Source organism: Paenibacillus paludis (assembly GCF_042610515.1).
In the GTDB taxonomy this organism is placed as follows: domain Bacteria; phylum Bacillota; class Bacilli; order Paenibacillales; family Paenibacillaceae; genus Paenibacillus_AQ.
This window is the reverse complement of the sequence record NZ_JBGJZP010000030.1, coordinates 1-57,671: the sequence shown is the minus strand read 5'-3', so window position 1 is coordinate 57,671 and position 57,671 is coordinate 1. Positions and strand designations below refer to the sequence as shown.

The 57,671-nt window shown below is 50.4% G+C and carries 48 protein-coding genes, 1 pseudogene and 1 riboswitch (1 of these 50 running past the window's edge); of the genes and pseudogenes, 37 read left to right on the top strand and 12 right to left on the bottom strand.

The window, feature by feature from the left end:
* The 7 genes from ACAN56_RS33040 to ACAN56_RS33010 all read left to right on the top strand — a co-directional run.
* Nucleotides 1–17: the final stretch of a GNAT family N-acetyltransferase gene (locus ACAN56_RS33040; protein WP_379148071.1), read on the top strand. 490 nt of this gene lie to the left of the window's left edge; 17 of the gene's 507 nt are visible here — the last part of the coding sequence; the start codon falls outside the window, past its left edge; its stop codon occupies nt 15–17.
* A 240-nt stretch (nt 18–257) separates the two neighbouring features.
* Nucleotides 258–1,550, top strand: coding sequence for a homocysteine synthase (locus tag ACAN56_RS33035; RefSeq protein ID WP_341096463.1), 1,293 nt, complete (start codon nt 258–260; stop codon nt 1,548–1,550).
* 423 nt (nt 1,551–1,973) lie between these two features.
* Nucleotides 1,974–3,032, top strand: coding sequence for a hypothetical protein (locus tag ACAN56_RS33030; protein WP_379148062.1), 1,059 nt, complete (start codon nt 1,974–1,976; stop codon nt 3,030–3,032).
* Nucleotides 3,033–4,365: 1,333 nt separating this feature from the next.
* Entirely contained in the window at nt 4,366–6,333 is a 1,968-nt protein-coding gene (locus ACAN56_RS33025) for a heavy metal translocating P-type ATPase (RefSeq protein ID WP_379148060.1), read from the top strand.
* A 198-nt stretch (nt 6,334–6,531) separates the two neighbouring features.
* Nucleotides 6,532–7,473, top strand: coding sequence for a thioredoxin-disulfide reductase (gene trxB / locus ACAN56_RS33020; protein WP_038596640.1), 942 nt, complete (start codon nt 6,532–6,534; stop codon nt 7,471–7,473).
* Nucleotides 7,474–7,563: 90 nt separating this feature from the next.
* Nucleotides 7,564–7,797 carry a glutaredoxin family protein gene (locus ACAN56_RS33015; RefSeq protein WP_038596638.1) on the top strand — a complete coding sequence of 78 codons (234 nt, stop codon included), beginning with the start codon at nt 7,564–7,566 and terminating at the stop codon, nt 7,795–7,797.
* Between the two features lie 142 nt (nt 7,798–7,939).
* On the top strand, nt 7,940–8,380 hold the full coding sequence (locus ACAN56_RS33010; RefSeq protein WP_379148068.1) for a GNAT family N-acetyltransferase: 441 nt from the start codon (nt 7,940–7,942) through the stop codon (nt 8,378–8,380).
* A gap of 98 nt (nt 8,381–8,478) precedes the next feature.
* Here ACAN56_RS33010 and ACAN56_RS33005 read toward each other — a convergent pair whose 3' ends face one another.
* Both ACAN56_RS33005 and ACAN56_RS33000 read right to left on the bottom strand, forming a co-directional pair.
* Nucleotides 8,479–8,679 (bottom strand): hypothetical protein, encoded by a 201-nt coding sequence (locus tag ACAN56_RS33005; RefSeq protein ID WP_038596633.1) that lies wholly within the window; start codon nt 8,677–8,679, stop codon nt 8,479–8,481.
* Nucleotides 8,680–8,813: 134 nt separating this feature from the next.
* A complete protein-coding gene (locus tag ACAN56_RS33000) occupies nt 8,814–9,974 on the bottom strand; it encodes an ROK family transcriptional regulator (RefSeq protein ID WP_038596631.1) in 1,161 nt (386 codons plus the stop codon).
* A gap of 415 nt (nt 9,975–10,389) precedes the next feature.
* Between ACAN56_RS33000 and xylA the strand changes: the two genes are divergently transcribed.
* The 9 genes from xylA (at nt 10,390) to ACAN56_RS32955 (ending at nt 24,828) form a co-directional block, all read left to right on the top strand.
* The gene (xylA, locus tag ACAN56_RS32995; RefSeq protein WP_038596629.1) at nt 10,390–11,706 is read left to right on the top strand and encodes a xylose isomerase; all 1,317 of its coding nucleotides are present in this window, start codon (nt 10,390–10,392) and stop codon (nt 11,704–11,706) included.
* 135 nt (nt 11,707–11,841) lie between these two features.
* The gene (gene xylB, locus ACAN56_RS32990) at nt 11,842–13,338 is read left to right on the top strand and encodes a xylulokinase (RefSeq protein WP_379148056.1); all 1,497 of its coding nucleotides are present in this window, start codon (nt 11,842–11,844) and stop codon (nt 13,336–13,338) included.
* 101 nt (nt 13,339–13,439) lie between these two features.
* A complete protein-coding gene (locus tag ACAN56_RS32985) occupies nt 13,440–14,981 on the top strand; it encodes a response regulator transcription factor (protein ID WP_038596624.1) in 1,542 nt (513 codons plus the stop codon).
* Nucleotides 14,982–15,131: 150 nt separating this feature from the next.
* Entirely contained in the window at nt 15,132–16,916 is a 1,785-nt protein-coding gene (locus ACAN56_RS32980; protein WP_038600814.1) for a sensor histidine kinase, read from the top strand.
* 106 nt (nt 16,917–17,022) lie between these two features.
* Complete coding sequence (locus ACAN56_RS32975) at nt 17,023–18,009, top strand: ABC transporter permease (protein WP_156130960.1); 987 nt, start codon at nt 17,023–17,025, stop codon at nt 18,007–18,009.
* A gap of 14 nt (nt 18,010–18,023) precedes the next feature.
* The gene (locus tag ACAN56_RS32970) at nt 18,024–18,923 is read left to right on the top strand and encodes a carbohydrate ABC transporter permease (RefSeq protein ID WP_197073626.1); all 900 of its coding nucleotides are present in this window, start codon (nt 18,024–18,026) and stop codon (nt 18,921–18,923) included.
* 206 nt (nt 18,924–19,129) lie between these two features.
* A complete protein-coding gene (locus ACAN56_RS32965; protein WP_038596620.1) occupies nt 19,130–20,872 on the top strand; it encodes an ABC transporter substrate-binding protein in 1,743 nt (580 codons plus the stop codon).
* A 100-nt stretch (nt 20,873–20,972) separates the two neighbouring features.
* Nucleotides 20,973–23,357, top strand: a complete 2,385-nt coding sequence (locus ACAN56_RS32960; protein WP_379148052.1) for a glycoside hydrolase family 95 protein — start codon at nt 20,973–20,975, stop codon at nt 23,355–23,357.
* 328 nt (nt 23,358–23,685) lie between these two features.
* Nucleotides 23,686–24,828: a transglutaminase domain-containing protein gene (locus tag ACAN56_RS32955; RefSeq protein ID WP_379148050.1), complete on the top strand. Its 1,143-nt coding sequence runs from the start codon at nt 23,686–23,688 to the stop codon at nt 24,826–24,828.
* A gap of 105 nt (nt 24,829–24,933) precedes the next feature.
* Here ACAN56_RS32955 and ACAN56_RS32950 read toward each other — a convergent pair whose 3' ends face one another.
* The gene (locus tag ACAN56_RS32950) at nt 24,934–26,424 is read right to left on the bottom strand and encodes an amino acid permease (RefSeq protein ID WP_379148048.1); all 1,491 of its coding nucleotides are present in this window, start codon (nt 26,422–26,424) and stop codon (nt 24,934–24,936) included.
* A gap of 155 nt (nt 26,425–26,579) precedes the next feature.
* A riboswitch (Lysine riboswitch) is annotated at nt 26,580–26,790 on the bottom strand.
* A 97-nt stretch (nt 26,791–26,887) separates the two neighbouring features.
* On the bottom strand, nt 26,888–28,021 hold the full coding sequence (locus tag ACAN56_RS32945; protein ID WP_379148046.1) for a virulence factor: 1,134 nt from the start codon (nt 28,019–28,021) through the stop codon (nt 26,888–26,890).
* Nucleotides 28,022–28,326: 305 nt separating this feature from the next.
* Here ACAN56_RS32945 and ACAN56_RS32940 point away from each other — a divergent pair, with 305 nt between their 5' ends.
* The gene (locus ACAN56_RS32940; RefSeq protein WP_379148044.1) at nt 28,327–29,316 is read left to right on the top strand and encodes an MBL fold metallo-hydrolase; all 990 of its coding nucleotides are present in this window, start codon (nt 28,327–28,329) and stop codon (nt 29,314–29,316) included.
* 200 nt (nt 29,317–29,516) lie between these two features.
* Entirely contained in the window at nt 29,517–31,142 is a 1,626-nt protein-coding gene (locus ACAN56_RS32935; protein ID WP_038596609.1) for an ABC-F family ATP-binding cassette domain-containing protein, read from the top strand.
* A 126-nt stretch (nt 31,143–31,268) separates the two neighbouring features.
* On the opposite strand, the gene ACAN56_RS32930 is transcribed toward ACAN56_RS32935, so the two are convergent.
* Nucleotides 31,269–31,454, bottom strand: a complete 186-nt coding sequence (locus ACAN56_RS32930) for a hypothetical protein (RefSeq protein WP_038596607.1) — start codon at nt 31,452–31,454, stop codon at nt 31,269–31,271.
* 135 nt (nt 31,455–31,589) lie between these two features.
* Between ACAN56_RS32930 and ACAN56_RS32925 the strand changes: the two genes are divergently transcribed.
* On the top strand, nt 31,590–32,459 hold the full coding sequence (locus ACAN56_RS32925) for a cation diffusion facilitator family transporter (RefSeq protein WP_038596605.1): 870 nt from the start codon (nt 31,590–31,592) through the stop codon (nt 32,457–32,459).
* Between the two features lie 212 nt (nt 32,460–32,671).
* Complete coding sequence (locus tag ACAN56_RS32920; RefSeq protein ID WP_379148041.1) at nt 32,672–33,748, top strand: C40 family peptidase; 1,077 nt, start codon at nt 32,672–32,674, stop codon at nt 33,746–33,748.
* 273 nt (nt 33,749–34,021) lie between these two features.
* On the opposite strand, the gene ACAN56_RS32915 is transcribed toward ACAN56_RS32920, so the two are convergent.
* Both ACAN56_RS32915 and ACAN56_RS32910 read right to left on the bottom strand, forming a co-directional pair.
* Nucleotides 34,022–34,387, bottom strand: coding sequence for a hypothetical protein (locus tag ACAN56_RS32915; protein WP_038596602.1), 366 nt, complete (start codon nt 34,385–34,387; stop codon nt 34,022–34,024).
* Between the two features lie 344 nt (nt 34,388–34,731).
* Nucleotides 34,732–34,899 carry a DUF1328 domain-containing protein gene (locus ACAN56_RS32910; RefSeq protein WP_038596600.1) on the bottom strand — a complete coding sequence of 56 codons (168 nt, stop codon included), beginning with the start codon at nt 34,897–34,899 and terminating at the stop codon, nt 34,732–34,734.
* A 185-nt stretch (nt 34,900–35,084) separates the two neighbouring features.
* On the opposite strand from ACAN56_RS32910, the gene ACAN56_RS32905 reads away from it, so the two are divergent.
* The 10 genes from ACAN56_RS32905 to ACAN56_RS32860 all read left to right on the top strand — a co-directional run bounded on the left by ACAN56_RS32905 (nt 35,085) and on the right by ACAN56_RS32860 (nt 45,966).
* On the top strand, nt 35,085–35,591 hold the full coding sequence (locus tag ACAN56_RS32905; RefSeq protein WP_038596597.1) for a DUF948 domain-containing protein: 507 nt from the start codon (nt 35,085–35,087) through the stop codon (nt 35,589–35,591).
* 36 nt (nt 35,592–35,627) lie between these two features.
* Nucleotides 35,628–36,161: an SET domain-containing protein gene (locus ACAN56_RS32900; protein WP_052092321.1), complete on the top strand. Its 534-nt coding sequence runs from the start codon at nt 35,628–35,630 to the stop codon at nt 36,159–36,161.
* Between the two features lie 91 nt (nt 36,162–36,252).
* A complete protein-coding gene (locus ACAN56_RS32895; RefSeq protein WP_038596595.1) occupies nt 36,253–36,600 on the top strand; it encodes a YflT domain-containing protein in 348 nt (115 codons plus the stop codon).
* Between the two features lie 221 nt (nt 36,601–36,821).
* Entirely contained in the window at nt 36,822–37,988 is a 1,167-nt protein-coding gene (locus tag ACAN56_RS32890; protein ID WP_038596593.1) for a SpoIIE family protein phosphatase, read from the top strand.
* Nucleotides 37,985–41,653 carry a response regulator gene (locus ACAN56_RS32885; protein WP_379148037.1) on the top strand — a complete coding sequence of 1,223 codons (3,669 nt, stop codon included), beginning with the start codon at nt 37,985–37,987 and terminating at the stop codon, nt 41,651–41,653. Before ACAN56_RS32890 ends, ACAN56_RS32885 begins: the two co-directional genes overlap by 4 nt.
* Before the next feature lie 81 nt (nt 41,654–41,734).
* Nucleotides 41,735–42,604 (top strand): CheR family methyltransferase, encoded by an 870-nt coding sequence (locus tag ACAN56_RS32880; RefSeq protein ID WP_038596589.1) that lies wholly within the window; start codon nt 41,735–41,737, stop codon nt 42,602–42,604.
* Between the two features lie 17 nt (nt 42,605–42,621).
* On the top strand, nt 42,622–44,292 hold the full coding sequence (locus ACAN56_RS32875) for a response regulator (RefSeq protein ID WP_038596587.1): 1,671 nt from the start codon (nt 42,622–42,624) through the stop codon (nt 44,290–44,292).
* Nucleotides 44,293–44,389: 97 nt separating this feature from the next.
* Nucleotides 44,390–44,728 carry an STAS domain-containing protein gene (locus ACAN56_RS32870; protein WP_038596585.1) on the top strand — a complete coding sequence of 113 codons (339 nt, stop codon included), beginning with the start codon at nt 44,390–44,392 and terminating at the stop codon, nt 44,726–44,728.
* A gap of 18 nt (nt 44,729–44,746) precedes the next feature.
* Nucleotides 44,747–45,199 (top strand): anti-sigma B factor RsbW, encoded by a 453-nt coding sequence (rsbW, locus tag ACAN56_RS32865; RefSeq protein ID WP_038596583.1) that lies wholly within the window; start codon nt 44,747–44,749, stop codon nt 45,197–45,199.
* On the top strand, nt 45,196–45,966 hold the full coding sequence (locus ACAN56_RS32860) for a sigma-70 family RNA polymerase sigma factor (RefSeq protein WP_038596581.1): 771 nt from the start codon (nt 45,196–45,198) through the stop codon (nt 45,964–45,966). Before rsbW ends, ACAN56_RS32860 begins: the two co-directional genes overlap by 4 nt.
* 265 nt (nt 45,967–46,231) lie before the next feature.
* Here the strand turns inward: ACAN56_RS32860 and ACAN56_RS32855 are convergent, their stop codons facing one another.
* A complete protein-coding gene (locus ACAN56_RS32855) occupies nt 46,232–46,564 on the bottom strand; it encodes a DUF5665 domain-containing protein (protein WP_038596579.1) in 333 nt (110 codons plus the stop codon).
* Nucleotides 46,565–46,710: 146 nt separating this feature from the next.
* Complete coding sequence (locus tag ACAN56_RS32850; protein ID WP_379148033.1) at nt 46,711–47,235, bottom strand: YtxH domain-containing protein; 525 nt, start codon at nt 47,233–47,235, stop codon at nt 46,711–46,713.
* A gap of 394 nt (nt 47,236–47,629) precedes the next feature.
* Between ACAN56_RS32850 and ACAN56_RS32845 the strand changes: the two genes are divergently transcribed.
* A complete protein-coding gene (locus tag ACAN56_RS32845) occupies nt 47,630–48,349 on the top strand; it encodes a pirin family protein (protein ID WP_379148031.1) in 720 nt (239 codons plus the stop codon).
* A gap of 338 nt (nt 48,350–48,687) precedes the next feature.
* Here the strand turns inward: ACAN56_RS32845 and ACAN56_RS32840 are convergent, their stop codons facing one another.
* Nucleotides 48,688–48,912, bottom strand: a complete 225-nt coding sequence (locus ACAN56_RS32840; protein ID WP_038596573.1) for a DUF1128 domain-containing protein — start codon at nt 48,910–48,912, stop codon at nt 48,688–48,690.
* A gap of 395 nt (nt 48,913–49,307) precedes the next feature.
* Between ACAN56_RS32840 and yyaC the strand changes: the two genes are divergently transcribed.
* Together yyaC and ACAN56_RS32830 are read left to right on the top strand one after the other, a co-directional pair.
* On the top strand, nt 49,308–49,832 hold the full coding sequence (gene yyaC / locus ACAN56_RS32835; RefSeq protein ID WP_379148028.1) for a spore protease YyaC: 525 nt from the start codon (nt 49,308–49,310) through the stop codon (nt 49,830–49,832).
* A gap of 125 nt (nt 49,833–49,957) precedes the next feature.
* The gene (locus ACAN56_RS32830; RefSeq protein WP_038596569.1) at nt 49,958–50,743 is read left to right on the top strand and encodes an alpha/beta fold hydrolase; all 786 of its coding nucleotides are present in this window, start codon (nt 49,958–49,960) and stop codon (nt 50,741–50,743) included.
* Nucleotides 50,744–50,860: 117 nt separating this feature from the next.
* On the opposite strand, the gene ACAN56_RS32825 is transcribed toward ACAN56_RS32830, so the two are convergent.
* Complete coding sequence (locus tag ACAN56_RS32825) at nt 50,861–52,177, bottom strand: MFS transporter (protein WP_379148026.1); 1,317 nt, start codon at nt 52,175–52,177, stop codon at nt 50,861–50,863.
* Nucleotides 52,178–52,771 carry a helix-turn-helix domain-containing protein gene (locus ACAN56_RS32820; protein WP_379148024.1) on the bottom strand — a complete coding sequence of 198 codons (594 nt, stop codon included), beginning with the start codon at nt 52,769–52,771 and terminating at the stop codon, nt 52,178–52,180.
* A 275-nt stretch (nt 52,772–53,046) separates the two neighbouring features.
* On the opposite strand from ACAN56_RS32820, the gene ACAN56_RS32815 reads away from it, so the two are divergent.
* The 4 genes and pseudogenes from ACAN56_RS32815 to ACAN56_RS32800 all read left to right on the top strand — a co-directional run.
* Nucleotides 53,047–53,724: a DUF6483 family protein gene (locus ACAN56_RS32815; RefSeq protein WP_379148022.1), complete on the top strand. Its 678-nt coding sequence runs from the start codon at nt 53,047–53,049 to the stop codon at nt 53,722–53,724.
* Complete coding sequence (locus ACAN56_RS32810; RefSeq protein WP_379148020.1) at nt 53,721–54,548, top strand: PhzF family phenazine biosynthesis protein; 828 nt, start codon at nt 53,721–53,723, stop codon at nt 54,546–54,548. Before ACAN56_RS32815 ends, ACAN56_RS32810 begins: the two co-directional genes overlap by 4 nt.
* A gap of 75 nt (nt 54,549–54,623) precedes the next feature.
* Nucleotides 54,624–55,817, top strand: coding sequence for a class I SAM-dependent methyltransferase (locus ACAN56_RS32805; protein WP_379148018.1), 1,194 nt, complete (start codon nt 54,624–54,626; stop codon nt 55,815–55,817).
* 530 nt (nt 55,818–56,347) lie between these two features.
* Nucleotides 56,348–57,671, top strand: a pseudogene (locus ACAN56_RS32800) (hypothetical protein); the annotation flags it as partial.

Sequence of the window (57,671 nt, the reverse complement as noted above, 5' to 3'; positions counted from 1 at the left end):
ATCAATTTGCCGGCTAGACACTCTTGCCGATTACGATTAAAGTCCGATACATAGCGATGAAGCCTGATATATAGTGAAAATTGAAAGCGTTATCCACGGGAGGGAGTGCGATCAAATCAATAGTTCCTCTAAACAAAATAAAACACAGTGGAATAATGAGATATTTTTCTTTTCAAATGACATGGTTTGTGAGAGAATAGTTTCAATTCTTAATTAAATTGTTAACGGTTGCCAATTATGAATGGGAGGAAATACCAATGTCAGAAGACCGCAAGCTGTCGTTTGAAACTTTAGCCGTTCATGCAGGACAAGAGATCGATCCAACTACTTTATCGCGTGCCGTACCGTTGTATCAGACCACTTCCTACGGGTTCCGTGATGCGGAACATGCAGCCAATTTGTTCGCGCTCAAGGAATTCGGCAATATCTATACCCGTTTGATGAATCCGACCACCGATGTGTTCGAGCAGCGGATTGCCGCGCTTGAAGGCGGGGCAGGAGCCCTTGCCACAGCTTCAGGGGCAGCGGCAATTTCCTTCTCTATTCTGAACATCGCCGGTGCAGGGGATGAAATTGTGTCCTCCGCAAGTCTCTATGGCGGAACATACAACCTGTTCTCTACCACACTGCCCAAGCTGGGCATCAAGGTTCATTTTGTGGATTCGGATAATCCTGAGAACTTCCGCAGTGCGATTACAGATAAGACGAAGGCACTCTACGCCGAAACGATCGGCAATCCGCAGGGAAATGTACTGGATATTGAAGCCGTGGCGGCCATTGCCCATGAGCATGGCATTCCGCTGATTGTGGATAATACCTTCCCGAGCCCGTATTTGCTTCGTCCGATTGAGTATGGAGCCGACATCGTAGTGCACTCAGCTACCAAATTCATCGGCGGGCATGGTACCTCCATCGGCGGAATCATTGTGGACGGCGGCAAATTCGACTGGAAAGCCAGCGGCAAATTCCCGGGGCTGACCGAGCCGGACCCAAGCTATCATGGCGTGGTTTACACGGAAGCTGTAGGACCGATTGCCTATATTATTAAAGCCCGCGTGCAGTTGCTGCGTGATTTGGGCGCTGCGATTTCGCCGTTTAACTCTTGGCTGCTGCTGCAAGGGCTGGAGACTTTACATTTGCGTCTTGAGCGTCACAGCCAGAATGCGCTGAAGGTTGCACAGTATCTGGAAGCCCATGAGAATGTGGAATGGGTCAGCTATGCCGGATTGCCGAGCCATCCTTCCTATACACTTGCCCAGAAGTATTTGCCAAAGGGGCAAGGCGCAATCCTTACCTTCGGAATTAAGGGCGGAGCCGCAGCGGGCGTCAAGCTGATAGAGAATGTGAAGCTGTTCTCCCATTTGGCCAATGTCGGTGATTCCAAGTCACTGATTATTCATCCGGCGAGCACTACACATCAGCAGCTTTCTGCCGAAGAGCAGACAACAGCAGGTGTGACCCCTGAATTGCTGCGTTTGTCGATTGGTACGGAATCCATTGACGATATTCTGTATGATCTGGAGCAGGCGATTGCTGCCAGCCAGCAATAAAGACAGCACAGCAACTGCACTTAAATAGTTACGGCCTGCAGCGCTTCGCTGCAGGCTATCAAGGCCTTTGCCATTATGCGGAGCCGTTTCCTTCATAATTATGAATCAGATTAATTCTAGGTGATTGTTCGCCTGCATGATCCTGTTCATACTTTGACAGGGCGGTGCATGGGGCAGATGGCCTTTTTGCATAGCTGAAGGAATGCAGAATATCGTTTCCCCTCAAAGCATATGCCTTACACAAGGGAGCGCCGGGTGATTTCACGCTTCTGCAACCGTTAAGAACTTACTCATTTGACAACGCTTGCATATTTCATGGCCCATTCCCGTATTTATAAAAAGAAGCAGCGTAACATGCCGGTGTCAACACGTCCCTAAAACGGCGGCCGGCAGCAATCCAATGCCAAAAAGGTGGGTGCGGTGATGAAGGGTGAACAACAGCAGGATCATGTTCGGAGTAATGAGGAGCGCCCGTTCAAGTATAACGCCGGTGATCGGGCTATAGGAGTGGAGATGAGCCAGGCTGCATCCGTGGCTTCCGCTGCTGCGGAATTTATAGACGAAGGGGAGCGGCAAAAGGGAATGGGTCCACTAAACCGTGCTTATTTCAAGCGTCCGGGGGAACGTCCGGCCTTTCTGGTGCTGCGTGACGGCTGTGAGGATCGCCCGCTTTTCCGGGAGGATGCCGGAACGGCTCCGGTGGGCCCTTGTCTGATCCGGAGCGAAGAGTGGCTCAATACTCCCGAGCTAGCCGAGCTGTATGACAGCTGGTTGACAGGGGAGGATGAAGTCCAGACGGAACGGACATTGCAGCGGATCTATTACCGGCTGCGGGCCGCATCCTTGGCGCTGCTGGAATCAGCAGACGGGGCCTGGACCGCGGTCACCCTGCTATATACCCCGGAGCTTGCCGCGTTGCCTGCAAGGCTGGCCGTGCTTCAGGATGCGCAGCTCGAAGCGCTGTTCTCCGCCGTGGCGGAGAGCCAGCGGCTGGGCAGCGACTGCCGCGTGGATCTGCTGGCGCCTTATCCGGCCAGCGCGCCCGAATTCGCGGTGATGCGCGAATTCATCGAGGACGTGGCCGAACAGACACTCGGCCACGCTTATGCGGCGGCTTGCCGCATCGGGGCGCTGATCGCGCCCGGTGCGCATTACGCCGCCGGGGAAATCGCGCGCATCGCCGATTTCCTTGTGCTGGACGGCGCGGCCTGCGGGCACGCGCCGGAAGCCAGCTCCGCCGAGGGCTTTGCCCGTGCGGCGGGAGAGATGCTGGCCGCCGTGCGGCGCGTGAAGCCGGCGGCGGTGGTGCTCGCCGCGGGGGCACCGGCGGCGGCCGCGCTTGCCGATCTGTATGCGATCGGCATGAGCGGGATCTTTTGCAGCGCTGGCCAGCGGACCGAAGCGCTGCTCAGGGCAGCCTGCCTGACCTGGATGGCCCGGCAGGACCATAACGAAGATCCAGCCGCCGGCGGTTGGCTGTAGGATTTCCGGGCGCCCTCCCGCTCTGGCAATAGCCGGCGGCCGGGCGCCTGTCCAGCGAATATCCGCCATTTTATGCGGCGGCTCGCATATCCGTTATCATTGGTGTGCCTGTTCAAATGATTTCTGGTATTCCGGGCATCTGTACAACGATTAGCCCGCATCCGGACATAAGACTAACCTCCCCGGCAGCTATTTAGCCTGATACTGGCTGGGGGTAGAAGCCGCTGCAATTTAACCGAATGATGATGAGGTCTCGTGGGATAATTGCACTTTGTACATCTATTTCATTACTTTTTTAGCTTTATTGAGCTATAGTTGCATTCAATACAGCTATAAAAAGCAAAATTGGCCCGCAGAGGAGCAATCGGCTATTTTTAGCTGCATGAACTACAACTATTTCACCAAAACGTTTGTTTCTGCCGTGAATAGTTGCAGTAAATACACTTATGTCTATCGGATAGCAGGCAACGTACTCGTATCCAATCGGTTCAGCCAATTATCCTTCCATGATTCTTAAGGTAATTGAAAATGTGGTAACCGATGCATCCCCTTGTTCCGCATTGCTGCGGTAAACATGGGGATGTTTGCGTTCGAAGGGAGGGGGAGCACTGGTAGGACAAGGATAGGCTTGAGAGACGAAGGGACTTTTAAAGATGCAATCAAGGATGGATACTCAAGTGCTCATTTTATTAAGTTTCTTTAGACCCCGCGTTTCTAATATTGCCCACGTATACTGTTGCTCACGACCCGCGATGTTGAGGTTACCGTCAAGCCCTTGATTTCCTGTTACCCCATTTGCCCACGTACATTGTTGCTCTCAATGCCGCGGTGCTAAGGTTACCCTCAAGCTCTTGATTTCCACAATCCCTCAGTTACCAATGTGCGCTGTGCTCATGATCCCCGCGTTGCTGATCCTACCCTTGTTCTCTTGATTCTTACGTTACCCAATGTCCAAGTTACGCCGTTGCTCACAATACCCAGTTACCCCAAGCACGCAACCCATACTCGTCATTCATTCATTCATTCATTCACCCACCCACCCACCCATATTGTAGTCGTCATCCCCGTAACCCCCCTCAAAAAAAAGGCTAGTCTCGGGTTTACATTCGAACGGAAAGTGGTATAGTATAACTATAAGTTGCATTGAGGAAATATATTTGCATTATTGCAACAATGATTATCATTCTCATTTACCATGCTGTCCCGGCTGAGCCGGGGCAGCATGTGTCATTTTAAGGGCTTTAATAATGGCTCTCATTCTCAGTTGGCTGCTCTTCATCTTGTCAAGGACAGAATGCCAATGCTCCTAAACCAATCAGGAAGGTGATTATTCATGCAAGCAACATCCAAACAAATGCCAAAACCAATAGCGCGCCAAGGCAACGCGCAGCAGCCCCGGACACCGGAGCCGCGACGTTTCGATCCGAAGGCTATGCTGGGCAATTCCGAAATGCAGGCTGCCCTGGGCAGCGGATTACTTATGCTGATTGCTTGGGCAACCAGCGGCTGGTCGGAAATCCTCTCAGTGCTGCTCTACGTGATCTCTTATACGGTAGGCGGCTGGATTAAAGCGAAGGAAGGTGTGGAGACACTGGTCAAGGAACGCGACCTCGATGTCAACCTGCTGATGATCGCTGCCGCTCTGGGCGCCGCTTCAATCGGCTACTGGAACGAAGGTGCGATGCTAATCTTCATCTTTGCACTGAGCGGTGCTCTGGAGAGTTATACCATGGAGCGCAGTAAAAAGGACATCTCCTCCCTGATGGCCCTGAAGCCGGCCACGGCAGTGCGCATTGAGCAGGGGGCAATGAACGAGGTTGCGATTGATCTTTTGGCCATCGGAGATTTGCTGCTGGTGCGGCCCGGTGAACTGATTCCCGCTGACGGTAAAGTGTGTCGGGGTGAATCGGCCGTCAATCAGGCTTCGATCACAGGCGAATCATTGCCGGTAGAGAAAACAGCCGGAAGTGAAGTATTCGCCGGGACCGTCAACGGGGAAGGCCCGCTTTATATCGAAGTTACCAAGGCTGCAGAGAACACCCTTTTTGCCAAGATTATTAAGATGGTGGAAGAGGCGGAGAACGAAGTGCCGGATTCACAGCGGTTTATTAAACGGCTGGAGTCGATTTATGCCCGGGTGGTTGTGGCTGCAACGGTTGCATTGATTGCATTGCCGCCATATCTGCTGGACTGGAGCTGGAGCGATACTTTTTATAAAGCGATGGTCTTTCTTGTGGTGGCTTCACCGTGCGCGCTGGTCTCATCCATCATGCCTGCCATGCTGTCGGCCATTTCCAAAAGTGCGCGCAAAGGCATCCTGTTCAAAGGTGGCGTGCACCTGGAGAATATGGCGCGGACGTCCGTGGTTGCTTTTGACAAGACCGGAACGCTGACTGAGGGGATTCCGCAGGTGACGGATTTTATCGCCGGAGAGGGATATGACCGGAGGGAGCTGCTGTCGGTCAGCGCATCCATTGAGAAATTGTCACGCCATCCGCTGGCGGAAGCGGTTGTCCGCATGGCTGAGGAGGAGCAGGTGGAGCTGTACAATATCCAGGAGAGCAAATCCGTAACCGGCTGGGGGATTGAAGGTACGGTTCAAGGCCAACAATGGAGAATCGGCAAATCCAATCTTTTGGATGAGCCGGCAGTTCAGAGGGATGACGAACCAGTACAGCACTGGAAAACCTTGCGGCAGCAGTTCGAGGCTGAAGGAAAGACCGTGTCGCTGATTCTGGCTGGTGACAAAATCGCCGGGATGATTGCGCTGCAGGATACGGTGCGTCCTCAGGCGGAAGTTGCTGTACGCAAGCTGCAGAAGCTGGGAATTAAGGTGGCTATGCTGACCGGGGACCGGGCAGAGGCGGCGCAGGCAATGGCAGCAAGAACGGGAGTGGACATGGTATTTGCCGATCTTTTGCCGGAAGATAAAGTAAGTCATATTAAAGCGCTCCGTGAGCAATATGGCCATGTGATTATGGTTGGTGATGGGGTCAATGATGCTCCGGCTCTGGCAACGGCCACCGTTGGCATGGGGATGGGTATGAAGGGCAGCGGCGCGGCACTTGAGATTGCCGATGTGGTGCTGATGAACGATAATATTGAAGAGATTTCTTCGACCATTGCGCTGGCCCGCCGGTCGCAGCGTATTGTGAAGCAGAATATGATTTTTGCTGTTACCGTGATCGCCAGCCTGATGCTGGGCAACTTTTTGCAGGGGATCGCGCTCCCCTTCGGTGTTGTTGGCCATGAAGGCAGCACAATTCTCGTGATCCTGAACGGATTAAGACTTTTACGCTAATAAAAGCTGAAATCGACAAACCTACAGGGTATTCCGGAAATTTAATTGCTTAAAATTGAATTGTTCACAAAATGGGTACGATTACAGCGTGTCTGGCATATTGACAACTCCTTCTTGGGTGATCATAATAAGTACTACATTATAATAATTTTAATTAAGGATTGACGCTTAACCGTCCATCTCAAGGAGGATATAGTCATGTACAAATCCATTATCGTTGGTACCGGACCGGCCGGACTGACTGCTGCTATCTATTTGGCCCGCGCCAACCTGAATCCGCTGGTGATTGAAGGTCCGCAACCGGGTGGTCAGCTTACCACTACAACGGAAATTGAGAATTTCCCCGGATTCCCTGAAGGTATTATGGGTCCTGAACTCATGGACAATATGCGTAAGCAGGCTGAGCGTTTCGGTGCAAAGTTTATTACAGGCTGGGTGAACAGCGTAGAGCTGGGGGATCGTCCGTTCAAGCTGAACGTTGAAGGTATGGGAACATTGACTACAGATACACTGATCCTATCGACAGGTGCTACGGCAAAATACCTCGGCATTCCCGGTGAGCAGGACAACATCGGACGCGGTGTCAGCACTTGTGCGACTTGTGACGGATTCTTCTTCCGCGGCAAAGAGATCGTCGTTGTCGGCGGCGGTGATTCCGCCCTTGAGGAAGCTGGCTTCCTGACCCGTTTTGCTTCGAAAGTTACCCTTGTGCACCGCCGTGAAGAGCTGCGAGCTTCCAAAATTATGCAGGATCGTGTCCGCGATAATGCCAAGGTGACCTGGGGGCTGAACCGTACTCCACTGGAAGTGACTTCCGGCGACAAAGGCGTGAACGGTCTGAAGGTTCTTAATAATGAAACCGGCGAAGAGGAATTCATTGAAGCCAGCGGTGTATTTGTAGCTGTCGGCCATCATCCGAATACTTCCTTCCTGGGTGGTCAAATTACAACGGATGCGAGTGGGTATATCGTGACCAATCCGGGTACCTCCGAAACCAATATTCCTGGCGTATTTGCTTGCGGCGACGTTCAGGATACCCGTTACAGACAAGCCATTACGGCAGCGGGCAGTGGTTGCATGGCAGCTATGGATGCTGAGAAATACATCGAAAGCCTGGAGCACAGTGCGGTTATTTTGTAACCCTCTATTTGGAATAAAAGGCACTCCGGTGCTACAATAGATACTACCCTGATCTATACTGTTCATATAAAATTAAGGAGGAGATCAACTATGGAAAATGTAATTGTATACACTTCAACCAATTGCCCGCATTGCCGTCAGGTGAAGAGCTTCCTGAGCGAGAAGGGTGTATCCTACGAGGAACGCAACATCGAGCAGAATGATGATTACGCGCAGCAGGTTTGGGATATGGGTATGAGAGCTGTACCTGTAACCGTCATCGGCGATTTCAAAATCGTAGGCATGAACAAAACGCAATTCGACAAGGCTTTGGCAACTGTATAATACAGCCTTTGCTCTTGAATAAGAGGATACCGGCCGCTTCCGAGATGGGGGCGGTCTTTGCGTTGCCGGGCTTGTATCCGTCCGAATCGTTCAATGTACATATGGATCTCCAACCGATGAAAGGATGCTGCAAACCTTGTTAATGAATTTAAAGGAGTACAAGGATTATGGGGAAGTAAAACGTTTGCTGGCCGAGTGCATGTGGGCTGCCGATGAGGAGCTTGATGAGAAAAGCGAGCAGGTGCTTGCGGGATATATTGCAAATGATTGTACAGAATTGCTGGGCTGCTTTGAGAATGGACGGTTGGCAGGGATCATCGGAATCATGCGGCATTCCAGGAAAGCGGCGGAGATCAGGCATCTTGCAGTTCAGGAGCAGTGGCGCGGGAAAGGGATCGGCAGAAGGATGGTAGAGGAACTCCGCAGAACTGCTGAATATGACACGATAACCGCGGAGACAGACCATGACGCCGTTGGGTTCTACAGGAATAGCGGATTTGCAGTTAAGAGTCTGGGGGAAAAATATCCCGGAGTCGAGCGTTTCATCTGCAGTCTTTCTCTAAATGACGCAGAACGGAGCTGAGGCAGTCCGGGGAGCAAGTTTCCGTACAAAAAATAGTCTGCTTTTGTGATGCCGGCTAGTTTTTGTACGGGCAGGAGCAAAGGATTCGAAGCTCTCGCTTAAGCTTGGGTAAAGGACATGATTACTTGAAAAATAGCGTATACAACAACACCGCTGATAATAAGCATGAATCCCGATTTCTTCCTCGATTGGAACAGACGCAGTACACCGAGACTGACTAAAGGAGCAATGATGAGCAGCAGCAGCAGCACAGTGATGAACATCTGCGCTGAAAGATCAGACGTATCAACATAGGTCATAGACTCACTCTCGCTTTCAGAAAAAGGGGTGATGGTGACATATGTCACACAGTTATGACCTAATTATAAAGGATTGCCCTGCTTATTGCTGCACTTTGGGCTGCTTTAAATGCGGCAAATTTACGTCAATTTGTCTACAGGGTTACCCTGATATTGCCGAGAAAATGCATCACGGCCGAAAAGCCCGCACCGATCATGGTCCCGCGGCTGCCCAGCTTGGAAAAAGTGATCTCCAGCTGCTGCTTATGGTAGGGCAGCGTACGCTTAGCCACTACGCTGCGCAGCGGTTCGCCCAGCCAAGGCTCGGCCTCGGACAGGGCTCCTCCGATAACAATCAGCTCCGGATTGAAGCTGTTGATCAGATTCGTGACGCCAATGCCCAGATATTCGCCCATGGTTGAGAAGTGGCGCAGCGTATCCTCCTGCCCGTCCAGCGCATGGCGGACCAGTTCTGTGGTAGTGCGGGCAGGCAATGACAAGTTTGAGTTGTCATAGGTCTTCTCGGAGGCATACAGCTCCCAGCAGCCCCGGCTTCCGCAGCTGCAGGGTTTGCCTTCCGCTTCAATGGTCATATGCCCGGTTTCTCCGGCATATCCGCGGGCGCCCTTGTACAGCTCTCCCCCGATGATAATTCCCGATCCGATCCCTGAACCGGCACTGATATACAGCAGGTGGCGCACGCCCCGGGCTGCTCCGAAATTAAGCTCTCCCTGTGCACCCGCATTGGCTTCATTGTCTATCGTGACGGGAACAGCGAAGGTACTCTCCAGAATGGAACGTAAATCCACCATCTCCCAGCCAAGGTTGGGGGCGAACAGCACCACGCCGTTCTCATCGACCATCCCCGGCACACCTACTCCGATTCCTACGATACCGTAAGGCGACGCGGGGGATTTGGTGATCAGCTCCGCAATGATAGCCTTCATCTGATTCACAACATAAGGGAAATCATGGGCATCCAACCGGCAATCCCGCTCGTGAAGCACGCCGCCGTCCAGATCGCAGAGCACCGCCGTGAGCTGCTTTACGCGCAGCTCAATGCCGATGACGCTTCCCGCCATTTTGTTAAAATGCAGCATGAGCGGTTTGCGTCCGCCGCTGGATTCCCCGGGGCCGGCTTCAGTCACAAGCTCCTGTCCGCAAAGCTCGGCGACAAGGTTGGACACGGTTGCTTTATTAAGGCCGGTCATCTCGGAGACTTTGGCCCGGGAGACCGGAGAATGCGTGCGGATCATATGTAAAATAATCGACTTATTGATTTTTTTGACCAGCGCCTGGTCACCGGTAACTTTCACGAAGTACACTTCCTTTTTTGACAACGTTCTCATTAGAGTAGTATGCCACTTAGTCTAGAGTGATGTGCGGAAAAATGCAACAAGAAGCGACGGAAGAAAGCGCGGGAAAGAGGACTGCTCTTTCAATATATCACAGAGAATTCAGGATTTTTTTCAGGCTATTCTGAGGCTTGCCAGCATTGTGTTCAAACGAATGGCAACGCATAGGCGCTGCTGTCAAAGGGTACTTTATGGTCATGTTAAACGATAGAGTGGCAGGGGACGGGGTTTTGGCCCTACTCGCGGAGGACAAGAAATAGACAAATAAAAAGTTGTTTAAAACTTTGTTTAACCAATATACAAAGTTCTGAAGATGTGTTAAGATGATGCTGTAAACGCTTGCGGGCGAAGCAAAATATCGAGGAGGATTTTACAAATGGCTTATTTTGAAACAGTGAGCAAGATCTCTTACGAGGGAAGCCGTTCCACCAACCCATTCGCATTCAAATTCTACAATCCTAAAGAAATCGTAGCCGGCAAAACCATGGAAGAGCACCTGAAGTTTGCAATGGCATATTGGCATACATTAACTGCTGGCGGTTCCGATCCGTTCGGCGCAGAAACTGCAATCCGCAGCTGGAATCACCTGAGTGGCCTGGACAAGGCTAAAGCCCGCGCTGAAGCGGCTTTTGAATTCATGGAGAAGATGGACCTGCCGTACTACTGCTTCCATGATGTGGACATCGCTCCTGAAGGCGCATCTTTGCGTGAGTTCTACAGCAACATTGATACCATCGTAGATATCCTTGAACAAGGCATGAAGACTTCCGGCAAGAAATTGCTGTGGAACACAGCCAACATGTTCACTAATCCGCGTTATATGCACGGTGCAGGCTCCACTCCTAATGCTGATGTCTTCGCACATGCAGCTGCACAAGTGAAGAAGGGTCTGGAAGTTGGTAAACGTCTGGGCGCACAAAACTATGTATTCTGGGGTGGCCGTGAAGGCTACGAGGAATTGCTTAACACAGATATGGGTCTTGAGCAGGATAACATTGCACGTCTGTTCAGCCTGGCTGTAGATTACGCTAAGGAAATCGGCTTCGACGGCCAATTCCTGATCGAGCCTAAACCAAAAGAGCCTACCAAACATCAATATGACTTCGATGCAGCAACAACAATTGCGTTCCTGCAGAAATATAACCTCGATAAGCACTTCAAGCTGAACCTTGAAGCTAACCATGCAACACTTGCCGGTCATACTTTTGAGCATGAACTGCGTGTAGCACGCACTAACGGCATGCTTGGATCGCTTGACGCAAACCAAGGCGATACATTGCTGGGCTGGGATACCGATGAATTCCCGGTTAACATTTACGATGCAACTCTTACGCTTTATGAAGTACTCAAGAATGACGGACTTGGCAAAGGCGGAATCAACTTTGACTCCAAAGTACGCCGTCCTTCCTTCGAAGCTGAGGATCTGTTCCTGGCGCACATCGCCGGTATGGACACTTATGCCAAAGGCCTTAAAGTTGCCGCTAAATTGCTTGAAGACCGCGTATTTGAAGACTTCATCGCGAAACGTTACAGCAGCTTTAATGAAGGCGTAGGGGCAGACATCGTTTCCGGCAAAGCAACATTGGCTTCGCTTGCCGAATACGCACTGAACAACGAAAATCCGCGCCGCAATGAGTCCGGACGTCAAGAACTGCTCAGAGCTACTTTGAACCAATACATTCTGGCTGAGTAGGATTAGGGCTTGAGCTTACGGCTCAGACTTTAGTTCAGCCGATATTAACGCAACGGGGGTTGCTGAAGAGAGCATTCTTCGGCAGCCCCTTTTCTTGTAAATGATGTTTCTTCATTAACTTTTAGGAGGATCAATATGAAATATGTAATCGGTGTAGACCTGGGGACCAGTGCGGTAAAGACTGTATTGGTTGATCCGCAGGGAAAGGTGGCCTTCGAGCATTCCGAAGCCTACCCGCTTAGCAGACCCCAGCCGAACTGGAGTGAACAGAATCCCGAGGACTGGGTGAAAGGAACGCTGGTTAGCCTCCGCCGTCTGATCGAGGTGTCTGGTGTAGATCCTTCGCAAGTGGACGGCATCAGCTTTTCGGGGCAAATGCATGGTCTGGTGCTGGTGGACAGCGAAGGTAATGTGCTGCGTCCGGCAATTCTCTGGAATGACACCCGCACTACAGCACAATGCCGTACAATAGAGAAGAAACTGGGAACAAAGCTGATCAACATTGCCAGAAACCGCGCCTTGGAAGGGTTCACACTGCCCAAAATCCTGTGGGTTCAGGAGAATGAGCCAGAGGTGCTGGCGCAAGCGCACCAGTTCCTTCTGCCGAAGGATTACGTGCGTTTCCGTCTAACCGGTGATTATGCGATGGATTATTCCGACGCGGCGGGTACATTGCTGCTGGACGTAGGTGCGAAGCAGTGGAGTACGGAAATTGCCGAAGCTTTCTCACTTCCGGTCTCGCTGTGCCCTAGACTGGTAGAGTCCTTCGAACTGACGGGAACGCTGCTGCCTGAGATTGCTGAAGCCTCCGGCCTTCTGACATCCACTAAGGTATTTGCCGGCGGTGCGGATAACGCCTGCGGCGCGCTCGGCGCCGGTATTCTGGGTGAAGGCAGGACGATGTGCAGCATCGGCACTTCCGGTGTGGTCCTCTCCTATGAGAGCAACAAGGATCTTAATCTGGAAGGTAAGGTCCATTTCTTTAATCACGGGGAGAAGGATGCCTATTATATTATGGGCGTTACTCTTGCTGCGGGACATAGTCTTACCTGGTTCAAAGAAACCTTTGCAGCGGAGAAGAGCTTTGACGAATTGCTGAAAGGTGTAAACGATGTGCCGGCTGGAAGCGGCGGGCTGTTGTTCACACCGTACATCGTTGGTGAACGCACGCCTCATCCAGATGCAAATATCCGCGGCAGCTTCATCGGCATGGACTCCGGCCATACCTTGTCCCACTTCACCCGTTCGGTCTTGGAAGGAATTACGTTCTCCCTGCGCGAGTCGATTGAAATTGTGCGTGAATCGGGTAAGGAAATTACAGAGATTGTGGCGATCGGCGGCGGTGCGAAGAATGAGGCCTGGCTGCAAATGCAGGCTGATATTTTCAATGCGTCGATTATCAAGCTGGAGAGTGAACAGGGCCCGGCTATGGGTGCGGCAATGCTGGCTGCCTACGGCAGCGGCTGGTTCCCTTCCCTTGGTGCATGTGCAGAAGCATTCATCCGTCCTGCAGAAGTGTTTAAGCCGAATGCCGGGCAAGTTGCGGTCTATGATGGATTATTCAGTATTTACCAGGACGTATACGGCCAGACCCGCGAATTGAATGATAAACTGGCTGCATACCGGAAATAACTGGGCTTGCAAGAATGGGGCTGACGATCTGCCCGCGATACCCGATAGGGCAGCGCTTGAGCTGTCCTTACGGAACTACGCTTCTTAGGGGCTGAAGACTAATGATAAAAGTGCTGATTGTAGATGACGAGCCCAAGCTGAGGGAGGGGATGCGTACACTAATCTCTTGGGAGGAGCTGGGTTACACCGTAGTGGCGACGGCGGCAAACGGATTCGAGGCGCTTGATAAGTTCCATAGCTTTGCTCCCAAGCTGATTGTCGCAGATATTCGCATGCCTGGAATGGACGGCCTGGAGCTGATTAATGAGCTGCGCAAAGAAAACGCTAACTGCCATGTGATTATTCTTAGCGGTCATGCTGACTTCGAATATGCCAAACGGGCGATCTCCTATCATATTGACGGATATTTGCTGAAGCCGGTCGACGAAGAGGAATTGATCTCCTATCTTCATGATCTGCGTGTCACGATAAGCCAGGAGGAGCAATTGAGCCAGCTTCAGATGGATTTCCCGGTACGCGGCAATGAAGCGCTGCTGCGCGAGCTGCTTCAGCCGCGCGAGAATGGTTTTGACACGGCAGAATCAGCAGCCGGACTAGGGCTTACGGGGTGGAGCTGTGAAATTGTACTGCTTGAGCTGAAACAGGCGCAGAAAGGCGAAGACGGAAGTGAAGATCGTGTACGCAGCTTGCTGGAGCAGCATTGGCCGGCAGAGGAAGCATTGTTCTTCACCTTGCCTCCATATATGGGAATCCTGTTGAAGGAACCGCTCAAGGACGGGGATGCCCGCACAGCATTGTGGAATGACCTCAATAGAGTTATTTCCAAAGAGGGATTGGATTTTTATGCCGCTTCCGGAGGCGGAGTTGCCGATCCTCAGCTGGCAAGCCAGTCTTTTTCCGCAGCCCGCGAGCTGCTGGAGGCAGCTTTTTTCGGACGCAGGGAAATTCTTCTGAGCGGACAGCCAGATGAATGGCTGGTTCGGATCGAAGAGACTGAAGACATTGAGGAATTGGAACGCGATGAAGAGATGGAACTGCTGCTTGCGATTGAAACCGGGAGTAATGAAGCCATTCAGGCGCTGGTCGGGCAGATCATCCGCAAACTTGTTGCTATAAAACGCAATGAGACGTATATCAAAGATAATCTGATCCGGATCATGAGCAGTACGGTTGCCCGCCTGGAGGCAGCTACCCCAGACATCCGTTCCTTTATTGCGGGCAATCCTTCTCCCACGGGGGAAGTGTACAGCAGTTATTATCTGAGCGATATCGAGAATATGGCCGGGAACTACCTTGAGCAAATTTCGAAGCAGATGAACAGTGGCGGAAAGGGCGATGAGATTAAACGGATCACCGATTTGATCCAGCGCCGCTACAATGAGAACTTGAAGCTGGGGATGCTTGCGCAAATATTTAATTATAATAGCGCCTATCTGGGCAAAATGTTCAAGAACCAGATGGGCGAACATTTTAATACCTATCTGGATAAGGTGAGAATTGAGAAAGCGAAGCAATTTCTGACACAGGGCATGAAGGTGTATGAAGTTGCTGAAAGAGTCGGGTATATGAATTCCGATTATTTTAACGCCAAGTTCCGCAAATACGTCGGGGTATCCCCAACCGCCTACCGCAAGGATAATTAATCTTGGCCAGCGCACTTGCCGAACGATCAACGTGAGCATTATGATAGACAGGCTGTTCCCTATCTGCGGCAGATGAGGGAGCGGCCTGTTTGCCATGATTCGGGTGAACAGATTAGGAGAGGAGGGAACGTTGTGAAAAATCTAGTGCGGATGATCAATAACATGAAGCTGAAATATAAGTTCATCCTGTTCTACATTGTAGTCGTTATGATTCCTGTACTGATTATAGGCATTGCCCTAACCGGGTATTTTCGCGGGGCTGCCTTGGACAGAGCCATTGACCAGGCAACCAATAATTTGGAGAAAATCAAAAGTCAAATGGCAAGCAAACTGCGGGTTCCCACGGATATTTCGAATCTGCTCTATTTCGACGGCGATTTCAAGACCCTTGTCACTACGCAGTATCCCAGCATCCTGGAGCTGACGAAGGCTTATATAAACTTTACAGATTTCAAGGATTATATATTGCAGTATCGCGAACTCTCCAACATCCGTTTCTTCATTGATAACCAGACGCTAGTTGATAATATGTCTATCGCTCCCCTGACTCCGGAGATTGAATCCAGATCATGGTATCAGAAGGTTGTGGGGACCAAAGGAATACACTGGCTGTATATCCCCGACAAGGAAAAATATGAAACCAGTGAAAAAGGAACGATTAATAAGTTAAGCCTCATCCGGCAGGTGCCTTATTCGGAGTACAAAAAACCCGGTGTATTAATGGTGCAGGTAAATCCCGATGAGCTGAATGGAATGCTGTACCAGGAGCCCTTTGAAACGCTTATTACAGATGAGCAGGGATATATTACTGCCGCCAAGAACCCGGAGCTGGTGGGGACTACGCTGGATGCCTTTGATATCGATATAGACTTGAGTACGAAAACTAAAGGCGTGTTTAGAACCATGGTAAAGGGCGAAGATTCCTATGTTATTGTCGATGAGATGACTCCTTCGTTTAGCATCAGCCAACTGAAGGTGATTACCGTATTTGAGCGAAGCAGCATTCTTAGCAGTGCGAATAAAGTGAGCGTTCTTGGGCTGGTGATCATCGTCGGAGTGCTGCTTGTTGCGCTGGTGCTTGTCTATACCATTTCTTTATTGACGACCAACCGCCTGCTCCGGCTCAGCCGCCAACTGAATCAGGTGGCCTTAGGCAACCTGAACGTAGTCTCTCATATCGATGGGACCGACGAAATAGGACAGCTGTCACGGCAGTTTAACTATATGGTGGGAAGCATAAACCGGCTGATCGCTCAAGTGATAGAGAGCAATGAGAAGAATAATAAACTGGAAATCGCCCAGAGAGAAATTAAATTGAAAATGATGGCCAGCCAGATTCACCCGCATTTCCTGTTTAATGCCCTGGAGTCCATCCGGATGAATGCCCATCTTAAGGGAGAGAAGGAGATCGCCAATATCGTCAGACTTCTCGGAAAGCTTATGCGCAAAAATCTGGAGGTAGGCAGAGAACGTGCGCCGATGAAGGAAGAGATTGAAATGATCCGCTCCTATCTGGAGATTCAGAAATTCCGGTATGAGGACAGGCTGATGTTTGAAATTGATTTCGACGCCCAAACCTCCGATATCCTGATTCCGCCGCTGATCATCCAGCCGCTGGTGGAGAATTCTGTTGTCCACGGACTGGAGAATAAAGAAGGAACGGTTAACGTGCGGGTAAGTGTCGTTTTGTCTGATGGTGAAATACAAGTGCTTGTGGCAGATGACGGTGCAGGGATGACAGAGAAGCGGCTATCCGAAATTTTGACGGTAATTGCCCAAGCTGAGGAAGAGCAGCGAAGCCGGATCGGTCTGCGCAATGTGCACCAGAGACTGGTCTTGTATTACGGGGAGAAGCATGGACTGAATATCGAAAGCGAGGAAGGGAAGGGCACAAAAATTTACTTTTCCATTCCGGGTGATAGCGATTTCAAATAGCAGGTTGTTGAATGTCTAATTTACACAGGATTTTACGTGAAATCTGTCGGGTATTCGCTTACATTTGGGTGCGGTATGATATGAATATAAAAACGAAGGGGGAATATTGAACGTGAAAGCGCTCACTGAAAACGGTGTTACAGCAAATGAAAGCGTAACCCCCAACCCACCTACGAAACGGAATAGCGGATTTTGGAAAAGCGTACTGCAGCAAAAGTACTTGTATCTGATGTCTCTTCCATTCGTGATCTGGGTATTCATTTTCAGCTATGTGCCCTTATGGGGATGGTTGATGGCATTTCAGAAATATAAACCGGCCAAGTCGTTTGGGGATCAGAAGTGGGTTGGATTGGATAACTTCAAGGAGCTTTTCCATGATGAACGCTTCTACCTTGTGCTAAGAAACACGCTTGCAATGAGCGGTTTGGGATTGGTATTTGGTTTCATTGTTCCGATCTTGTTCGCAGTTTTGCTTAATGAGCTGCGGGGAAACGTCTTCAAAAGAACAGTTCAGACTGTATCTTACCTGCCTCACTTTGTATCCTGGGTCGTGGTAGGCGGGATTGTCTACAAGACACTCGCGATCGACGGAGGGATCGTGAACGATTTGCTGATCTGGCTTAATGTCATTGATGAGCCGATCCAGTTCATGGCTAAAGGTAAATATTTCTGGGGGATTTTAACTGCAGCCGATATATGGAAAGAAACTGGCTGGAATGCGATCATCTATCTGGCAGCGATTACAGGGATCGATAAAGAGCTGTATGAAGCGGCAAAAGTGGACGGGGCCGGAAGAATCAAGCAAATGTTCAACATTACATTGCCTGGTATCCGGACAACTATTACAGTCCTGCTGATTATGTCCATTGGACACCTTGTCGGTATCGGTTTTGAGAAACAGTTCCAGCTGCAGAACAACCTTGTTACCGATTATTCGGAAGTACTGGATTTGTATGCGCTTAAATATGGTATTCAAATAGGACGCTTCTCCTATGGTACCGCAATCAGTATGTTCACCTCAGTAGTCAGTGTGATCTTGCTGCTTGTCGCTAACGGTGTAATGAAGAAAATTACTAAAGAAAGCATCATGTAAGGAGGGGATCTTAAGTGAGCAGCAAAGCTTTTCAAATGTCAAAGTCTGAACGTGTATTCGACATCTTCTTGTACATCTTACTAGGGTTGGTCATGATTGTGACTCTATATCCCTTCCTGAACGTGCTGGCGATTTCCTTCAATGAATCTACAGACACCGTTAGAGGCGGCATATATATCTTCCCGAGAGCCTGGACGCTTGAGAACTACGAACGGATCTTCAGTTATACAGGTCTGATTCAGGGTTTCAAAATCTCGATATTGCGGACCGTTTCCGGTACAATTCTCGGTCTTGCAAGCTCTGCCATGCTGGCGTTTACGCTCAGCCGTCCGGATTTCCGGGCAAGAAAATTTGTTTCGGTATTCCTGGCACTGACCATGTACTTCTCCGGCGGTATGGTGCCTATGTACATTCTGATGAAAGATTTAAATCTGATCGGAACATTCTGGATCTACATTTTGCCGGGTGCGGTTTCTGCGTTCAACGTATTCGTCATCCGTTCCTTTATGGATGGTCTGCCATACGCCCTGCAAGAGTCCGCTAAGCTGGACGGAGCCAATGACTTCCTGATTTTCTACAAAATCATCTTGCCGCTCTGTAAGCCGGTGCTTGCAACAATCGCACTCTTCCTGTCGGTAGGACAATGGAATGAATGGTTCACAACCTATCTGTATAATGGTAACAAGCCGCATCTAACGACACTCCAGTATGAGCTGATGAAGGTTCTGTCGAGTACGAACCAGGGCAGCGGCATGGCTAATGCCAACGATTTGGCCCAGCAAATGGCGCAAATATCACCAGAGTCCATCAAGATGGCTATCACCATTGTAGTAACGGTACCTATTCTTGTAGTGTATCCTTTCCTGCAGAAGTATTTCGTAAATGGTATGACACTGGGAGCTGTAAAAGCCTAATCCCTGCTAGACAGGGCTAGGATAAGAGGGACGTATTTCTGGTAGGAAAATTGCCAAGCAGAATTACGTCCTGGCTTATCCGTCAAATGAAAGCGCTGGATTGGATTTATTATTATATCGTATTTGCAAGCGCTAACAATGGTATATACAGGTTTAACCTGATATGCATAGATGAACTAATACAAATTATCAAGGGGGATACACAAATGAAAAGCAAGAGCATTAAGACTGCTTTTACGCTCATGCTCATGAGTTCTATGCTGATCGCAGGCTGTGGCGGCGGCAACAACAACAAAAATGTTATCAACACTCCTGCCGACAATGGGGCGAAAAACACCGGCAACAATGCTGCAGACGATACTGCTATGGATACAAGCCCTTTTACTATCTCATTCTTTGGTGGGGATGCCAGTCCAAACTGGAACAAAATGCAGGATGAAGTGGGTAAAGTAATTACTGAGAAAACTGGTGTAACGATTAATGCAGAGTTTGATGTAGGCAGCGGCGGCGGCGATCAAAAAATCCCTATGATGGCTGCCAGCGAAGATGTTCCTGATTTGATCTTCGCCAAAGGAAATCTTAGTATCCTGGTAGATGCCGGTCTGGTTATTGATCTGACCGACCTAATTGATAAATATGCTCCGAACCTGAAAAAAGTATATGGCGATAACATGAATCGTCTGAAATACAGCCTGGATGACCAGAGTATCTATCAAATTCCTACGAACATGGGGGTCGGCCAGCAATCCTTCGACGCAACAGGCGGATTTGAAATTCAACACCGCGTACTGAAGGAACTAGGCTATCCTAAAGTGAGAACCTTAGCCGACTATGAAAAAGTGCTGAAGGATTATGTGGCGCTGCATCCAGAAACCGATGGACAGCCTACGATTCCGCTTACGCTGAATGCCGATGACTGGAAGATCATGATCACGGTTACGAACCCTGCCTTCACTACAACAGGGGCACCGGATGATGGTGAATATTATGTCGATCCGGAAACTTACGAAGCAAAACTTCACTACAAACGCCCTGAAGAAAAAGAATATTTCCGTTGGTTGAACGGCATGTACAATCAAGGTCTGCTTGATAAAGATACCTTCGTACAAAAAGACGACCAATATAAGGCCAAAGTGGCCAGCGGCCGTGTGCTTGGTCTGATCTCCCAGGAATGGGAATACCAGGATGGCGAAAATGCTCTGAAAGCAGCCGGTAAAGATGAGTACACTTATGCGCACTTCCCTGTAACCCTGTCCGAAGAGTATAAAGATCATTCTTTCATGTCAACAGGTATCGACGGCTATGGTCTTGCGATTACAACTGCAGCTAAAGATCCTGTCCGGATCATCAAATGGCTGGACTGGATGTCTTCCGATGAAGGCCAGGTTTTGAGAAGCTGGGGGGTTGAAGGCAAGCATTACACTGTAAATGCAGATGGCAAGCGTGAAGTTCCAGCTGAAATTTCAGACAGAAAAGCCAATGATGCCGCTAATTTTGCTAAAGAAACTGGTGTCGGGCAATATCTGATCTTCGGTGCACGTTATGGCGATGGTGTGAAGGATCCTACTGGCAACTATTACACTGCAACCTTCCCGGAAGAAATCGTAGCTGCTTACTCCGAAGCTGAGAAGGAATCGCTCAAAGGCTACAATGCTACAACATGGAAAGATCTGTTCCCTAAAGAAGATGAATTTCCAGTCAAAGAAACTGGCGCTTTGTACAACATGCCTGTTCCAACTGACGGTCAATACCAGGTAATCTTTAATAAGACTCGAGATATCGTTCGCAAACGTATTCCAGAAGCGATCCTGTCTAAACCGGCTGACTTCGATAAAGTATACGATGCATTCCTTGCTGAGCTGGACAAAGCAGGTGCTCAGGATATGGAAAAAGAGTTTACAGAACTCGTGAAAAAGAGAGTATCCCTGTGGACTGGAAAAGATTTGTAGGCAGCAATTCTCCTTGTTAAACAAAACTAATGCAACAGCAAGGACCCGACATTCGTCAGGGTCTTTTGCTGTATTTTGAACTCATGGGGAGGGCAAGTAAATGAAGGAAGAGCTCAAGGAGCATCCTTGGAAATTAATATACAACCAGCCTGCGGCAATCTGGGAAGAAGCGCTGCCGCTTGGCAACGGACACATGGGTGTTATGGTATTCGGCGGCACAGCCAGGGAACGAATTCAGTTAAATGAAGATACGTTATGGTCCGGCTTTCCCCGGGATACCAACAATTATGAAGCGCTCCGGTATTTGAAAAAAGCGCGGGGTCTGGTAACGGAAGGCTGTTATGCGGAAGCTGAAGCAACTATTAACGCCCGCATGCTAGGCGTAAATACGCAGGCCTATCTGCCGCTGGGAGATCTTTACCTGGAGCATGACGGTGCGGAGAATTTCAGCCATTATCAGCGTGAGCTGGATCTGGACAGCGGGATTGCCAGAGTGTCCTATCACACGGAGACGGGGGGATTCACCCGCGAAGCCTGGATCAGTGCACCTGATGGTGTTTGTGTCATTCAGGCCAAGAGCAGTGTTAAGGGGGGCCTTCGGCTTGCACTCTCTTTGGACAGCCTGCTGAAGCACTCCGTGGAACCAAAAGGAGAAAACGGGCTTGTCCTTAAGGGCAGCTGTCCTACACATATTGCGGATAATTATCATAAGGATCATCCGGGTGCCATTCTGTATGAGGATGGGCTGGGTCTAACGTTTGAGCTTCACCTGCAGGTAATTCTCACAGGAGGAAGCGTAGAGTATGCAGATGGCAAACTTGTTATATCAGGGGCGGATAGTGTGCAGCTGCTTCTTGCTGCCGGCACCGATTATGAAGAACTGAGAAGCAAAGCGTCACATCTCAAGAAGCGCAGCACCGCAAGGAATGGAAACATTCTGAGCCCGGCAGAGAGCTGCGAAGCAAGACTGGCGGCAGCAGCTGCCAAGTCCTATGAAGAGCTGCGGGGGCGTCATACAGAGGATCACAAACGAATCTTCCACCGGGTCGACATGGATCTCGGCGGGCGGGAGAGAGACGGATTACCTACTGATGAGAGGCTCATGAAGTATAAGGCGGGACAGGAAGATCCTGCACTTGAAGCGCTGCTGTTTCAATATGGCCGCTATCTGCTGATGGGAAGCTCCCGTACCGGCACGCAGGCTGCCAATTTACAGGGGATTTGGAACCACCATCTGACACCGCCATGGAATAGCAATTATACAACCAATATCAATACCCAAATGAATTATTGGCTGGCCGAGGTTGGCAATCTAAGCGAACTCCATGAACCTCTGATCGATATGATCCGGGAGGTCAGTGAAACGGGAGCCCGGACGGCGGCAGTTCATTACGGAGCCCGCGGCTGGGTAGCCCACCATAATGTTGATCTGTGGCGCAGTTCTTCTCCTTCAGGCGGAGATGCCAGCTGGGCATTCTGGCCGATGGGCGGCGTGTGGCTGTGCCGCCATTTGTGGGAGCATTACAGCTTTAATCCTGATGCTGCTTATCTGGCGGAGACTGCTTACCCGCTCATGAAAGGGGCAGCATTGTTCTGCCTTGACTGGCTGGTGGAAGGTCCGGACGGTCTTCTGGTTACGAACCCGTCCACTTCGCCGGAAAACCGGTTTATGACGAAAGATGGCCAGCCGTGCAGTGTCTCGATGGGCTCCGCGATGGATATGAGCTTAATCCGCGAACTGTTTGAGCATTGCCTCCATGCTATGCGGATTCTGGGCGTGGATTCCGAGTTTCAGCAGCAGCTGGAAGAGGCGCTCTCCCGGCTGTCTCCGCTCAAGATCAGCAATGACGGACGTCTGCAGGAGTGGAACGAGGATTTCGCCGAATCGGAACCGGGACACCGTCATGTATCGCATTTGTATGGACTATATCCGGGAGAGTTCATCAATGTGCGGGATACTCCAGAGCTGTTGGAGGCAAGCCGCTTATCACTGCAGAAACGGATCGCCTCGGGAGGCGGACATACCGGCTGGAGCTGCGCTTGGCTGATTAACCTTTATGCACGGTTGAAGGATGGAGAGGCCGCTTACGGCTTTGTCCGCACGCTTCTGTCCCGCTCGGCTTATCCTAACCTGTTTGATGCCCATCCGCCTTTTCAGATTGACGGGAATTTCGGTGCGGCTGCCGGCATCGCAGAAATGCTGCTGCAGAGTCATCTGGGTGAAATCAGCTTGCTTCCCGCACTGCCGGACGCTTGGAGGAACGGAAGCGTCAAAGGACTTAGGGCCCGGGGCGGCTATGAGTTGGATATCGAATGGAGGAACCATAAGCTGGTTTCTGCGGTCATTGCTGCCAGCCGGGATGGGATTTGCCGCTTGAACTATCAGCAGCAGGAACTTAAGGTACAGCATCCTGACGGTACCTTATTGCCGGCAGGGAATGCCCTGGAAATGAAAGCGGGAGAAGTGTACCTGGTAACGGTTTGACGATCCATGACCCAATGATGCATAATAATAGATTGAATCGAAGAGACACTGCCCCCTGGCAGGGATTATCTGCGGGGGCAGTTTTTTTGCGTGCATCTATATAAGATGAACTTGAAAATCTAATGTTCAACTTATATAGGAGCTTTCACTCAAAAAAGGCCTTATCCTCCGGGTGTGTCGGGCCGATAATAGTGAATATGAAGCTTTTTGGCGGAATAAATTAAGCTAACGTGGGGTTTAAGGTTGTGCGAGCAAATGTTCAGCATCTACTATAAAAGTACAAACCAATAAGTGGGCTATTACTTACAGCAGGGGGCACAGAAGCGATATGGGAAAGAAGAAACAACTGCCGTTGATGAAGGCTATTCTTGGAGGAATGCTGGTTTTTGCTGCGTTGCCGCCTGGTCTCTATTGGAGCTGGGGGCAGGCTTATGCTGCCGCTGATTCAGCATCGCTGCGCTCGGTAACCGAAATGACACAGAAGCTGACCGCTGCGATGAATAACCGCAGAGAGACCATAACCTTTGCTTATCAGGGTAAGACGTCCAAGCTGAAGGCCCAGGTACAAAGTGCGATAGATCAGGCGATGGGCAGCGACCCTTATCTATACTACACCATTGACAGTTACGCATTTTCCTACCGGGGGAGCAGCAGCTCGGCTAATGTGACGGTACAGGTGGAATACCGTGAGACGCTGCAGCAGACAGCTTTTGTAAATAAACAGGTAAAAGAGATCTTGAAGCAGATCATACTGCCGGGAATGAATAATCACCAGAAGATAAAGGCTATTCATGATTGGGTCGTGCTGCATCTGAAGTATGATAACTCCTACAGCAAATACACCGCATATGAAGGACTTCAGAGCGGCAGTGCGGTATGCCAGGGTTATTCTCTCCTGACATATAAACTATTGCTGGGCGCGGGGATACCCAATAAAATCGTTGAAGGAACGGCGAAGGCGAAAGGGAAAGCTGCCCAGTCGCATGCCTGGAATCTGGTGCAGCTGGAAGGGCGCTGGTACCACCTGGATACCACCTGGGATGATCCGACGCCAAATAAGGAAGGCGCTCTTAGCACGGCTTACTATATGAGAACCGATGCCCAGATGCGCCTTGACCACAAGTGGACCAAGTCATACCCTGCTTCATCTGTCGGCTATGCTCAAACGTTGTCTGAACTGATCAGCCGCGGGGGCCCAAACGTGGCTGTATATCAGGAGCTTGAGCGGAAGCTTGACTACAGTCTGTATCAGGAGGATTTGATTGTGGGCTCCGGCTCAGAGCTAATGCTGCTTGCCAAACAGGCCATTGCCTCCGGCCAGGCGTCCTTGTTGTTCCGCTATGACGGCAGCGAGAAATCGCTGAAGACTGATCTTCAGGAGCTGTACGCGCTTGGAATGGACCATCTTTCGTACAACAGCTCGCCCTTCGATAACACGGGCGATCTGAAGGTATATGTGACTTGGGAATAATAATTACAGAAAAGGGATGCCTCTTCGCCATTTGGCGAAAGAGGCATCCCTTTGTTGCGTGAATAGGCGGTAACAGGAAGAATCCGCATAAATCGAGGAAGGATTCTACTCTGCGTGTGTGCTGAGATCGCATTTGTCGAGAGGGATGAGGCTGCTCTTTCTGAACCAGCCATAGCCCAGCCAAATCAAGAGGAATAGTGGCAGGCTGATGTAAGAGACCAGAATGCCGTACCAGTCGATTGAATCACCTGTGAAGGCGCCCATATTCTGTCCGAATACGGCAATCAGACATAACGCGAAGGCAAACAGCGGGCCGAACGGGAACCATCTGGCCTTGTAAGGCAGCTCATCGAGTGAATGTCCCTGCTTCACAAAGGCGCGGCGGAAGCGGTAGTGGCAGACGGCAATCCCCAGCCAGTTGATAAATCCGCACATCCCCGAGGCGTTAAGCAGCCAGTTGTACACAGCGCCGTCGCCGAAGAATGAGGCGAGGAAAGCCAGCATACCGACAGCGGTGGTTACGAGAAGGGCACCTACAGGCACGCCGCGGCGGTTCAGCTTGCCGAGGGCGCGCGGAGCCATGCCGTCCTTGGCCATCGCGTACAGGACGCGGGTGGAAGCGTACATTCCGGAGTTTCCGGCAGACAACACGGAGCTGAGAATAACAGCGTTCATGACGGAAGCGGCAATGGCCAGCCCTGCTTTATTGAAGACGATGGTAAAGGGGCTGACGCCGATATCATCAATGCCGCCCCGCAGCAGATCGGGATTCGTGTAAGGAATCAGCAGGCCGATCACGAGAATGGCGAAGATGTAGAAAATCAGAATGCGCCAGAATACCTGACGGATGGCGAGCGGAACATTGCGGCGCGGATTCTCGCTCTCACCCGCGGCAACACCGACCAGCTCCGTGCCCTGAAAGGAGAAACCAGCGGCCATAAACACACCGACAAAGGCGAAGAAGCCGCCGTGGAACGAGCTGCCCCCGAGCTGGAAGTTGCTGAAGCCTACGGCTTCACCACCCATGATGCCGAAGATCATGAGTACACCGACCCCAAGGAAGACAATGACCGTGATGATCTTGATAATCGCGAACCAATATTCCGATTCGCCGTAGCCGCGCGAAGACAGGATATTCAGGCCGAACATCAGCAGCAGGAACAGGAGACTCCAGAGCATCGAGGAACTCTCGGGGAACCAGTATTTAATGATGACGGTTGCTGCAGACAGCTCGGCGGCAATCGTAACCGCCCAGTTATACCAGAAGTTCCAACCAATGGCGAAGCCGAAGGCGGGGCTGACGAACCGGGTGCCGTAGGTGCTGAAAGAACCGGAATCCGGCAGATAGGTGGCCAGCTCTCCAAGGCTGGTCATCAGGAAATAAACCATAATACCAACCGCTGTATAGGCCAGAAGCGCTCCGCCCGGGCCGGATGAGGCGATGGCACCGCCGCTGGCCAGGAACAGACCTGTACCGATTGAGCCGCCTAAGGCGATCATTGTTAAATGCCTTGCCTTGAATGTTTTGCGCAGTGCCGTGGGGGCAGGGGAGCTGCCGTGACCCGCAGTCTGCTGCTTATCTCGCTTAGCTTGCATGAATAGGACACTCCTTCAGATGATCATGTTTCTGTTCATGAATAGGGAGTGCTGAGTCGCCTTCCCTTTATAAGGGAGGGGGCATCCTGAAAGCGCAAAAAAAACCGCAGACGGATTCTGCGGTTTCCTGTATTACAGCTCCGCATCATACTCCCTGTTAAGATAGCGCAACACAGTGGCGGCCCGCGGTTTCTGACCGGCGGTGCACTGTGACAGTTCCGTGCCTTTCGGCGACGGCCCCAGTCTTGCAGCTGACAAGAGCGGCTGCAGAGACTTCGGCGGATATTCCTTTCGGCGGCGTTTCACAGACGGCTCTTTAACGTCTCCACGCGCGTACTCTTAATATTCGCGACCTCTACCTCATCTTAGGTATGATGAGGCTATCTTTATACTATGAACACAACAGGAATTAGTATAATGCAACTTGGCATCGCAAGCAATGACAAATATAGGGGTGTTGGCGTCAGTTGCGGCGGCGCTCCGACATCTGCTGCCAGACGGTTCCGGCAGCTTCTTCACCGGAGGAGATGCGTTCCAGCGCCATTCTGGCCTGGAGGCCCACCTCGAACTCCGGATCGTCCGCTGCCGCCTTCAGTGCCTCTTCGGCTTCAGCTGTGCCGACCTCATAGAGGAAACGTGCAGCCCGCCAGCGGACAAGCTTGCTGGCGTCTGTCAGCGACGCCGTCATCACCGGCGTCGCTGCCGGATCGCCGATGTCGGAGAGCGTATCGCCGGCTGTGCGCCGCACCGCCGGGGCGCTGTCTCTCATCGCCTCGTAGAGCAGCTCCATCGCCTCGGGCGTGCGAAGGTCGCCAAGGTACACGACCGCAAGCCTGCGGAGCTGCAGCTTGGGGTCGTGCAGCGCCGTGCGCAGCTCCGGCAGGAGCTCTGCCGTAGGAGCCAGATCCTCCAGCGCGGCGTAGCGCACGCGCCAATCCTCATGCTTCAGGTCTCGCAGCAGCTCGGCCTGATCCTTCTTCTGCCGCTGCTCGATGAACTCGCCGGCGGTCCCGTGCGCGATGGCCTGCTGCACGAGCGAGTCGAGGCGTTCCTGCGGATACGCCGCTTCCAGCTCCTGCTCCACCTCGCGCGCAATGTCGGCCGGCTCGCCGTAACGCACGCCGTAATCGGTGAGCTTGCGCTCCTTGATCATCACGGCGCTGGCCACGTCCGTCACCGCCTGCGTGAAACAGGCGGCAAGGGCGATGCGCTCCTCACTCGCGCCCGTCTTGACGCGGATCTGAATCGGGATGCCGCGGAACATCTGCACGAATACCTGTGACTCTCCGAAGTGGGCACCTGCATTCTCATCAGCGAGGTCGAAATCCGCGCTTAGGCCGTCAGCACCGAAACGGCTCTGCACCTCGCGGAGGATTGCCGCCCAATCGGCGCTGCCCTTGCGTTCAAGCGCGGCGAAATCGGCAGCATGATAAATGCTGGTGACGCCTGGAATGCTCAGCATATCCCGTGCCCAGGAGGGCGCGGTGCGCTGGCTTTCCGGTGTATAGGTCCGGCGTATTCCGGGCTCCAGGCTTTCATCCAGATGAAGCTTCATCGTATTTGGACTTGGAGTCGGTTCAATAAATGTGATCTTCATACGTTAGGCTTCCCCCTTGAACGGCATTCGTGCCGTGTTCTTTACCCGCATTTTACATCATTTCATGCCTCAAATCCAAAAGGGTTACCGGGGAAGCCGCTTAAGTCCAGGCGGAAGTGGGTAAAATTTGTACTAAATGTAAGGTGCATCTGGCCGGACGCGCAGAGGTTCATCGCTGCTTTCAAGTTGACTGCAGCCCTACTTTGCCTTTGGAATTTTGCAAATGACTATGCGGAATCATATAGTAAAGCTATTGAGCTTGCCCTGTAGTTCTTCCGGCAAGCCTTTTAAGGAGAGGTGCTGGAATGGCTAAAATCCGATACAATAACGTCGATAATGTCAGTACAGACAAAACGCTTAAGGAATTCCGCCAGTGGCGCGAGGAACGCCGCCGCAAGAAGAAGGATTATACCTATAAAGTGCCAAACCATCCGCCGCAGGTATCTTATCTGGCCGGGAACCGGCTGGAGACCACGATTACCTGGATCGGGCACTCGACTTTTTTTCTGCAATATGAAGGGATGAACATTATTACCGACCCGATATGGGCGCGGCGGCTCGGCTTTGAGAAACGGATCGGCCAGCCGGGCATCCCGCTGGGTGAGGTTCCGCCGGTTGATCTGATTCTGATCTCCCACTCTCACTACGACCACCTCCATATTGCCTCCATCCGCAAATTATACCGGACAGGTACAACGCTCGTTGTACCTGTGGGCCTGAAGCGGAAGATGCTGCGCAAAGGTTTCGCCAACTGCCTGGAAATGCAGTGGTGGGAGGAGCTCACACTGGGGGCGGTTAAGCTTACATTTGTACCAACCCAGCACTGGACCCGGCGGACGCCGTTCGATACGAATTCGTCCCATTGGGGCGGCTATGTGCTGGAGCCTGCCGACCCCGGCAAACATCCGAAAGGGGACGGAGCAAAGCCGAAGCTTCCGCCGAATCTGTATTTTGCCGGAGACAGCGGCTTCTTTCCGGGCTTTAAGGAGATAGGCAGCCGGTTTAAGCTCCATGTCGCCCTGATGCCGATCGGGGCTTACGAGCCGGAGTGGTTTATGAATTCACAGCATGTGAATCCCGAAGAGGCGGTTCAGGCCTTTATAGATGTAGGAGCAGAATTGATGATCCCGATGCATTTCGGCACCTTCCGGCTGGCTGACGATACGGCGCGGGAAGCGCTGGACCGGATGGAGCTGGCCCGCGAGGCTCATGGAATCCGTGCAGAGCGTATCCGCACACTGGGTTACGGTGAAACATTGGTGGTGCATCCCGAAGAGCGTGATTCCCGCCAATAGCCCGGCCGGGCAAGCGGCAAGCACGGATTTTCCGCAATTCGGCCTATTTGATGTTGGACGCTATACGGATCTCTGTATTTTGCCCGGAAACGTCCAGTTTGCTTGAAAAAGACGGCAAAGCAGTTCCTTCTTGGGCCTCTTTTGCTTGATTTTATGCTATAATGAGCCGAAACCCTAAGTGAAAAGGATGGTAATGCTTAATGATTAGCACAAGCGGCGTAACACTCCGCTACGGAAAACGCGCACTATTTGAGGATGTAAACATAAAATTCACACCCGGCAACTGCTACGGCTTGATCGGAGCGAACGGGGCCGGCAAATCGACGTTCCTGAAAATTTTGTCCGGTGAAATTGAAGCAAATATCGGGGACGTGCATATCACCCCCGGTGAACGACTGGCGATACTGAAGCAGAACCATTTCGAGTACGATGAATTTTTGGTGCTGGAAACGGTAATTATGGGGCATACCCGTCTTTATGAGATCATGAAGGAGAAGGATGCGCTATACGCCAAAAGTGATTTCACAGAGGCTGACGGACTGCGCGCCGGTGAGCTTGAAGGCGAATTTGCCGAGCTGAACGGCTGGGATGCCGAGCCGGATGCGGCGGCCATGCTGATCGGTCTGGGCATTATGCGTGAAATGCATGACAAGAAAATGGCCGAACTCAGCGGCAACGAAAAGGTACGGGTGCTGCTTGCGCAAGCCCTGTTCGGACGTCCGAACAACCTGCTGCTCGATGAGCCTACCAACCATTTGGATCTTGAATCCATCGGCTGGCTGGAGAACTTCCTTATGGACTACGAAGGCACCGTTATCGTCGTATCCCATGACCGTCACTTCTTGAACAAGGTATGTACACATATTGCGGACATCGACTTTGGCAAAATTCAAATGTATGTCGGCAACTACGACTTCTGGTATGAGTCCAGCCAATTGGCCCAGGCCCTGCAGCGCGACTCGAACAAGAAGAAGGAAGACAAGATGAAGGAGCTGCAGGCATTTATCCAGCGTTTCTCGGCCAATGCCTCCAAGTCCAAACAAGCGACTTCGCGTAAGAAGCAGCTGGAGAAAATTACTTTGGACGACATCCGTCCCTCCAACCGGAAATATCCGTTCCTCAACTTCAAGCCGGAACGTGAAGCAGGCAAGCAGCTGCTTACCATCAGCGGGCTGAGCAAATCCGTTGAAGGCGAGAAGCTGCTCGATGAAATCAGCTTTGTGGTGAACAAAGGGGATAAGATCGCTTTTGTAGGTCCATATTCACAGCCTAAATCACTGCTGTTTGATGTCATCATGGGTGAGAAGGAAGCGGATGCCGGTGAATATGCATGGGGAGTAACAACAACCCAGGCCTATTTCCCGAAAGACAACTCCAGCTATTTCGACGGGGTAAACATGAACCTGGTAGAATGGCTGCGCCAATATTCCAAGGATCAGGATGAAACCTTCCTCCGCGGATTCCTCGGCCGGATGCTGTTTGCCGGTGAAGAAGCGCTGAAGAAAGCAAGCGTCCTGTCCGGAGGCGAGAAGGTCCGCTGTATGCTGGCCAAAATGATGCTGAACGGTGCGAATGTGCTAGTGTTTGATGAGCCTACCAACCACTTGGATCTGGAGTCTATCACGGCGCTGAATAACGGGCTGATTGATTTCGACGGAACCATTTTGTTCACTTCGCATGACCATCAGTTCATCCAGACGATTGCCAACCGCATCATCGAGATTACCCCTACCGGAGTTATCGACCGCTCGATGAGCTATGATGAATATCTGGAGAACCCGGAAATTAAGGAAATGCGCCAGCGCATGTATCCTGTGGAAGCTTAAGAGATAACTGAAAGAATGAACAGTAATTCGTTCATAGCAAAACGGCTGCGTTACCCCTTGTGAGGGATAACGCAGCCGTTTATGTTCAAATATAGTGTGAAATGCGACTTGCACATGCCATAATTCCTAAGAACCACCTGTACGGCGGCGCTGATTGTTTGGCTTCTTGTTATTTTGACTCTTTAGCGGCTTCGCTGAACCGGCTTGAAAGGAAGAACCCGGTTTAGCGGATGACTGCTGTTTCTTCTGTTCCAGCTTCTGGCGGATGGCATCAGCCAAGTTGATCTTTGGTTTATCATTACTTTCGCTCATTATTTTAACCCCCTTATAAAGCAAGTCCTTTACTTTATTCTAATTGTTTTTAAATGCAGTCACAAGGGCAAGAATAAATCAAAGCATGATTTACCGGAGGGGCAGTAAAGAAACCGGGTATAGGGGGGACAGGAATTGGCCGATATTTATGAAGATATACGCAAAGGTGAACGGGGGGCCTTGATCAGCATTATTGCTTATCTTATTCTGTCCGCCTTAAAGCTGGTCAGCGGGTACTTGTTCGCTTCCAGCGCGCTGCTTGCAGACGGATTCAATAATCTGACGGACATTGTCGCTTCACTTGCGGTACTAATCGGGCTGCGCATCTCGCGGAAGCCGCCTGACTCGGATCATACTTACGGGCATTTCCGCGCCGAGACCGTAGCTGCATTGCTGGCATCCTTTATTATGGCTATGGTCGGTATTCAGGTTATTGTAGAAGCGGTCCGGTCTTTATTTGAAGGAGCCAAGGAGGTGCCGCAGCTTTGGTCAGCAGGTGTGGCGGTAGTGTGTGCGGTTGCCATGATGGGAGTCTATATCTACAACAAGCGGCTGGCGAAGCAGATTAACAATAGTGCACTCATGGCTGCGGCTAAGGACAATTTTTCCGATGCAATGGTGAGTATCGGTGCTGCTGTTGGAATCGTTGGCGCACAGTTCGGACTGCCATGGATCGATTCCGCTGCTGCGGTTGCTGTCGGTCTGCTGATTTCCAAGACAGCTTGGGATATTTTTCGTGATTCGACATACCGGTTGACTGACGGCTTTGATGAAGATAAGCTGCTGGATTTGCGCAGCACGATTGCCCGGACGCCGGGTGTGGAAGGGATCAAGGACCTCAAGGCCCGTGTTCATGGAAATCATGTGCTGGTGGATGTTGTTGTGGAAGTGGATGCCGAAATTACCGTATTGGAAGGTCATGAGATCAGCGATTCCATTGAAGATAGAATGAGCAAATTGCATAATATAATGAATGTGCAGGTCCATGTAGAACCTAAAGGTTAAAAATCCTTAATTTCTTCTAGTTATCTGTAATTTCCACCAAATCCAAGGAGAATTCAAGACTATAGACCTGGTACTTACCATAAAGTGGCAAGCTTTTTTGTGAAATTTGGAGCATGTTCCAATTCCCGGCTAAGCCTATAATGAGGGCAGAAAGCAACAAACGTAGCGCGCGCCGTTGTTGATTTTCTCATTTTGCTAAGCGGGGGAACGCTATGATCACATCACATAAGCAGATTGCAGCAACGTTACTGGTCTCAGCATCACTTGCAGTATCATTGGGAGTTTTCAGCCCGCAAAAGGTGCAAGCAGCTTCGGTTTCTTCAGATTTCGCAGTGACAGCAACGTCTGGATTAACCGGTACTATACAATCTTCAGTTCGTCTGCGCACGAGCGCTTCCACAAGCGGTAGTGTGCTTCGTTATTTAAACGAAGGTGAACAGGTAACAATTGTGGAACAAACGAACAGCTATTGGTACAAAGTCAGAACTTCGGATGGAACCGTTGGTTATACCAGCGCGGGAGAGCAGTATATTCGAGTGGGTTCGGGATCTGGAAATACATCTTCCGGACAGACAGGGGTTATACAAGCTTCGGTCCGTCTTCGGGAACTGCCTTCTACAAGCGGAAAAGTACTGGGGTATTTAAATAGAGGCGATCAAGTAGCTATTCTGGAAGAAACGAACAGTTACTGGTACAAAGTAAAAGCTGCAGACGGAACTGTAGGCTATACAAGTGCTGCAGATCAATATATCTCGGTAGGTGGCGGAACGTCTACTCCAGCACCAACGCCAACACCAACACCGAATCCAACACCAGCGCCAGCGCCAGATCCAACGGCTCCGTCACAATCAGCAGTGATTGAACGGGTCATTGCCGCGGGCATGGGTTATCTTGGAACTCCCTATGAGTTCGGATCAAGCAGAAGCGATACGAGCACTTTCGATTGCTCCGACTTTATCCGGCAGATCTTCATAGATGCAGCTAATTTGAAACTGCCTGCTGATTCACGTCAACAGGGAGCCTGGGTACAGCAGAACAGCAACACTGTCACAGATATTTCCGCCCTGAAACGCGGGGATCTGATGTTCTTCATGGATTATAAAGGAAGTTCAGCTTCTGCTTATGGAGGCATCGACAAATCTGCGGCAAGAATTTCACATGTAGCCATGTATCTGGGTGACGGACAAATGCTGCAAACGTATTCCGTATCTTCAGGCGGGGTACGGGTAGATAAATTAAGCGCTTCTTGGGTGAACCGTTTCCTTTACGGAGGTTCGGTCATCCGCTAAATATAAATGCATACAGGAAGCGACAGCATCGCAAGTTTGTGACGGGTGAACTAGGGCGGATGTTTTGTGGGGCTATCCCATCAGTAGAATTTTCTGCTGAGGGATAGCCTTTCCTGTGTTTAGGGCATGAAAGAAAAAAAGCCCGTCAGGACTTTTGGATGTCCGCAGGCTGTTTCACTATACACCCTCATAAGGGTGTATCTATACTAAAAAGGCAAGTCCCCGCATGGCTATGTATGAGTTTGGGAGCGGGGCGCTGCTCGTAAAACTGATTTATGGAGTGATTACATAAGCGGAGGCGGGAACCTTAATCCAGCGCATGCCCAACCAGGTGTATATCTCTCTCCATTCATTGCCGTTCGAATCAACCAGGATATTTCCTGTAGTGTCAAGGGTTTGAGCGCCGAGAAAACCCGTAGCAACGGGGCTGTTCATGGAAGCGTAGAAAGGTGTTGCTTTTGTCAAAATAATCTGAGGAGTTGCTGGTCTAAGGTCTGATTGTGTGATTACTGTCTCAAACCGGGGGCTGTAAGTCGTTTCCGTTACAGTTGTTGTGTTGGTTACTTCTGCAGCTGAAGCCGTTGCGGCTATGGAAGCCATAAGACCCATTGCTACTGTTAAGCTGGCTAATTTTTTCATTGTGATTCCTCCCAGAGTTGGTTTTGATTTTGCGTATATTTACCATGTTTGCGATGTGTTAATAAGCATGTAAACAAAAAGTGGATACAATGAACCAACCCCTTTGTTTTTTATGAAAACTATCGTGAACAGAGGAATGGAGGCGACTTACGGGTGACAATCCGTGTGGAAAGGCCTATACTTTCTGCATGGTGAATATGATGTATGGAGGAAAAGGGAGGGGAGGAATCTCTGGCATAATCAGACAGCGGCAACCGCTATACATAAATCAGACCCGAACTCCTTTTCGGAGTCCGGGTCCTTAGCACCTGAAATGTGATGTCGTTTTTAATGTTCTTTTACAGTTACAATGATCTTCCTCTGCGTCCTGTAAAGAGCGAAACTATGAACAGCACGAGGAAGATAAAGAACAATACTTTAGCGATTCCTACTGCCGCCCCTACGATATTAAAGAAACCGAATACACCGGCAATCAATGCAATTACCAGCAGAATTACTGACCATTTCAACATGTGATGTCATCCTTTCTGTGTGGTGATGTAGTCATTGTTTAAACGGGTCGCTCCCCTTTGAAACAAAATAGGAGAGGTAGTCTTTAAGTCGCTTGACAAGCTGTTTCGGCCTAAGTAAGTAAGGGTAACTATGCAGTATCAAGGCAGAGCAAGCCGACATTTATGATTTGGAAGGGGTTTTCGTAATGATCATTGAACTTAGCGTTGCACTTGTTGCGATTGCATTCACCGTACTCGTTTTCTTTTTAATTAAAACCTTAAAATCAGCGAAAGAATCCCTCGACAAGGTCAGCCAGACTCTGCAGGAAGTCCAAAAGACGGTGGATGAGCTTACTTATGAAGTGAAAACAACCGTCAGACATGCCAATGATATTACGGCCGACGTCCAGGGCAAGATTCAAAAGATCGATCCTATTATGGATTCAGTGAAAAATCTTGGCGATGTAATGAACGAATTGACGCTTACCGTGAAGCAGGTATCTGTGACTGTGATTGAGAAGTACCGGAAATCACGCGAGCTTAAGGAGAAAGCCAAAGCCGTCTCCATAGAAGATGCTCCGCTGACACCTGCCGAAGAACGTACAGTGAAATCCTATGATGCCGCATATGCCAAAAAAGGTCCGGGGAAAATAGGAATGGCGCTTAAAGGCGTTGACGCTGCAGCTGCTATATGGCAAAAATTCCGGCATTAACTAAGTAGGCGGCAGTGAGAAAGGCGGGATGATTCCATGAACATTGTCATTCTTTTGCTAAGTCTTCTCTCTCCATATTTAACACCGTCTCCGCAGAAGGAGCATGTTCCTGCCGCCCTTTTTACCGTGCAGCCGCCAGTGGTGCTGGCCATTGAACGCAGTATGGGGGTAAGCCCTTATATCAGCAGCTTTAATTCTTTGGCAGGGACATCCCTTTATATGTCGGAGGAAGAACTGCTGCTGGCTAAAGGTTCGCCGCTTAGTATTGCTCCTGATCCCTGGCAGGAATGCCTGGAATATCAATACGCCGATATGTCGGCAGGAGTTTGTGAAGGGGCCGTGCTGTATGTTCACGTAACGCCGGCACAGGCCGGGCAATACGGATTGCAGCTGAATGAAGAAAAACTGGATCCGGCGCGAAACAATTTTCAAGAGCTGCTGGGAACTCCGGATTTTGTAGCTGAAGACGGCGATGTCTATTTAAGAGGAAGCGCTGCGCTGAAGATTTACCGCAATCCGCAGACAGGAGAGTGGGAGGGTATCGATTTATTTGATGGAAATTCCTCCTGACCTGTTTCACGGTCCGTAAATAAGGTTAATGAAGGAACAGTTGTCTTATCAGGCATTATCCTCATTAATCTAACCATAGGAGCGTGATTTCATGGATTCAATCGGTACACAGGCGTATGCCAAGCTGCTGGAAAATGGTGTTCAGGCGATCGAAGAAGTGAATCGGCTGCGCAGCAGCGGCTATTCCAGAGATGACATTTATGTCATTAGCCACGATCAGGACCGTGAGGGCCGTATCGTTGATGCTGCAGATACTAATGAGGTCAGTCTCAGTGAAGAAGGGTTATTTGGCGCGATTGCCAATCTTTTCCGTTCGCGGGGGGATGCGCTCCGTTTCAAAATTACTTCGCTGGGTTTTAGCAGTGCAGAAGCAGGCTTCTACGAGAAAGAGCTTGATTCAGGCAAGGTTCTCGTCATTGCCAAAAGAAACCCGCAATAAACGCCGGTTTGTTGTATGAGAACCTATAGCCCGATAGCGTAACCTCCAGCTCCACTATAATTAGTGGGGCTGGAGGTTACTTTGTTGAATGCTGATACAATATATTACTCTCCTGGTAGATTGTCGACAATTGGAAAGACGGCGTTCAAATATCGTATGATAGAATTATAGATGTAAGGGATTTGTACGGCTCTAATACTAATCGTGCGAGGTGAAGATGCTTGAGAATTTTAATCGTAGATGACAACCCGACTAACGTAATCATTATCCGTGAAATCCTGAAAAAAGAAGACTATCGAAATTTCATAACAGCATCATCCGCCAAAGAAATGCTGAAACTGCTTGGCATTGGAGGCGAAAAAAAAGGACCGCAGCAGTCGGATATCGATTTAATTCTGCTGGATATGATGATGCCAGAGATGGATGGAATCGAGGCTTGCCGTGTGGTTCAACAATATGAGCATCTAAGGGATATTCCGATTATTATGGTTACCGCTGTGGGGGATTCCAAGAAATTGGCGGAGGCACTGGATGCCGGAGCTGTGGATTATGTTACGAAACCGATTAACAAGGTTGAACTTATGGCGCGTATCCGGCTGGCGCTCCGTCTCAAGCGGGAGAAGGATTGGCATAAAGAGCGGGATCAGCGGATGCAGGATGAATTGAAGCTTGCAGCACTTGTGCAGAATGCTGTACTCAGTTTGCCAATTACGGATGAGGTTTTGGAGGCGCATGCCATCTATCAGCCTTCCGCTGAACTGGCCGGTGATCTGTATGCCTGGTATCCGCTGGGAGACGGCAGGTATGCTGTGATCCTGCTGGATATGATGGGACACGGGATCTCCTCGTCGCTTTTCTGTATGTTTCTGGCCTCTGTGCTTAAGGATACTGTGACTACGTACGTGGAGCCGGAGAAGGTAATTCAAGAGCTGAACCGGCGGTTTAACCAGCTCTATATCGAGAAACAGCTGGTCCAGTATTACTTTACCGCGATTTATCTTGTGATTGATACGCGAATGAAGCGAATTGACTATGTAAATGCCGGACATCCGCCGGCGCTGCTCTTTGAAGGCAACGCCAAGAAACCAGTGCTGCTGGAGAGCAACTGCCATCCGGTCGGGTTGTTCGACCGAATTGATATTCAGCCGCAGAGTTTGAGTTTCGAAGAGGAAGGGCATCTGGTAATGTACACTGACGGTCTGCTGGAAATGGCCCCAGGTGAACAGGAAGAGCAGCTGGACTTTATGATCGGGAATCTGAACGGGGACCACGAATGGCGTGAAGAGGTTATGCAGGAGGCTTTTTTCACAGATGAAGCGGACCAGGAACGTGATGACGACAAATGCCTGGTGTGGATCACGCTGAAGAAAGGAACGGATAAGGAATGAAGATAAAGGCCAAGCTGCTGATCGGCTTCAGCGCGATGCTGGCAATTATGTTGGCACTTACGCTGATTGGATACGATCGGCTTAATTATATGAGCAACCAGCTAGACGGCTTTCAGGACAGATACAGCAAGGGGCGTGCGATTTCCGGACTTCGGGGCGAAGTCAATGATATGGCGCGGATCCTGACCACATCGATGCTGAATGCCGATACGCTGTCTGTGGGTGCCCAGAAAACTGAGATAGACGGCAAAGTTATCAAGGCGGAAGGGTATTTGAAGACCATAGAAGCTTCGATGAGTGCTGCGGAGGAAATGGAGTTTTTGAGCCGGATTAAAAAAGCTAATTCCGCTTACCTGAACTATCAGAATAAAGCGTTGGAGATGCTTACAGCCGGTTATTTTCAGAATGCCAACACCTACCGCAACACAGAGGGACAGGCCATTCAGAACGAGGTGCTGGACAGTCTGAATGCCCTCGCTGATTATAATGCCTATCAGATGACCGAAGAAAATGCCACCGCGCAGAAAGCTTATGAAAGATCCATTCAAATGGTAACGCTGATTATGATTGTGGGGCTGCTGCTTGGACTTGGTGTCGTCCTTTGGGTGATTCCAAGCATTACGCGCGGTCTTAATGTCGTTTCCATGATGATTACGAGCTTCGGAAACGGCAAGATGCGGGCGATCCGCAGGCTCAAGGTAGTCTCTAAGGATGAAATCGGTGATGTAGCCCGAGTATTTCAGGAGATGGCGGAGGACATCGAACAAAAGCAGCAGCTGGAAAAAGCTTATGCGCAGGCTCAGAGCGATCAGGCCTGGCTGAATGCGAATATCGCACAGGTAACAGAACTGCTGCGCGGCGTCAGTTCACTTGATCAGGTGTCACAGACCTTTATCAACGAATTCACTCCTGTGCTGGGAGCCCAATACGGCGCGGTTTACTTGAAGGATAGCAACAATCCTAATCTGCTCACTGCAAGCGGCTATTATGCCGGTGAAGGGGGCGACAAGCCGAAGGAAGGGTTTGAAATCGGCCAAGGGCTTGTCGGACAAAGCGCCTTGGATAAGAAGCCGATCAAACTGACAGAGGCTCCGGACGATTATATTTCCATTTCCTCAGGGTTTGGCGATTCCCATCCTCAACATATATCTATTTATCCGTTGTTGTTTGAGGATGAACTGCTTGGCGTTGTTGAATTTGCCTCCTTTACGCCATTCACCGCGCTGCAGAATGAATTGCTGCATCAACTGACGAATAATCTCGGTGTCATCCTGAACAATATCAGCCGCAGACTCGTGGTGGAGGAGCTGCTGCGCGAATCACAGGCGCTCACGGAAGAACTGCAGTGCCAGTCGGAGGAGCTCCAGACCCAGCAGGAAGAACTTCGCCGCTCCAACGAGAATCTGGAGGAGCAGACCGATGCGCTTAAACGTTCGGAGGAGCTGCTGCAGCGGCAGCAGGGAGAGCTGGAGCACTACAATAGTGAACTGGTATCCAAAACCCGCGCGCTGGAGGATCAGGTCCAGGAGGTTGAAGAGAAAAAGGATGAGATTGAGCACGCCCGTGTCCAGTTGGAGAAGCAGGCGATGCAGCTTGCTGTAACGAGCAAATACAAATCGGAGTTCCTGGCCAACATGTCCCATGAGCTGCGGACTCCGCTGAACAGTCTGCTTATCCTTTCACAGCTGCTTACCGAGAATAAAGAGGGTAACCTGTCGGAAAAGCAGGTTGAATTCGCGCACACGATCTATATGTCCGGTGCGGATCTCCTGAAGATGATTGATGAAATTCTTGATCTTTCCAAGGTTGATGCAGGTAAGATGGAGCTGAATTATGAAGAAGTTCCGCTGACGGAGCTCAAAACCTTTGTGAAACAGAATTTTGCTCCTCAAGCCCTTAAGAAAGGGCTGTCTCTGCGTCTTTCCTTTAATGAGCCGCTGCCGGACAGTTTATTTACAGACAGTCATCGCCTGAAGCAAATTCTGCGCAATCTGTTGTCTAATGCCTTTAAATTTACCAGCGAGGGTTATGTAGGATTTGAGGTAAGCCATGCAGTGCCTGCTCAATTACCGTCCTTCCTTCCGCCGGAGTATGAGTATATTTCCATAGCTGTGAAAGACAGCGGTATCGGGATTCCTGCAGACAAGACCGATATCGTATTTGAGGCGTTCCAGCAAGTGGATGGGACGACCAGCCGCAAATATGGCGGCACCGGTCTTGGCTTGTCGATCAGCCGCGAATTAGCACGGTTGATGGGCGGTGCCATCGGGCTGGAGTCGCGTGAGGGACAAGGTAGCACGTTTACGCTGTATCTGCCGGTCCAAGGGAATTACCGCCTGCTTCCAGGGGCAGTTGAGGCGGCCGCGGCCCAAGAGGCGGCGACACTGGCGGAATACGTGGAAGAACTACAACCTGCTAAATCCGGAGATGTCATACCTGCCCCGCTTAATCCAGTGATAGTGGAGGATGACCGTGAGAATTTGACGGCAAACGATAAGGTTCTGCTTATTGTCGAGGATGATGAGAGCTTTGCCAAAATATTGCTCGATATGGCCCGCGGACGCGGTTTCAAGGGATTGGTGGCGCTGCAGGGGGATATCGGGCTGCAAATGGCCAAATCCCACCTGCCGGATGCGATTATTCTGGACATCCAGCTGCCGGTTATGGACGGCTGGGCGATACTCAGAGAGCTTAAGGGCGCATCACAAACGCGGCATATTCCTGTTCATGTCATCTCTGTAAATGATGAGATGAAGCAGGGCCTAATGATGGGCGCGATGGCTTACTTGAGAAAACCTTCGACCCGGCAGGCACTGGAGCGGGCATTCTCACAAATCGAGAGCTACACAGCCAGTACCCTGAAGCATCTGCTGATTGTCGAGGATGATGAAATTCAGCGCCGTTCCATTATGGAGCTTATCGGCCATGATGATGTCGCCATTACGGCGGTTTCAACCGGACAAGAAGCGCTCGGTGAACTGCGTAAGCAGAAATACGACTGCATGGTTCTCGACCTGATGCTTGACGATATGAATGGCTTCGAACTGCTTGATCAGATCCGCGATGATGAGGAACTGAATGATCTGCCGATCATTATATACACAGGCAAGGATCTGGACAGCAAGGAAGAGACGCAGCTGCGGAAATATGCCGAATCGATCATTATCAAGGATGTGCGCTCACCGGAGAGACTGCTGGATGAGACGACCTTGTTCCTCCACCGGGTGGAAGCCAATCTTCCGGAGGATAAGCGTAAAATTCTGCAAAAGCTGCACAATAAAGAAGAGCTGTTTGAGGGAAAGAAGATTTTACTCGTGGATGATGATATCCGCAACGTATTTGCGCTCTCCAGTGTGCTGGAAGAATACCACATGGAAGTGAAGTTCGCAGAGAATGGCCGGGAAGCACTCGATATGCTGGTCGAACAGGAAGATTTTGATCTCGTCCTCATGGATATGATGATGCCGGAAATGGACGGATATGAGGCGATGCGCCGGATTCGCCAGATGCCGCAGTATCATAAATTGCCAATAATCGCGCTTACGGCCAAGGCGATGAAGGAAGACCGGGCCAAGTGTATTGAAGCGGGAGCTTCGGATTATATGAAGAAACCGATCGGTACCGATCAGCTACTTTCTTTAATGCGCGTTTGGTTGTATTCGTAAGCGTGAATTTGGGGTAATAGCATTACAGCACCAACAAACAACAGACCGGAAATACGGCAAATGCAAGGGAGCCTTGATAACATGACAGCTATGGAACGGGGATATGATGAGGAGCTCACCCAATCGGGAAGCAAGCAGGAGCTGGAGCAGATTGAAATTGAGCTGCTTCTGAGCGGCGTGCATCGCTTGTACGGATATGATTTCAGAAATTACGCCATGCCTTCTTTGAAACGGCGTATCTGGCATCACGTCCATGCCGAGAATGTGCCGAGCATATCTGCGCTGCAGGAGAAGGTGCTGCATGACCGCGCTTGCTTTGAACGGTTCGTCTACAGCCTTTCCATCCCCGTGACGGAAATGTTTCGCGATCCAGGCCTCTTTTTAACTTTCCGCCAAAAGGTGATCCCGTTGCTGAGAACTTATCCTTATATCAGGATCTGGCATGCAGGCTGCTCCACTGGTGAAGAGGTATACTCCATGGCGATTCTGCTGCATGAAGAAGGGCTCTACGACAAGGCGCGCATCTATGCCACTGATATGAACGAACGCTCGCTGCAGCAGGCTAAGGAAGGCGTATATGAGATCGGTAAGATGAAGCAGTATACCAAGAATTATATGGAGGCGGGCGGGACCCGCGCATTCTCTGAATATTATACAGCGAAATACAATTCAGTCATTCTACAGCCGTACTTGCGTAAAAATATTATCTTTGCAGAGCATAATCTGGCAACAGACACCTCATTCAACGAATTTAATGTCATCTTTTGCCGGAATGTCATGATCTATTTCAATGATGAACTTCGCGACCATGTGCACGGCTTGTTCTATGAGAGCCTCAGCCGGTTCGGAGTACTGGTGCTCGGTTCCAAAGAATCTATCCACTTCACCAGGTATAGCGACAGCTATGAGCCACTGGATAGAGTAGAAAAAATCTATCGTAAGAACAAATAGCGGGATAGGAGGGGCCTATGGGGGTTCAAGAACCAATTCATATATTGCTGGTTGACGACCGTCCTGAAAATCTGCTGGCGCTTGAAGCTGTGCTTGAGAGTCAACACTATAAGCTTGTCAAAGCCAATTCCGGTGAAGAAGCGCTGAGATGTCTGTTAAGATATGAGTTTGCGGTGATTGTGCTGGACGTACAAATGCCGGGTATGGATGGTATTGAAACCGCCAAATTAATCAAAGCCAGAGAAAAGACGAAGGATATTCCAATTATTTTTATCTCTGCCAACAGCAAAGAGGCGGAGCATCTGTTTGCGGGATATTCTGCCGGGGCTATTGATTATATGGTCAAACCCTTCATTCCGCAGATCTTGAAGTCCAAGATTGAGGGCTTCGTTAACATGCACTTAACTAACAAGAAACATCAGATGCAGTCTATGCTGCTGCAGCAAAAGACGCAGGAGCTGGAGAAAATCAACGGAGAGCTGGTTAAGGCTAAGGAAGCGGCGGAGATTGCCGCTAATGCCAAAACCGAGTTCCTGGCTATGATGAGCCATGAGATTCGCACGCCGATGAACGGTGTGGTGGGTATGATTGACCTGCTGATGGAAACTGAGCTGGCTCCGGAGCAGAAGGAGTATACAGAGATTATCCGCAAAAGCGCTGATACCCTGATTACGGTCATTAACGATATTCTTGATTTCACGAAGATGGAATCCGGCAAGATGGAAATGGAAGAGCAGTTATTTGAGCTACAGACCACCGTTCAGGAGGTATTTAGCTTGTTTTCTGCCGAAGCAGGAAAGAAAAACCTGGAGTTGGCCTATTTCATTGATCAGAATCTTCCAAAGCTGATCTACGGAGATATGGCCCGTTTGCGTCAGGTCCTAATCAATTTAGTAGCCAATGCAGTGAAGTTTACCAATCAAGGCGGAGTTTACCTTGTTGCATCCAGCGTGCCAACAGCTGATAATAAACTGGTAGTTGAATTTACCGTGAAGGATACGGGCATCGGGATTTCTCCGGAAAAATGTGACCGTCTGTTCAAGCCTTTTTCCCAGCTTGATTCTTCTATGACACGCAAATACGGTGGAACCGGTCTCGGGCTGGCAATCTGCAAATCCCTTGTCGGGATGATGGGCGGCGACATACGCGTAGAATCGATGGAGGAGAAAGGGGCGACCTTTGTATTCACCATTCAGGCAGCGTTGCCTGAGGATGAGCTGGCAAGGGGATTTCAAGAGGTGGAGCCATATGAAGACGTGGATAACCAGAGATGGCGGAGAAAAGTCCTGGTTGTAGACGACCACCCGATCAATCAGCGGCTTATGGTCAGCATGCTGGATAAGCTGGGTTATGACGCCGACATCGCCGAGGACGGCAGCCAGGCGGTGGAGCTGGCAATGAAATATGCTTATGATTTTATTTTTATGGATCTGCAGATGCCGGTTATGGACGGTCTGACGGCGACCTCCAAAATCCGGATCAGCCATGGGCCATCCTCCGAGAATGCAGTCATCATCGCGATGACGGCCAACGTCATGGAGGGTATCCAGAACCGTTGTATGGCTTCAGGCATGGATGGTTATATCAGCAAGCCGCTGAAGCTCAGCAGCATTAAACAAATTATTGCCCGTTATTCAAGACAGGATAGTCACATCAATGGAAGAAATAGAACCCTTTTCAAAACATGAACCAGTATTTGCCAATGATGCAGAATTAGTTATTTTGTTTCAAACCTAGGTCTTTAGGGTTATTGGTAAAGAAAACATTTAATCAGGAGAGTTGTCTATGAATACACATAAAAGCGAAAAGTTCCATGCAAAAACCGAAACTGAAGGCAGCGTTTGTACGGTTTCCCTGATTGGAGAACTAGATTTGTCTGTTGCTCCCGATTTCCGTTTGGTCATGGAGCCGCTTGTGGGAGATACGGGGCTTGACCTCGTTATTAATCTGAAAGACTTGAGATATATTGACAGCACCGGTATTGGAATCCTGCTCTCGATCCTCAAAGCAAGACACGGGATGGACGTTAAGTTTACCGTTGAAGAAGTTCCGCCGCAAATCCAGAAGCTGTTTGATATGACCGGTATTTCTAAGTTTTTTGCCCCCCAAGAGAATTCCCACTAGGAAAGGATCGAACTAAGGATGAGTGATGACGTGCAAAAAGTAGTTCTTCAGTTACCTGCGAGTGCAGAATATGTCGATATCGTTAGACTGAATTTATATGGTATTGCCTCAAAAATGGGTTTTACCTATGAAGATATTGAGGATATGAAGGTAGCGGTTTCGGAAGCCTGTAATAACTCTGTTTTATATGCGTACGGCCAAGAAGATGGTTTGGTCGATGTAATCTTTGAAGTAGGAACAAGTGCCTTGTCCATCACCGTCAAAGATGAAGGGGAGAGCTTTGACGGATTGGATTCGCCCGACGGACGCATTACGCTGCATGATAAAGAGCTGAGTGACGTTCAGGTTGGCGGACTGGGATTTTATTTAATGCAAGCGCTCATGGATGACGTAAGCGTCGTGAGTGAAGCAGGGAGAGGGACAGTCGTTACCCTGACTAAGCGGCTTAATTTCAGCGAGGAGAAAGTATGAGTGATAAAGTGACTCCCCCAGAGTCCATGAACGAAGCAGTAAGTTTGATCTGGGAATATCAGCAGACCAAGGATAATGAAATTGCCACCGTGCTGATCAAGAAATATGAGCCGATGGTGAAGATGGCTGCCGGGAAAATTGCCCGCAACCGTCCGGATCTTTATGAAGATCTGTATCAGGTTGGGCAGATGGCGCTTATCCGGCTGCTGCAGCAATACGATATCAGCTTGGGCATTCCGTTTGAGCCGTATGCGATGAAGAGCATGATCGGGCATATGAAAAATTTCCTGCGGGATAAATCCTGGTACATACAGGTCCCAAGACGGATTAAAGAGAAAGGCGCCCTTGTGCAGCAGGCCATTGATGAACTTACCATCAGGCTGGAACGTTCTCCTGCTGTGGAAGAGATCGCCCATTATCTTGATCTTACTGTGGAAGAAACTGTGGAAGTACTGGCCGGCAGGGAATGTTATCATTACGTATCGCTGGATTCGCCCCTCTCGCAAGAGGAGACGGGCGCTACGCTCGGTGAGCTGATCAGCTCCGAAGCCAACGATTACGAGACTGTGGAGAAACGTATGGATCTCCAGCAGGCGCTGGGCCAGCTTAAGGAGCAAGAGCAGCAGGTGCTGCTGCTGGCGTTCCAGGATGGCCAGTCGCAGCGTGCCATCGCGCAGAAGCTCGGCGTATCACAAATGAGCGTCTCACGGATCCAGAAGCGGGCCACCGAGAAGCTGAAACAGATCATGGCGAACTCCACCTATTGATTCTTATCGCTAGTCCCCAAGATTAGGGCATGCCTTATCCCCGCCGGGGAAGGGTATGTCTTTTTTAAAATATAGAATTTATATCTTCACGCTATAAATTATCCTTCTATTTCTCGCAGAAACGGATACCGTCCTTTTGAGGACGGCGAAGCCGTCTCTGCTTGTTTGTATTCAGCCTGAAGCGGACATACACATCCACCCCGCTAAGCAGTCTGCTGAACAAACTGCTTAGCGGGGTGGATAACGATGTTATCAGCTATTGGCATCAACTGTTGGCATCAATATACTTTTTGATTTCTCCAAGATATTCACCGATAACGGGTACATCAAGAAACAGGCTGAGAATGTAACCCAGTAAGCCGAGGATTACGAATGTACCGAGTGAAAGCCCGAGACCCCGGGATATCCCGGCCATAAGATTCGTAATAATCCGCTTTTTGGGATCCGTATAATTCTCAAGGATATCCTTGAATTCGGATTTTTCCAGTGAATCGGCAATTTTGTCGAGCCTTGCGTTCAGCCGTTTGACTTCATGCCGCAATTCAAAGGGATGCTCTTCGACTTCGTAGGTTTTGGTCTTGCTGCCTGCATCTCCCATAAGGCGTCCCTGCTTTCTTTAGCCGTATAAGGGCTTTGATAAAAATGCAGCTTCTTTCGAAGAAGAAGCTGCATTCCTCATAACAACAGCCAGCTGCGGTGAGCTGGCTGTTCTCAAATTTAGATCAAGCCTTGAATCACCGTAGTTTAGTAAGAAGACTTGTAAGACGCTTTTACTTCCTCTTTGGCATCCTTGGCTTCCTCAGCTACCTCTTTAGAGGATGCTTTGGCCTCATCGGCTACATGCTTAGCTTCCTCAGCTACCTCTTTAGACGCATCTTTTACGTCAGAAGCAACATTTTCGGAGACTTCACTGATGGAATCGCCCAGTTTTTTGCCTGTTTCCGCCAAGGTGGCAGCAATTTGCTGTTTGCTGTCGCTTACGGTAGTGAAGATGTCGGAGGCTTTGGCCGATACAGTGCTTGCGAGATCGGTCGCTTTTTCCCCAACCGTAGTCGCAATTGTTTTGGTCTTGTCCGTTACGACACCTGCAACCTCTTTGGTTTTGTCTGTAGCCAGCGTAAGCTTATCAGACAAGTCACTGCGCATTTCACGGCCGGGCTTAGGGGCGAACAACAGCGCAGCGGCAGCGCCGAGCAAACCACCAATAAAGATTCCTTTGAAAAAAGTGCTTCCGCTTTCTACCGGATGTTCCGTTTCTGCTTTATTCATGACTAATCACTCCTCATTAGATTATGGTATTCCGAAATTAGGCGGCTGCCGTCATTCGAATTCAGGATAGCCTGAAGTATCTTACTTCGTATATAAACGTTGGCGTATAGGCTGAAACAGCAGACAAGCATGGAGAAGAATGGGAGAGACTAGAGCAGGATACGTGAACAAAGGAAGATTTTCCTATTAAAAACAACGAAATATGGAGCTTTACAAATATCCTCATGCGGAAATACGAAAGCTCACACTTGATAGTAATAATCATTAATGATTGACCGGGAAAGGAACAGGGTAAGAAATACTTAATTAAAGCGCCTATAACAATTTAAATCGAAGAGCGGTTTCGACCCGTTAAGCACGGAGAAGGTTCCAACATCTTTGGAGGTGCATGGTTATGATAAAAGTAGTTACGTCAGCAGAAAGACATACTTCGAATAGAGAATGGATTCACAGTGAGTTCAGTTTTTCCTTTGCCGATTATGATGATCCCAGCAATGCGCACTTTGGTGCGCTGCTCGCACACAATGACAATGAGCTGAAACCGGGACAAGGGATGCATGAGCATCCGCATCATGATCTGGAGATTATCACCTATGTCGTTTCCGGGGTACTGAAGCATCAGGATGACCTCGGCAATCACGCGGATATTCAGGCAGGCACGGTTCAGGTCATGAGTGCGGGAACCGGGGTTAATCATTCGGAGACCAATCCTTCGGAGAGCGACAATGTGCGGTTTCTGCAAATCTGGCTGCTTCCTAGCACACCGGGGCTTGCGCCGAAATGGGATGCAAAGTTTTTCCCGCGTGAGTTCAAGAGCAACACGCTGCTGCCGGTCGTTTCGGGGAGTGGTGAGGAAGGCACATTGAAGGTGGGCGAGGATGCAACTGTCTATCTATCGGTGCTGGACACGAACAGGGAGCTTCATTATGCACAAAAAGAAGACAGGCGGACGCACATCTTCCTTATTTCCGGGGATGTTGAGATCTCTTGCTCAGATGGCACTTTTCAGCTGAAAGCAGGCGATGCCGCACATATCCGCAAGGGTTGTGACTTGACGATCAAAAGCATTGGCAGTGAGGGCGAAGCGGAACTTATACTGATTGATTTGCCGTAAGCGTTAAATCTTGCCCGTTGCATTGTACTTGTAAGCATAATAAATCCTAAAGGAGCTCCTTGCCTGACGGCCATCCGCGCGGATGGAATCGTAGGCAAGGAGCTCCTGTGCATGACAGGTTATTTGAAGAATATAAGAATTTATATGCTTCGCGCTATAAATTATCCTTCTATTTCTCGCTGNCGCGCGGATGGAATCGTAGGCAAGGAGCTCCTGTGCATGACAGGTTATTTGAAGAATATAAGAATTTATATGCTTCGCGCTATAAATTATCCTTCTATTTCTCGCTGAAACGGATACCGCCCTTTTGAGGACGGCGAAGCCGTTTCCACTTGTTTCTATTTCTTACGCAAACGTCCAAGCTCGGAGACAAGCGCCTCCACCTGCGAGATGCTGAGCCGGTCGCTGCTCATGGCAACTTCATAAATATCAAGAATATCCTCATAGTTGTTCACTGAGAAAGCAGAAGCCTGCATGGCTGCGGCGCTGGCCATCTTCAGCTTGCTCTTGATGCCCTCGATCATATATTCCACATTTTCCTGGCTGGGCTGCGATAAATCCATGGGGTTAAACAGTCCTCTCTGTGTTTGGATTCAAATATTCTATCATGATTGGGGAAGGAAACACCATTTTTTTGTTGGCTTCATCTAAATTATGTTAAATTAAAAGAAATAAACGAAGGTTTCTATATAAGATGAACTAAAGAACTACCTAGAGGCAAAAGCAGCGGAGGGGAAGTTTGGAACTGTAGGAGCGATAGCGACCGCCTGAAAGCTTTCCGTAGGAAAGCTCTCTTCGAAAGCATAAGCAGTCTACGGATTTCAACCGCAAATAGCGGTATAAATCAAGAAATCTGTGGACAACAGCGGCCGGAAGTCCAAACATTCACCGCAGTTGCATTCTATGCCGGCTCGGTAAATCTAAAGTTCAACTTATATAGACAGGAGGGAGTCAGGAATTGGCGATCAGGGAGCAGGAGAGCAGAAAACGGGTTAAAAAAGATGCGGCCGGGCTGATTACCTTCTTCCAAAGCATTGCGGATCATCACTCGGCAGAGCAGGTCACATTCTTGTGCATCGGTACCGACCGCTCCACAGGGGATGCCCTTGGACCGCTGACCGGAAGCAGACTGGTGGAGCATGGCTTCCCGAATGTTGTAGGCACGCTTCCATCGCCTTGCGATGCGGATACTCTCGTCAACCGGATATCGGGGATTCCCGCGGGGCAGATAATTATTGCCATTGATGCTTGTCTTGGACCGCCGGCGGCACTGGGCTGTTATTTTGCAGCCAGTGAGCCGCTGCGGCCAGCGCAGTCGGTCGGTGTGAGTCTGCCGGCAGTCGGGCATTATAGTCTTGCGGCAATTGTCGATATTAACGGGCCCCGCCCTTACCGGACCCTGCAGACGACGCCGCTGCACAGGGTAATGGTTATGGCTGGAGAGATTGCCGCAGCTGCGGCAGAAGGCTTTGGGTTGAAATAGAGGAGACAAGTTTCAAGACGGGCGGTTCTGCTTAAATAATTAAGACAAGCAAATGGCATTCCATTTAATTGCAGACTCATCCGCATACCTTGTATAGCTACTACATAGAAAGAAGGAATCAGCCCATGGAAAATGTTCGATGCGATGGAACCAATATTTGTTACAGTGATCAAGGCGAAGGCGACGTTATCGTACTGCTGCACGGCTTTTGCGGAAGCTCCGGATATTGGGAGCAGGTCATCCCTTATCTGAGTAGAAGCTACCGGGTGATCGCACCGGATTTGCGAGGCCACGGAGTTTCGGATGCTCCGCTCGGAGCGTACAGCATCGATCAGATGGCCGATGATGTTCTTTCCCTGCTGAATGCGCTGGAAATCCCTGAATGTTACTTGCTGGGTCATTCGCTTGGCGGCTACATAACGCTGTCCTTCGCCCAGCGGCATGCCTCACGTTTGAAGGGATTCGGACTGATTCACTCCACGGGTTATCCTGACAGTGAAGAAGCCAAGGAGAAACGCCTGAAAAGTGTCAGTACGATCCAGAACGATGGAATTACTACGTTTGTGGACGCACTGGTGCCTGGACTCTTCGCTCCTGCTGCAGCACCGCAGCTGTTGCAGCGGGCGAAGGAAATCGGCTATAGAACACCTCCGCAAGGCGCGGCCGGTGCCGCACTGGCCATGCGCGAGCGACCTGACCGCCGTGATGTCATTTCGGCTACCGCACTGCCGGTGTTGCTCGTTGCCGGCTCGGAAGACGGTCTGATTCCTGCCGGGCGGACCTTCACGTCCGATAAGCCGAATGTAACCAAGGCAACGATTTCCGGAGCAGGCCACATGAGTATGTATGAAGCGCCGGAACGTTTATCAGAAATTATTAAAGACTTCGTGCTTGCGCAAGTTAAGAAATAACCGATACTTGAGATCATAAATAACGGTGAAGAAAACACTTCACTTACATAAAAAGGCAGCACCCGTCTATTGACGCGGTGCTGCCTTTTTATAAAATTCTCTTTACGCTGGAAATGTTTAATTGAACTTACGGATAGCAGGAACACATAGAACAAGAGCGATACAGGCCATGCCAAGCCCGGAGAAAATGGCAATCGTAGCTACACCGCCTATAAGATCGGCGAGCCAGCCTACAAGGATGTAGCCTACGGGCAGCAAGGCGAAGGAGCCGAATAGATCAAGACTGGCTACACGTCCGAAGGCTTCTTGCGGAACGAGCTCCTGCAGGCTGATCTCCCAGATGAGGATAAAGACCATGAGGCCGAATCCCTCCAGGGCGAACAAGGCAATAGCTGCCGCAGGGCTAGTAACAAACGGCAGGATAAGCAACGCGAGGCCGCCTAGAAATGCTCCTCCATAGGCGATAATGCCGCGGTGGTTCCATCTCTGCTTCATGCCGATGATCAGTCCGCCCAGAATGGCTCCGACACCGGAGAATGTACCGGCAAGCCCGTATACATATGGCTCCCAGCCATGATGAACTTTGAAAAGCCATGGCACAAGGATGCTGGTGACGCCGGCGTAACAAATATTGATGAAGCAGAAGGCGAGGATGGTGATCCATAACCAGGGATTGCTGCGCAATACAGCAATGCCTTCTTTGAAATCCTCTTTCCAGTCGTTATGAGGAGAGGCTGCCGCAGCTGCGGCGGTTTCAAGTGCCTGAGGTGACGAGGCTGCGGACACTGCAGCCTGTGTTCCGGGCATCAGCGCTTTGCGCAAATAGATGAGACAGATCAGGGAGAACAGGTAAGTAAAAGCATCGAGCCCAAAACCAACCCCAGCCGAGAGATAAGTGATAAGCAGTCCTCCGAGTGAAGGGCCGATTAAACGAACCATCTGTATAGTCATTTGCGACAGTGAGTTGGCGGCAACCCGGATATCCGGAGTGAACACCGAGGCCTGGACGGCAGCGTAGGCGGGACGGAACAGACCGTCAAACAGACCATAAGCACCTACAAATATACAGAGCAGCGGAACAGTCAATAGACCGGTCAAAGCCAGCAGGGCTGTTATGATCATGACGCCAAAACGGGCGATATCGGCAATCATCATAATCCTGACCCGGTCATAGCGGTCTACAATATGCCCGGAAATCGGCAGCATAATCACATTGGGCAGCATATAAATCGCCATTACGAAACCCATGGTTGTTGTTGATCCAGTAAGGGAGTAGACCATAACCGGGAGAATGACCATGGTCACCGAGCTGCCCAGGACGGAAATCAAATTTCCCAGCCATAAAAAGGGGAAAGTCCGTGATTTGGCAAAGGGTTCGGCAAATCGGCGCAGCGGATTGTTTTTGGTATGTTCGGGTGCAGCAGCAGGGATCATCTAGGGACCATCCTCCGGTTCTATAAGGGAATTTGTATGCAGGTGGCCGATAATGACATCGATACCGTATTCCTCTCCATGGGTGACTTTCGATTCCCAGCTGGAAATGAACTTCATCATCTCTTGCTGGAAAGCCTTCAGCTCACTGGGTGACAAGGATAGTCTTGTAACGAAATGCTCCACTGTATCCTCTTTGCGGAATTGGAAGCCGCTGAAGTTCTCGGAGCGGAAGAAGGTAGCTTTGGAGCGGTAAAATTTCTGGATAATGCCTCCGGCTGTTTCCGTACGGACAAGCTCCAGCAGTCCGCCATCGAATAGCTTGATGATATGATAGTGGATATTGCCGGGTGTCTTGTGCAGCTTCTCGGCAACCTGCTTGGAGGTTAGCGGTTCATCTGCCAGCGCATGCATAATCTTGATTCGCAGCGCACTTTCCAGCAGCTTGTTCTGCTCTGGTGTAACCTGCAGAGGTGGGATAGAGTCTGCTTCCTGCTGCTGTTGTTGCTGATCTTTGTCCCGGTCTTGACGAACCGGCAGTTGTTCCAGGCAGTTCTCCGTTTCCGGCTGACTATGCCCGGGATTGTCTTCATTCATGTCTATTCCTCCTACCCGTGCAATCTCAATTTCTCTGCAATTCATTCAATGCTCTTCATTCTGTATTTCAGATTGATCTGAAATCCAGATCAATAAGACCAGTGAGGTTATTATAGGGTAGGCTTTGTTTTTTTGTCAAGGAATTCCAAGGGCATGGTACGGAGTGGTGGCACGGAGCGGTGGAATGGTTTAAGATTGTTTTAAAATAACTGTTCATCATTGGTTTAGTTTGCTGAGGAATCGTGGCAGGATAGTATTGGAGAGGGGTGTGCAGGATGTTCCGAAGAGATTATATCGTCCGGATGATCGAGGATATGTCGGCAATGGTTGCCAAGGTGCTCACATTGAAGCAGGAGAAGAAGACCACAGAGGCATTATGGGAAGTGGATGAGCTGCTGAACCGGCATTTTCGCCTGAACTCCCGCCTTTTAAACTCATTGTCCGTAGAGGATATTATAGATATGTTTCGCCTGGGCGGCGTAATTGAGTCCGACAAGCTTCAAGGCGTGGCGCGGTTATTAAAAGAAGAAGGCGGCATCTACAGTGCCGGCGGTAATAAGGATGCTGCATTGTTCAGGTTTATACGGTCGCTGCATCTGTTTTTGTACGCCGATCAATACGGTGCTGATCGGGAGCTGCTGCAGATGACGAAGGAAATAGATGAACTTTTACAGGAAACCGAAGGTTATCTTCTTCCGGTGAAGACAGAACGCCTGCTCCTGCCCTATATGGAATCAATCGAACGCTACGGCAAGGCTGAGGACAGTCTGTACAGATTGTGGGAACAGGGAATAGATGTTGCAGCTGAGGGAAAGGAGCTGTACAGCCGGCTGCTGCTGCTGCCGCCTGAAGCTTTGGAACTTGGTGATCTTCCACTGGCAGAGGTTAGGCAAGGGCAGGAGGAGTGGAATAAACTTACCGCTGAAGCGGCAAAGGAGATGAAACCTTCTTGAATACCCCTCTATTTATTGTAGACGCTTTTGCGGACAAGGCGTTCACGGGAAACCCTGCAGCCGTCTGCCTGCTGGAAAATCCCGCAGATGAGGCCTTCATGGCCAAAACGGCTGCGGAAATGAATCTGTCCGAAACGGCGTTTCTGTGGCCGGAGCAGGATGGCTACCGTTTGCGCTGGTTTACGCCTGCGGTGGAGGTGAATCTGTGCGGTCATGCCACTTTGGCCAGTGCGCATGTCCTGTGGGAAACCGGGCGGCTGGGTTCTCACGAAGAAGCGAGATTTCACACACGCAGCGGGTTGCTGCGGGCAACGAAATCAGAAGAGATGATTTCACTGTATTTTCCTCCATATGAAATTACAGCTTCACCTCCGATAGCCGGGCTGGCGGCAGCGCTGGGTCTTGAGGAGGCACATGTGCTGGAAACCGTGCGGTATGCCGACAACGTGCTGGTGCGTCTGGATCATGAGACAAGGGTGCGGGGGCTCTGCCCGGATTTTGTCCAGGTGGCCAAGCTCCAGCCAAGGGCTGTCGCGGTTACCGCAGAATGTGCTGCGGATGGTATTGATTTTGTATCGCGTTTTTTTGCCCCGGGCATTGGTGTCAATGAAGATCCCGTTACCGGCTCGCTGCATACCGCCCTGGCTCCCTATTGGGCCGGCCGGTTAAACCGCACACAATTGACTGCATATCAGGCTTCAGTGCGTGGCGGGATGCTGCAGCTTGAAGTGAGTCAGGATCTCGTGACTTTATCGGGCCGGGCCGTGACCATGGTTAGCGGACAGTTTCATGTACCTCCGGGAGCAGTTGGCGAGCTACTATGATATCGTATAGCAGGACATGCTATAATGTAGTGATATTCAGGAGAGCCTGCTCTCCATTTTGATTGCGAAAGTGAGATGTACCCTGTGGAATCTTTGAAAACTCTGATTGATCAAGTGATAAATGGCCGTACCCTGATTACGGCAACCTTAAGCCAACTGCGCAGCAAAGGCGAAGTTGCATACAGCAAGGTGCAGATTAAACCTGTTGAGCTAAAAGGCAAGCTGCATTATCAGTTTGCTTATACCATCGGCCCCAAAGTGGAACACCGCAATATTCCGGCAGACGCTGCTGCGGAAGAAATGATGTCACTCTTGAGAGCTACCTTCCGGCAAGCGCTGATCTGCACTGTGGAAGCTGATTACCAGGTGCTGATCAGTAAAAAATACAAGGTTTCTATTCTTACCAAATCGGCCAGCAAGCAGGAGGCGCCAGACTTGGCCCACAACCGCCGCAAACGTTATGTGCTGGACGAGGGAGAGCCAGTCCCGTTCCTGGTGGAGCTTGGAATTATGAACAGCGAAGGCAAGGTACTGGCCAAAAAATACGACAAGTTCCGCCAGATCAACCGCTTCCTGGAGATGGTTGAGGATGTGCTGGGTGATCTACCAACCGGCCGGCCGCTGACGATTGTTGATTTTGGCTGCGGCAAATCCTATTTGACGTTTGCGCTGTATCATTATTTGGCTGTCCGCGAGCGGCGGGAGCTGAATATTGTCGGACTTGACCTGAAAGCCGATGTCATCGAACATTGCGGAGCGCTGGCGTCGAGGCTGGGTTACGATAAACTGCGTTTCCTGGTCGGTGATATAGCCGATTACAACGAGCTGGACCAAGTGGACATGGTTGTGACACTGCATGCCTGCGATACGGCAACGGATGCTGCACTGGAAAAAGCGGTGCGCTGGGGCGCATCGGTTATTCTCTCGGTGCCTTGCTGCCAGCATGAGCTATTTGGGCAGGTGGAGAACGAGGTGCTCAGCCCGCTGCTCTCGCACGGAATTCTCAAGGAACGTTTCTCTGCACTCGCCACTGATGCCATCCGGGCGAAGCTGCTTGATTTGATGGGTTACCGCAGCCAGCTGCTGGAATTCATCGACATGGAGCATACGCCGAAGAACATTCTGATCCGGGCCGTCAAAAGCACAAGCGGCGACAATGCCGTCAAATGGCGCGAATACAGCGCATTCCGTGATTTCTTGGGTGCTAAGCCGTACCTTGAACGCGTCTGCGCCGACCTGCTGCCTGCGGAAGCTCTTACGCAGGGATAAACCGGGCATTACGAGCTGTATTCAGCTGAAGCCTGCCAATAGGCAAAGTGGAAGAATGTGAGCTGCTGACCGAAAGGCATATGTCCGAAATCAATACACTGCGGTGATACCAAATGGTATCACCGTAATGCTTTCATTGCAGAATCTGCAATAGAATGAGCTGGAATTGCCCCGAAATGGCCATCTGTTGCACTTTCCGAGATTCTGCTCTTTTGACTGCAGAAACTGCAATAGAATCTGATTTCGTTCCCCCGATTACAAATACTAATGTACGAAATACAATCACCAAGGAATTTGGAGGATTTTTGCTGAACATTCATCGCATATGTTCTGAATGTCATTAACGGCATTAACATCATCACGGGATTAACGCCATTAACGTCATAACGTGATTAATGATATAAATGCGATAAATAAGCAGGACGGTGAGTCTCCATCTGGAGTCAGCCGTCCTGTTTTGTGTTTTCCTTTTGGTTCAGGACAAATCTGGAAAGACTAAAGAGAACTTGAATTCTACGGAGGAAGTTGAAATGCATAGTGGCATGGCTGAGCGGCGTTTGGTGGCGGTAATGGTATTTGTTGGTACGGGTTTGGTGCTGGCTGCTGTTACGGCAGGTGTGTTGCTGCGCGGGTTATTCTTTGCCGGAGAAATGTATCCGTTTCTGACGGTATGGTATCTCATGTGTGCTGTATTCCCCGGGTTATGGCTGGTTGCAGCGGGTCTGCGCGGGTCTTCAGCCAGCCTGCTTAGCATTTACGGGAATCGCAGAGCCAATAGAAGTGCAGCAGCGCTGTTGTTGATCTGTCCGCTTGCCATCCTTGCGCTCTACGGTATTCACTGGCACCGCGGACCTTTATCAGCCCAGGGGAATCTGAATGAGCTGCTGCGCTGGGGCCTTTACGCCAGCTTTGCTTTTTGCGCTTATTATTGTGCAGGCCATCGTTGGGGAGCCCGTTTTCTTAACGCAGTGTGGAGCTTGCTGGGCATGCTTATTAGTATAAGTGCCTTGTTAGCCGTCTGTGGAGGGCTGAATCTTCCTTTTGCGATAGCTTACAGCACATCACCGGAGGTCAGTGCTACAGGTGCCCGACTGGGGGGATTGCTAGAGTATCCTAATGCTTTCGGTGCAGTAATGGCTGTTTTTTTGCTGGAGCGTCTGTTTGCGCTCGCTGTCTGCCGGGATGCAGCGGAAACGGACAAGAAGCGCGGGAAAGTGCAAGAGCGGGGTGACGGCACTGCCGTAAGGGGAGCGCCAGTGCTCCCTAAGGAAGCCTATGCGGGCTTGGGAAATACGCAAGGGGAGCGGGAGCAGTGGCGTGAAACTGAGGATGGGAAAATCAGATCCGGTCACGACAGGGCTTACGGAGAAGTGGAGCGGGAGCAGTGGCGTGAAACTGAGGATGGGAAAATCAGATCCAGTCGCGGCAGGGCCTACAGAGATGAGAAGCGGGAGGAGCAGCATGTATCGGAGGATGCGAGAACAAGATGCTGGTTTGGTAGAAGCTATACAGAAGTGGAGCGGGAGGAGAGATGTGAAACTGAGGAGGGGAGAACCAGATCCAGTCGTGGCAGAGCCTACGGAGAAGTGGAGCAGGAGAAGTGGCGTGAAGAAGGTGAGCAGACGCTGGCGAGTACAGTAGCTTTTGCGGAGCAAGAACACGGTGAGCCTGCTGCAATAAGCAACGCGAAGCTGCTGCTGCGGATGCTGCCGCTGTTTCCGTACGCCGCCGCGCTGCTGCTCAGCGAGTCGCGCGGCGCTTGGCTTGCTGCGGCTTGCGCCAGCGCCGCCGTCCTGCTCTGGAAGCGGCGGCTCCTCGCGCCGCTGCTTACCGCCGGCGCCGCGCCTCTGGCTG

Excerpts from the sequence above, each read along its gene's own strand:
- ACAN56_RS32960 (WP_379148052.1), top strand. The coding sequence starts at position 20,973 with ATGAAGGAAGAGCTCAAGGAGCATCCTTGGAAATTAATATACAACCAG.
- ACAN56_RS32845 (WP_379148031.1), top strand. The coding sequence starts at position 47,630 with ATGATAAAAGTAGTTACGTCAGCAGAAAGACATACTTCGAATAGAGAA.
- ACAN56_RS32825 (WP_379148026.1), bottom strand. The coding sequence starts at position 52,177 with ATGATCCCTGCTGCTGCACCCGAACATACCAAAAACAATCCGCTGCGC.
- ACAN56_RS32820 (WP_379148024.1), bottom strand. The coding sequence starts at position 52,771 with ATGAATGAAGACAATCCCGGGCATAGTCAGCCGGAAACGGAGAACTGC.
- ACAN56_RS32985 (WP_038596624.1), top strand. The coding sequence starts at position 13,440 with ATGATAAAAGTGCTGATTGTAGATGACGAGCCCAAGCTGAGGGAGGGG.
- ACAN56_RS32950 (WP_379148048.1), bottom strand. The coding sequence starts at position 26,424 with ATGCAAGCTAAGCGAGATAAGCAGCAGACTGCGGGTCACGGCAGCTCC.
- ACAN56_RS32860 (WP_038596581.1), top strand. The coding sequence starts at position 45,196 with ATGAGTGATAAAGTGACTCCCCCAGAGTCCATGAACGAAGCAGTAAGT.
- ACAN56_RS32965 (WP_038596620.1), top strand. The coding sequence starts at position 19,130 with ATGAAAAGCAAGAGCATTAAGACTGCTTTTACGCTCATGCTCATGAGT.
- ACAN56_RS32910 (WP_038596600.1), bottom strand. The coding sequence starts at position 34,899 with ATGTTGAAATGGTCAGTAATTCTGCTGGTAATTGCATTGATTGCCGGT.
- ACAN56_RS32885 (WP_379148037.1), top strand. The coding sequence starts at position 37,985 with ATGAAGATAAAGGCCAAGCTGCTGATCGGCTTCAGCGCGATGCTGGCA.
- ACAN56_RS32895 (WP_038596595.1), top strand. The coding sequence starts at position 36,253 with ATGGATTCAATCGGTACACAGGCGTATGCCAAGCTGCTGGAAAATGGT.
- ACAN56_RS32900 (WP_052092321.1), top strand. The coding sequence starts at position 35,628 with ATGAACATTGTCATTCTTTTGCTAAGTCTTCTCTCTCCATATTTAACA.
- ACAN56_RS33010 (WP_379148068.1), top strand. The coding sequence starts at position 7,940 with ATGAATTTAAAGGAGTACAAGGATTATGGGGAAGTAAAACGTTTGCTG.
- ACAN56_RS33030 (WP_379148062.1), top strand. The coding sequence starts at position 1,974 with ATGAAGGGTGAACAACAGCAGGATCATGTTCGGAGTAATGAGGAGCGC.
- rsbW (WP_038596583.1), top strand. The coding sequence starts at position 44,747 with ATGAGTGATGACGTGCAAAAAGTAGTTCTTCAGTTACCTGCGAGTGCA.
- ACAN56_RS32920 (WP_379148041.1), top strand. The coding sequence starts at position 32,672 with ATGATCACATCACATAAGCAGATTGCAGCAACGTTACTGGTCTCAGCA.
- ACAN56_RS32840 (WP_038596573.1), bottom strand. The coding sequence starts at position 48,912 with ATGGATTTATCGCAGCCCAGCCAGGAAAATGTGGAATATATGATCGAG.
- ACAN56_RS33035 (WP_341096463.1), top strand. The coding sequence starts at position 258 with ATGTCAGAAGACCGCAAGCTGTCGTTTGAAACTTTAGCCGTTCATGCA.
- ACAN56_RS32875 (WP_038596587.1), top strand. The coding sequence starts at position 42,622 with ATGGGGGTTCAAGAACCAATTCATATATTGCTGGTTGACGACCGTCCT.
- ACAN56_RS32915 (WP_038596602.1), bottom strand. The coding sequence starts at position 34,387 with ATGAAAAAATTAGCCAGCTTAACAGTAGCAATGGGTCTTATGGCTTCC.
- ACAN56_RS32850 (WP_379148033.1), bottom strand. The coding sequence starts at position 47,235 with ATGAATAAAGCAGAAACGGAACATCCGGTAGAAAGCGGAAGCACTTTT.
- ACAN56_RS32805 (WP_379148018.1), top strand. The coding sequence starts at position 54,624 with ATGTACCCTGTGGAATCTTTGAAAACTCTGATTGATCAAGTGATAAAT.
- ACAN56_RS33025 (WP_379148060.1), top strand. The coding sequence starts at position 4,366 with ATGCAAGCAACATCCAAACAAATGCCAAAACCAATAGCGCGCCAAGGC.
- ACAN56_RS32830 (WP_038596569.1), top strand. The coding sequence starts at position 49,958 with ATGGAAAATGTTCGATGCGATGGAACCAATATTTGTTACAGTGATCAA.
- ACAN56_RS32945 (WP_379148046.1), bottom strand. The coding sequence starts at position 28,021 with ATGAAGATCACATTTATTGAACCGACTCCAAGTCCAAATACGATGAAG.
- ACAN56_RS32940 (WP_379148044.1), top strand. The coding sequence starts at position 28,327 with ATGGCTAAAATCCGATACAATAACGTCGATAATGTCAGTACAGACAAA.
- ACAN56_RS32905 (WP_038596597.1), top strand. The coding sequence starts at position 35,085 with ATGATCATTGAACTTAGCGTTGCACTTGTTGCGATTGCATTCACCGTA.
- trxB (WP_038596640.1), top strand. The coding sequence starts at position 6,532 with ATGTACAAATCCATTATCGTTGGTACCGGACCGGCCGGACTGACTGCT.
- ACAN56_RS32935 (WP_038596609.1), top strand. The coding sequence starts at position 29,517 with ATGATTAGCACAAGCGGCGTAACACTCCGCTACGGAAAACGCGCACTA.
- ACAN56_RS32930 (WP_038596607.1), bottom strand. The coding sequence starts at position 31,454 with ATGAGCGAAAGTAATGATAAACCAAAGATCAACTTGGCTGATGCCATC.
- xylB (WP_379148056.1), top strand. The coding sequence starts at position 11,842 with ATGAAATATGTAATCGGTGTAGACCTGGGGACCAGTGCGGTAAAGACT.
- xylA (WP_038596629.1), top strand. The coding sequence starts at position 10,390 with ATGGCTTATTTTGAAACAGTGAGCAAGATCTCTTACGAGGGAAGCCGT.
- ACAN56_RS33015 (WP_038596638.1), top strand. The coding sequence starts at position 7,564 with ATGGAAAATGTAATTGTATACACTTCAACCAATTGCCCGCATTGCCGT.
- ACAN56_RS32955 (WP_379148050.1), top strand. The coding sequence starts at position 23,686 with ATGGGAAAGAAGAAACAACTGCCGTTGATGAAGGCTATTCTTGGAGGA.
- ACAN56_RS32980 (WP_038600814.1), top strand. The coding sequence starts at position 15,132 with ATGATCAATAACATGAAGCTGAAATATAAGTTCATCCTGTTCTACATT.
- ACAN56_RS32880 (WP_038596589.1), top strand. The coding sequence starts at position 41,735 with ATGACAGCTATGGAACGGGGATATGATGAGGAGCTCACCCAATCGGGA.
- ACAN56_RS32855 (WP_038596579.1), bottom strand. The coding sequence starts at position 46,564 with ATGGGAGATGCAGGCAGCAAGACCAAAACCTACGAAGTCGAAGAGCAT.
- ACAN56_RS32870 (WP_038596585.1), top strand. The coding sequence starts at position 44,390 with ATGAATACACATAAAAGCGAAAAGTTCCATGCAAAAACCGAAACTGAA.
- ACAN56_RS33005 (WP_038596633.1), bottom strand. The coding sequence starts at position 8,679 with ATGACCTATGTTGATACGTCTGATCTTTCAGCGCAGATGTTCATCACT.
- ACAN56_RS32815 (WP_379148022.1), top strand. The coding sequence starts at position 53,047 with ATGTTCCGAAGAGATTATATCGTCCGGATGATCGAGGATATGTCGGCA.